The organism is Bacillus sp. COPE52 (genome assembly GCF_003355115.1).
Taxonomy (GTDB): Bacteria; Bacillota; Bacilli; order Bacillales; family Bacillaceae_G; genus Bacillus_A; species Bacillus_A toyonensis.
Genome location: NZ_CP031292.1, coordinates 5,607,789 through 5,665,459, shown reverse-complemented (window position 1 = coordinate 5,665,459; position 57,671 = coordinate 5,607,789). Strand labels below are relative to the sequence as shown.

The following is a 57,671-nucleotide window of genomic DNA, read 5'->3' as shown; positions in this document are numbered from 1 at the left end:
TAATGCTCCATGTACAATTGATCATTGTTCTATTATGCATAGAGCATCTGTTTTACCAATTCTTGAAAAAAGGTGGAATTCTTACTGGGATGAAGATCCTCAGTTTTACCGGATAGGAGATGCACGTTTCTTTTGGAGATTAAATCACTATTGGGATTTTTATCCCTTAGATGAAATTTTAGATATTAATTATATTACTCCTCATTCAATACATGCGCAGTTATTTGCCGAAGAAAAAAATGAATTTGTGCAATTATTACCACCACAAAGAACATGCAAAGAATTAAGAGAAGATCTAAGAAGAAAAAGAGGGTGAAAAATTGAGTGACATTTATTTGAAAAATTACTGGCTATTAAATCTAGAGTATATAAATATTTTTTCAGGGTTAAAGCATTATAACATTCCTTTACCATTACTGAGTAATTTTTATCAATATTTAGATGAAGATATAAAAAATGAAATGAAAGATAATAATTTTTACAAGAAATTGTCAATTGAGCCAATAGTGGAAACACAGTTACAGTTAGAGTTTGAAAAAATAATTTCTGCATTTCAATCAAAAATAAAAAGAAAAAATCAAAGTGGATCAATCCTCCTAAATTCAGATTATCTCCGTTTTTCAGTAAGTAACTTTACCCACTTTAATCCAAATCAAACAAAGATATTAACTAGATCAAAAAAGACCGAACTCTACGGTCTTCCTACAGTTTGTGCACCAGATTATATTAATAAAGCCTCTAATAACGCACATGTTTTTATAGAAAAAGCTAAAGAAATCTTTTTAAAGTTTAATAAGCACCCACTATTTTCAAACATGTTTTTTCAAAAAAAATTACTCAGCGACCTTCCTATCATGATCGAGAAACTTAATATGGCTCATTTTATCTTTAAAGAACAAGATATTTCTAGTGTGATCGTTGGTACTACGGAAGATATAACAAGTAGAGCTCTTACGTTTCTTTCTAGTAGTGAGGGTATACCAAGTTATTGTCTACAGCATGGTGCAATAATGGGAGAAGAAGCATACTTTCCTGTTTTCGCAACAAAACAGGTCGTATATGGGAAATATGAAGAAGGTTGGTACCTTCAAAAAGGGGTCACTGAATCTCAAATTGAAATATTAGGGCACCCCAGATATGATGAGATCTTTGATAGAGTATATATGGATAAAAAGAGTCTTTTTAATAAATTAAAAATAGACTCCTCTACAAAAGTGGTTTTTATTGCAACCCAGCCATTTAAAACTTCATTTTATACTGAACTGACAGAAAAGCTAGTGAAAGACAAAAATATTACGGTTATTATAAAGCCTCATCCTTGGGAAAAAGGGCGTAACCTAGTAGGAGAATATATTAAGTTAAGTAACACATATCCAAATGTTAAATATATAACAAATGAAGTAAACATGTATGATGTTATTTTACATGCAAATCTTGTGGTTATCTCAAATTCAACAGTAGGATTAGAGGCAATGTTATTAGACATACCTGTAGTTGTTTATAAATCTTTATTAGAGGAAAGGGATTATAAATATTATGATACGTTAGAGTGGCTTGTAAATCATTCTATGGAGGATGTGACTAGCACAATTAAAAAGGTTCTACATGATCCTTTACAATCTAATTTAGCAAAAGAATTAAGAAAAAAATTTATTAATGAAAACTATCCGCAAGAAGCATGCACAAAAAGATTAATAAATTTAATTCAAGGTGAAAAAGATTAAACGCATCACCATTTATAATTATTTGAAGTGAAAGATTATATCCTCAGTTTTCAGAGATTAATATGTATTTTAAACCTGCGATAAGAACGTACGATTTGGTATCCAGCAACCTATTTTTCTCTCAACAAATGACTTGCCTGTGGAACTACACACACATTGAAGAGAGATTCTTCTTAGCAAAAAGAAATTTTTTAATATGAGGAGGTATATATTTTCATGTTTTTTAAAGATAAAAACGTATTAATTATTGGTGGAACAGGAACAATTGGAAAAAGCATTCTTTCTAATGTTCTACAGGAAAAGCCAAAAGTGGTAAGGGTTTTTAGTAGAAGTGAATATAATCAATTTTTATTACAAGAAGAATTTAGGGATAAAAGTCAAAATATTCGTTATTTAATTGGGGATATTCGCAATTATGATCGAGTATTTAGTGCGATGGAAAATATTGATTATGTATTTCATGTGGCCGCGATGAAGCATGTTTCTTTTTGTGAATATAATCCGTTTGAAGCAGTTTTGACCAATATTTTTGGAACACAAAATGTAATAAAAGCGGCAATTGCTCAGAAAGTAAAAAAGGTAGTTTTTACAAGCTCTGATAAAGCGATTTCACCAACAAATAATTACGGTGCAACAAAGTTGACTGCTGAAAGATTGATTACATCAGCGGAATATTCAAAAGGTTCAAGTGAAACGATATTTGCAAGTGTTCGTTTCGGAAATGTGATGGGGTCAAGAGGCTCTGTCATTCCTCTATTTGAAAATCAAATTAAAGAAAACCAAAAAATAACTGTAACGGATATTAGTATGAGTAGATTTATGATGACACTGAATCAAGCAACTATGTTAACAATTGAAGCAATGAGAATAGCAAAGGGTGGTGAAACTTTTATATTAAAAATGCCGGTTATTTCATTAAAAGATTTAAGTGAAGTGATGATAGAAGAAGTTACAAAGTTATATGGGTTGCCTAAGGAGAATATAAAAATTGAAGAAATTGGATTAAAACCTGGTGAAAAAATGTATGAAGAACTTATGACACATGATGAGTCTTTACAGGCTTTTGAATTACCAGATATGTTTATCATTCCTAGTCCATTAAAAAAGGGTACACAATATGAAAATGCAAAAAGGGCGAAAGTAGGGTTTTACCGTTCTGATAATCAAAATGCGATTTCAAAAGAAGAGCTTAGAAATTTAATATTAAACCAGCAACTATTAACAGGAGGGGAGAAACTATGAAAATATTAGTAACTGGTGGTGCAGGTTTTATTGGTAGGTGGGTTGTAAAGAGATTATTGCAGGATAAGCATGAAGTATGGATATTAGACAACTTAGCAAATTCAACTACTGCAAATATTACCGAATTTGCACACGATTTAAATTTAAAACAATGCATTCAAGGGGATATCAAAGATAAAAAATTAGTTGCTGAATTATTTAAAAATAATTCATTTGACCTTTGTTATCATTTAGCAGCGAGTATCAATGTTCAAGATAGTATAGATGATGCTAGATCAACTTTTGAAAATGATACAATAGGTACTTTTAATTTGTTAGAACAATGTCTTAAGTATGATGTCAAAATGGTCTTTATGAGTACTTGTATGGTATATGATAAAGCTACTAATATGCAAGGGATATCAGAATTAGACCCAATTAAACCAGCTTCTCCATATGCTGGATCAAAAATTGCTGCTGAAAACATGGTTTTATCTTACTATTATGCTTATAAGCTACCTGTAGTGGTTATTCGCCCATTTAATACGTATGGTCCATTCCAGAAAACAGGTGGGGAAGGTGGGGTTGTTGCTATTTTTATAAATAATAAATTAGATAATGTACCACTGAATATATATGGGGATGGAAAACAAACGAGAGACCTTTTATACGTTGAAGATTGTGCAAATTTTGTTGTGGCAGCAGGATACTCTGAAAAAGCAAATGGTCATATTATCAACGCTGGAACAGGACAAGATATATCCATTAATAAATTAGCAGAATTGATTTCAGGAAATAAAGTAAGTATTCAACATGTAACTCATATCCATCCGCAAAGTGAAATCCAAAAATTATTATGTAACTATGAAAAAGCAAAAACAATATTAAACTGGGAACCGAAAGTTTCTTTAGAAGATGGAGTTATTAAAACAGAAGAGTGGATTAAATCTTTAAAAATTTACCCTAAGGAGAAAGAGTAATGGTAAGGGGAATTCTCGGTATTCATGGAGGAAAGCCTGTTAGAGAAACTTATTTACCATATGGTCAGCAACAAATTGATGAATATGACATTCAGGCTGTTGTAGACGTATTAAAAGGGGATTTTTTAACAACAGGACCTATGGTTCAACAGTTTGAGGGAGCTATAGCGAAATATGTGGGAGCAAAATACGCTGTTTCCTTTTCAAATGGTACAGCTGCATTGCATGCTGCCTGCTATGCAGCTGGTATAAATGAGGGAGATGAGGTAATTACAACTCCAATGACATTTGTAGCAAGTGCAAATTGTATTTTATATCAGGGAGGACAGCCGGTATTTGCCGATATTGACAATGAAACATATAACATTAGTCCTAAATCTATAGAGGAAATGATTACGAACAAAACAAAAGCCATTATTCCCGTACACTTTACTGGTCAGCCTGTAGAGTTAGAAGCAATACAAAAAATAGCAAAAGAAAATAATTTGATTATCATTGAAGATGCAGCCCACGCATTAGGAGCCACATATAAAAATAAAAAGATTGGTTCAATTGGTGACATGACAATGTTTAGCTTTCATCCAGTAAAACATATTACTACCGGAGAGGGCGGAGTAATTACCACAAATAATCCTCTTTTTTATGAAAAACTTGTTCAATTCCGTACACATGGAATTGAAAGGAATCCCCATAAACTTCTTGAAAATCATGGGCCTTGGTATTATGAAATGCAATTCTTAGGTTACAACTATAGAATTACGGATATACAAGCTGCTCTTGGTATATCACAGTTAAGTAAGTTAGACTCTTTTATTAAGATTCGAAAGAAATATGTAGACATCTATAATAAAGAATTTAGTTCTTTATCTGAAATCATCATACCAAAGCAATTGCCTCAAACCAGTTCGAGCTGGCACCTTTATATCATTCGTTTAAATACTAAATTATTAAAATGTAATCGAAAAGAAGTTTACGAAGCGTTACAAAGAGAAAATATCGGTGTGAATGTGCACTATATACCCGTACATTTACAACCGTTTTATCAAAAATTAGGTTTTGAAAAAGGTGTTTGTCCGCAAGCAGAAAACGTATATGAGGAAATTATTACGCTGCCTCTATTTCCTAAAATGACAGAAGCTGATGTGTGGGATGTAATACAAGCTGTGAGAAAAGTTCTTTCGTTTTATAGTGTTGCTAAAAATTAAATGAAAGGGGTGTTAATAAAATTGCAAAATCAGAAATTGTTAAGAGCAGTTACAAAAGTTGATATTAAAAAGGGAGAGATTATTACAGCTAATAAAGTAACAATGGAATTAAATGTTGTAGAAAATGCGCTGAACGAGCTTGAAGCAGAGGAATTATTACCTCAGGTAGCTGTATATAATTTGTCTGCAGGTACCCCATTAACAAAAGAGGTTATTGAACCTCCTAAGGTAGTAATAATTGTACTTTGCCGCTTAAAATCTACTAGGTTACCTTTAAAAGCAATATTGCCAATACACGGAGTGTCTTCCATTGAACGATGTCTTATAAATACATTAGCTATTCCAGGAAAACATCAGGTCATACTTGCTACTTCAGAGATTGCACAAGATGACCCTTTGGAAAAATTTAATTTAGATGGAAAGGTTAAGATTTTTAGAGGTGATCCAGAAAATACCGCTGATCGCATGTTCCAAGCTGCAAAACAAGAAAATGCAAACATTGTCATACGGATTACAGGAGATTGCCCAGCTGTGTCACCAGAAATTAATACTTTTTTACTAGATGAACATTTGAAAAGTGGTGCAGATTATACACAGGCAGAGTTAAGTACGTTACCTGTCGGAACAGCAGGCGATATTTTTACATTAGAGGCAATTGAACGACTACTACAAACCCCAAAACCTTTAACCTATGCAGAATACCTTCCGTTTTATTTTATTAATAATCCACATTTATTTCGTATCAATATAGTGAAACTTCCTCCACCCTTTTGTTACCCTACTTGGAGGTTAACTTTAGATGAACAACCGGATTTAGATATGTTCAATGAACTTTATAAAGGTCTGAATGTAAAATCTAAACCTTTATTTTTTCATCAAATAAAAGATTACATCCTTCGAAATCCTGAACTTATTGAAATGAATAATCATGTGAAATTGAAATGGGCAAATCAACAATCATTAGTAGATGAGCTGAATAGAGAAACGAAATTATAAGTTAATAAATTATAGTGCTTTTAGTGAGGAGGGAGTATCTTGCTTGAGAAAAAAATTGTCTTTCGCGCCGACGCATCTATTGAAATAGGTACCGGTCATATTATGCGTTGTTTAACACTGGCTCAAGAGTTGCGAAATAAAGGTGCTCAAGTATATTTCATTTGTCGTAAGCTGCAAGGTGATTTGTATCAATATATTTTAAATAAAGGATTTCATGTGTTTGTATTAGATGGAGATGGTGAAAATACGAATTTCTTAAGTGCAAAAAACGGGAGTTATTTAAATTGGCTAAAATATCATTGGTTTGTTGATGCAAAACAGACCAATGATATCTTGTCACAACTTCCCAACTTTGATTGGTTAATTGTTGATCATTATGGATTAGATAATAAGTGGGAGTCTGCTTTAAGAAAAAATGTAAGAAAAATCATGGTAATCGATGATCTTGCCAATCGAATGCACGACTGTGATTTGTTACTAGACCAAAATTTATACGATAACCTTAATGGTCGCTATAAAGATTTAATACCAGAGCATTCATTAGTAAAACTGGGACCTAAATATGCTATATTACGGCCAGAATTTCATGCCGCTAATAAATTTTCACGAAAAAGAACAGGAGAAATTGAAAGGATTTTTATTTTTTTTGGAGGACATGATGTAACAAATGAGACATTAAAAACGTTAAGAGCCTTACAAAATATAAATAAAGATAACTTAAAAATAGACGTTGTCGTAGGAAGCCAAAATCCGCATAAAGAGGAGATTCAAACTTATTGCAAGAGTGTTTCTAACGCTTCATTTTATTGTCAAATAGAGAACATGGAAGAGTTTCTCGTACGAGCCGATTTAGGGATAGGAGCTGGGGGTACAACCACATGGGAACGCTGTTTTCTTGGATTACCTTCTATAACAATTACAACTGCCGATAATCAAATTGAAGTAACCAAGGCTGTAGCGAAGGCTGGAGCTACATGGAATATTGGTACAGCTGAAAGTGTATCGGATAAAACAATTACGAAATGTCTAAACAAATTTTTATCAGATTCTAAAATAGTGAAAGAAATGTCTAATAAAGCTCTTTCTATACAGTGTGCCAGTAATTCAAAGGAAATAGAAAAAATTATTTTAGGAGGATAGTATGTTAGGTATTGGGGATTTTCAATTGGAAAGTTTAGAAAAGAAAGATTTAGAACTTATTTTAAAGTGGCGGAATACAAAAGAAATACGTTCAGTTATGTATGACGACCATCAAATTACAATAGACGAGCATGTAAAATGGTATGAAAAACTAATAATAGATGATACAAAGGTTGCAAGATTATTAACATATAAAGAAAAACCAATTGGATTTGTTAATTTTACAAAAATAGATGAAATGAATCAGACGTGTTATTGGGGATTTTATATAGGTGAAAAACAAAGCGCAAAACGTGCTGGAACTGTATTAGGTTTATTAGCATTAGACTATATTTTTGAAACGAAAGACATACACAAAGTGTGCGCAGAAATAATAGAATCAAACCGTATTAGTTTAAACTTTCATCAGAAACTTGGGTTCCAAGAAGATGGAAGATATGAAAACTATATTTATAGGAATAATGATTATATTGATGTCATTATAATGACCCTGTCTCATGAACAATGGACGGAAAAGAAAGAAGCTATAAAAAAAGAACTTGAAGGTGAAAAAATTGAGTAATGTATATATCGGAGGTAGAGAGATTGGTAATAGCTTGCCACCATTTATTATTGCAGAAATGTCAGGGAATCATAATCAATCATTAGATAGGGCGTTGCAAATTGTAGAGGCAGCTGCGGAGGCTGGAGCACAAGGTTTTAAAATTCAAACATATACACCAGATACAATGACATTAAATATAAATAATGGTGATTTTTTAATTCACGATACAAAAAGCTTATGGAAAGGTAAATCACTTTATAATTTATATAAAGAAGCTTATACACCATGGGAGTGGCATAAACCAATTTTTGATCGCTGTATAGAGTTAGGAATGATACCATTTAGTACGCCGTTTGATGAAACAGCTGTAGAATTTCTAGAGTCATTAAATGTTTCATGTTATAAAATTGCATCTTTTGAAAATACTGATATCCCCCTCATACGTAAAGTAGCCGCAACAGGAAAACCAATAATCATTTCGACAGGTATGGCTTCGATTGCTGAACTAGATGAAACAGTAAGAGCTGCGAGAGAAGAGGGGTGTAAAGAATTAATTCTATTAAAATGTACAAGTACGTATCCTGCATCTCCAAAATCTACAAACATAGCTACCATACCTCATATGAAGGAGTTATTTAAATGTGAAGTAGGTTTATCTGATCATACACTGGGAGTAGGTGTATCTGTAGCGAGTGTCGCCTTGGGTGCCACAGTAATTGAGAAACATTTAACGCTCTCGAGATTGGATGGAGGAGTTGACGCTAAATTTTCAATGGAACCAGCTGAATTTAAATTATTAGTAAGCGAAACTGAAAAAGCATGGGAATCTTTGGGGAATATATATTATGGCCCTACTGATATAGAAAAAGATTCTTTAAAATTTAGAAGGTCATTATATGTAGTAGAAAACATAAAGGCGGGGGAAGTCTTTACAAATGAAAATATTAAAGCTATTAGACCAGGGAATGGTTTATTGCCAAAACACTTATCCAAAATTATTGGAAAGAAAGCAAGTAAGGATATCAAAAAAGGAACACCTATTTCGTGGGATTTAATTTGATACTGAGGAAATTAAATCGTTTATAGAGAGACTTATAACAAAAATACTTTAGTAGAGAATAAATTTTAAAGGCCCTGTTTTTAGACAGGGCCTTTAAAAAGGGCATGACAGTTAACAATTGGAGGTACCTTTATATTATCATTACCGGAATATTTATTCCATATTTTGGATGTTGAAAAATAAAAAAGGCAATCGTAGCGAATCGCATTTTGATAAAACAGAGCACTTTCAAACATTATGTATTCGAAGTCTTATGATATGTGGATAAAAAAGAGCAGCTAGTAAAAGCTAGCTGCTTAATACAGAAAAGAGAAGAACTACAGGGACGGTTAAATGAGTTCTGGCTTTCGCCTATCTTTATTATTGGGGGAAAGATAAATTAAAATGCCCCTTCATAAAATTGAAAAAGCATTTTAATTTATTCAGAATGATTATAGAAGAAAAGATATTATTAATTTAGTAGATTACTGAAGCTGTGATTGTAAAATAGTTGTTATAAAGTGGATTCTCTCATGAAAAGTGTGCTGTGTAATCACTTTTGTGTGAATTTTTTCGACCATTAATCTTTTTGAAATCGTATCATATAGATGAAGAGATATTTTATTTAAACAGTCTTCAAAGCTGTTATAAGATATAATTTCATCTTTATTGAAGAAAGATGAAAGGTCAGATTTTTCTTCAATAATTTGAAAGCCTTGGCAAGCGGCAATATCAAAGGTACGGTTATTAATGGTATTATTTTTTACTTTATTATTATTTTTATTTTGTGGAAATAGATGACTACGATGAGGATTTAAAATAAGACTAGCGTTATTATAATAGAGTGCAACTTCTTGAGGTGGAACCCATTCTTCTATAATCTTAATTCTTCGGTGATTCTTCCATTTTTTTAATAACTTATTTCTCCAGTGTTGACCAATAATAGTATAGTGATAAGGGGTTTTTTCCAAAAGAAAATGTATCAATTTTACCCGGAGTGGATAAGGATATCCAATAAACAATATTTCACTTTTATATTTTGGGATTTTTAGATTAGGTTTAAATACATCTATATTAGTTGCTAAAGGTAAGTGATATACATTGGTATATCCTAAAGCTGTGTAATATTTAAGTGCTTCACTGTCAATAGTAAATATAAAATCGAAGTTATTTAATAGAAGAAGAGAGGTATCTATATAAAATGGATCCTCAGTTAACCAGACAGCTAATTTAATTTTCCTTTTTTTAAAATATTGGATTGCTTTTTGTGGTAGATGATTACCTAATAAGGTGAAAACAATATCGGGATGAAACGTTGTTGTAATGAAATCCAATTGCTGTATTAATTCACTCGGCTCTACTGCTAACCATTCGAAATTTTGATCGATAAGTGTTCCCTGTATGCTTTGATCTAAATATTGATAGATTTTTGAGTAACCAGAAGTAATGTATAAGAGTTTCATATTTCAATCCCTGCTTTAGGTTTAAAATATATTATGAGAAAAATGTAACACTTTCTATTTCTTTACAACTAATCTTAGTAATACTTGTGGTAGGAGGAGTAATTGAATTTTCCTCTTCTAATGTGACGATACAAGTATTAGGATTAAAATTTGTAAAAATAGCAGGTCCAATAATATTTCCAGATTTACCAGTCACAGTAACGACTTCGCCTGGTTGTAAATCTTTAAAAATACTACATACTCCACCTGAACAACCAAATAAATTGCATAAGAACAAATTTATCCCTCCTTTAAACAATATACTATATCATATGAAAGTTTGTAGAACGATGTGTAGACAAGTAACCTTTAGAAGAGAAAAAATTTAAATTAAAGCAATGTATTGAAATAATAGATACATTAGAAGGGAGCACTTTAGGGCATACAGATTAGATCTTTCATGAAAAAAGACATTCATTAGATTGGCTTAAATATGGATTAAGCTAGAACCATATGAATCATTTTAAGGAGTGGTTAAAGTCACACTTTCTATATCCTCACAACTTATGAATATAGTATTGGTAGAAGAGGGGGTAATCACATCTTCTTCAACTAAAATCACCGCACAAGTATTCGGAATAAATTGAGAAAAAGTAGCAGGACCAATAATTTGGCCTGATCTAGTAGTAACTGTAACAATTGTTCCCACTGGCCATATAGAGAATATAACACAAGCTAAACCTTTACATGCTGCCATATTAAACCCTCCTAACTTTAAGTTATAATAATGTATTAAACTCCAAACATTTTATAGTGTATGTGGTTGAAATATGAAGTGCTTGGACTAATAGAAGTCACTTTCCGGTTTTATCCCTTCATGATCAATATGATAATTATAAAATACTAAGATACAAAAGTTTAAAAGATAAAAAATGGTAAGGAGATATATGACAGAGATATTGTATGATCTAGTGATCAGCTATTGCAAGATTCAATTGATATGGATCGGAATTATGAGGTAGGAGATAACAAGTACATGGAGCTATTCTGAATGGTATTTGAGTAGGATGAGATACAAGGCTTAAGTTTTTAGTAGTATCGATGGAAATTTAGAGTAATTTGAAAACAAAAAAAAGAACACAGATCAGTGCTCTTAGAAAGTAGACAATATGGTTTTTGGATTAGTATATAATATCATATGCTCGTTTCGTTTAAGTGTGTAAACAAAATGAAAGAATAAAGCACATATATTTGACACTCCCACCGCCAAAGCCACAAGCTGACTAACTTCAGTGGGATTCTTGCTACCAAAGGCGAAGTCTATTTCTAGTATCGTTGACGTGCAAGATTGCAGTATGCCATCACGACTCCGTATCCAGTGCATATAGCAGACACGGCACTCGTTTTATTGCCAAACGAGTCAGATTGTGAGTTCTCAAATGTGTTTTAGCGTCTTGTGCTTGACGACTCAATACATTTTACGGAGTAGAAGAATTTGTTACTCCAACCTCATATGTATTCTGTTTTCAGAGAACAAGTTTGTTTTAGAGACTTTTACTTGTCTATTATGAAAATTATACTATTTCTAATATTTTATCTGTACATCGCATTTGACCTCACGCTTATCCCACCCCTAAATTGGGTGCTATCGCAACGTAGTGGGCTTTTCCTTTCGAAAAATTAGTGCTATTGGAATAAGTTTGTTTTTGTACTTCCCCTGAAAAGGAGGATGGACAAACCATACCATAGGCACTTGCATTTCATTATCTTTAGAAATTTAATATTAATAAAGTGACATAGTATACGGATAACATTGAAAAATGTAAAGATTGTAGTGTTTGAAACAAATTAAAGAAGTAAGATAAGAGATTTACGCATATAGTAATCTCAATGGGTAATATTAACAAAATATTCATTTAAATCAGAAAAAATAATAGTGTTTATAACTTATAATATTGTTACTACAATGAAATAAGGCTAACAATGAGTTAATTTAAAAATTAATTTCAGATAGGAGGAGGATAATGAAGACCAGAGATAGTTATAAAATTATTGTGATTGGTGCTGGAACTGCAGGACTATCTTCTACTGCACATTTATTACGAAATGTCCCCCTATTGAAAGAAAGTATAGCGATTATTGATTCGTCAAAAAAACATTACTTTCAGCCACTATGGAGTTTAGTGGGGGGAGGCATTGTTTCAAAGGAAAGTACGATGCGTGATCAAGAATCGCTTATTCCAAAAGGAGCAACGTGGATTCCTAAAAGTGTTGTTAAGTTATTTCCGACTGAAAATAAGATACTTTTAAATGATGGACTGCTGCTTGAGTATGAAATTCTTATTGTAGCAGCCGGTATACAAATTAATTGGGAAGGTATTAAAGGCTTAAAAGAGTCTATTGGGAATAATGGGGTTTGTAGCAATTACTCTTATAAATATGTTGATTCAACTTGGAGAGAAATTGAAAAATTTAAAGGAGGAAATGCGGTTTTTACCCACCCCAATACTCCTATTAAATGCGGTGGTGCTCCACAAAAGATTATGTATTTAGCAGAAGAGTATTTTTCTAATAGCGGTGTAAGAAACAACAGTGAAGTAATGTTTTATACTGCGAACGCTAACATATTTCAGGTTCCACGTTATGCAAATACTTTAGAACAAGTACTAGAAAGAAAGCAAATTATAACGAATTATAATAAAAATTTAGTAGAAATTATCGGCGAAAAGAGAGAGGCAATTTTTGAAGATACGCAAACACTAAAAAGAGAAACAGTACCATATAGTATGATACATGTTGTTCCACCAATGGGGCCACCAAATTTTATTAAAGAGAGTGAGATAAGTGATCATCAGGGGTGGGTAGATATAAGCCCTTATACTTTGCAGCATGTGCAATATAAAAATATTTTCGGACTTGGAGATTGTACCAATTTACCTACCTCTAAAACTGGAGCAGCAATTCGAAAACAAATACCTGTCTTAAAACAAAATATTATGGACGTACTTAGCGGAAGAGATTTACAGGCTAAATATGATGGATATACATCATGTCCGATTGTTACAGGATATAAAAGTCTTATACTCGCTGAATTTAACTATGAACATGAGCCCCAAGAAACGTTTCCATTTAATCAAGCGAAAGAACGGTATAGTATGTTTTTACTTAAAAGATATATGTTGCCATATATGTATTGGAATTTAATGTTGAAAGGGATTCTATAGGAGAAGATAAAAAGTGGTTACAAAAATTGAAAATCAATTTGAAATAAGTATTTGGAGGGAATAGCTATGCTTTTAAAATATTTTTTTGATGAAAAATTAGCACACGCTTCCTATTTAGTCGGTTGTCAGAAGGAAGACGTAGCAATTGTAATTGATCCAGGTCGCTATATAGAACAATATATAGAGTTTGCTAAAAAAGAGGGGATGGAAGTAATTGCTGCGGCTGAGACTCATATTCATGCTGATTTTCTTTCCGGGTCTAGAGAACTTTCTAATCTTTATCATGCAAATTTATATGTATCTGATGAAGGAGATTGTGATTGGAAATATCAATATCTTAACGAAGGTCGATACAAATTGGTTAGAGAGGGCACAGAGTTTAAAGTAGGTCATATAAAATTTAATGTAATTCACACCCCAGGGCATACGCCTGAAAGTATTTCTTTTTTAGTAACTGATACAAGTCAAAATAATTATACGAATGATAAACCGATAGGAATATTCACAGGTGATTTTATATTTGTAGGGGATATAGGAAGGCCGGATTTATTAGAAACTGCAGTCGGTATTAAAGATACTGCAACAATAGGAGCGAAACAATTATTTGATTCTATACAAAAAATAAAAATACTTCCTGATTATTTGCAAATATGGCCATCACATGGTGCGGGAAGCGCATGTGGAAAAGCATTAGGAGCAATTCCAACTTCTACATTAGGTTATGAAAAGATGTTCAATTGGGCATTTCAGTGTAATGAAGAAAGTGATTTTATATCGACTTTATTGACGGGACAGCCAGAGCCTCCAAAGTATTTTTCATTAATGAAGAATTTAAATAAGTATGGTCCCCCAATTCGTAAGAAGAGAAAGAGAATTGCCATTAATACAGTAGAAGAACTTCAAGAAATTTTGAGAAGCGTTCACCAAATAGTTGATTTAAGGGATGTAGAGAGTTTTGCTTCTGGTCACATGGAGAAATCAATTAACATACCGTATAACAATTCCTTCACAACCTGGTGTGGATGGTTACTAGATTATAAAACAGAAACTTTAATCATTCTAGATGAGGAAAAGGTTAGAGTGGAAGAGGTTATTAGAGACTTTGAATCTATTGGGCTAGATAATATTATTGCTTTTGCACCCTTACAAGTTATACAAAGACTTGATAGATTTGAAAGTTACAAAGAAAAAACACCAATTGAATTATATCCGCATATAAAAGATGGAAGCGTTAAGGTAATCGACGTGCGTAGTAAAAAAGAGTGGGAGGAAGGACATCTTCATGATGCAATACATATCCCTTTAGGAAATCTATTTAAGCAGCTAGATTGCATACCAAAAGATTGTCCAATAGTTTTGCAATGTCGAACCGGATTACGTTCCGCTATAGCAGCTAGTATTTTACAAAGAGCTGGTATAAAGGAAGTAGTGAATTTAAAGGGAGGATTTCTTGCATGGAAAAAAGAAGGGCTTCCTTATACAACATGCAATCTCAATGTGTAGAGAAATATTATATGATAGGTAAGAATAATTAAAAGAAGTTATAGATGACGTGTTAGACAAGGAAATCATAATTGTTGCAGCTTCTGGAAATACATTAGGATTATTAATTGATTATCCAGTAAATATGAAAATGTAATATTTGTTTTAGCATTAATGAATTTAACATTGGATTCATCTTTTATGGAATGGCAGTGTTGGAAGTACTTAGGTATTATCAATAAGAACCCAATCAAAAATTCTCTTGGGAGCAAGAGAATTTTTTTATTGGGAATAGTAAGTGGTGAGGGGAGGTGCATTACATATGGGAAAAGGTAGAAGTAATAATGCTGGTAAAAAGCAACCGAATTTTGATGATTCATCTAATTTTGCTAAACAAAGCCAACCGACAGAAAAGAAGAAGAAATAAGAACAGGAGCTCTCTTGATAAAGGGAGCTCCTGTTAAAAGTGTATTGACGCGTTAAATACATTTGAAATGCTTCTTAATGGCGTTGGGCGTGACCTTAATTAAAATTTTTTAAACCTAATGGGACTTACCATTAAGAGAGCGAGGATTAAAGCAATCCATGCATTGCTATATGAAAACAATCCCATACCAGCCAATGATAATCCTGCAGCTGGAATAGGTAATCCCTTAAAATATCCAATAGTTGGTTTAACACTAAATTTTGCTAATCTTAAAGCACCCATTGTTGGGAAAAGGATAAATGCCAAAGAAGTTAAAATAGAAGGTGTTGCTATCGTATGAAATAAAAGCGCAGGAGCGACGCCGAAACTAACAATATCAGCTAAGGAATCCAATTCTACGCCAAACTCACTGTTCACTTTTAATTTTCTTGCAATTCTTCCATCAAGAAAATCTAAAACAGCTGAAAAGAAAATGAAAATGGAGGCTGCTCCTAAATATGCACTCATATTCAGGGTGATTGAGAAAACACCGCACAATAAATTTCCAATCGTAAATAAATTCGGTATAACTTTTACAAGCTGATTAAACAAGTTTGTTCCTCCTAAATTAATTAAACTTCACATTTCTGTAGCGATTTCTATATATTCTTCCGTTATTCTTAAAAATATATGACCACTGTATTACTGTAAGCTAATTAAATTTCGATAAGAAAAAAATCGATTTCTTAAACGTTCCGCTGGTTTATAAAAATGTTTAATCAATTTCAGTACGCGTTATTGAATATTAGTACCTGATAGTTGATGTTTCGAGTAGTCACGGATTTTCCAGTTCTGGTGCAAAAACTTAAAGGTAATTAAAAAATTTTCTAAAAAGGAGACATATAGAAGAAATATAAAAAAAGTGCTAACAAGTTTGCAAACGAACTTGCTAACACACATACGAAATAGATATAAAATATCTCTGATATGTCGCTTGAAAAAACAGACTTAATCAAATAGATAAGACACGTAAATTATTAAAGGATTAATGGATAATGGAACCATGCAGAGTAGATTGGGGGAATACTGGCTATTCAAGTTTCTCTTATTCAATAATGAGATAATGAAATTTCACGCACCTAATGTGCAGATAAAAACAAAATGTATTTTATCATTAGACTAATCTCACAGAACGAGAAAATGTAATGTGATCCTATTTGAGGGGTTTTTTATTATTGGTAATTGCATGTACCGTAATTAATATTAAATCTAATTGAGAAGAAGTGAGCAGGACGAGCTTACTGCAAAAGTGAAAGAAAAACTAGCTGCGAAATAATAAAAATAAAAAGGGTTTGGCCTTAAAGTTCAAACCCTTTTCTGTTTTCAAAATCTTCTTCTGAAATGACTATGAATCCATGTCTTTTAAATAGAGCTGTTGTTACGCCGTAATTAGTTTATTTATTTCCACTTATTACATAAGTCTTATCATTATTGCACCAGAACCGATATGCCTATATTTATCTGCCCCTTTGGTAAGGCATCGAAAAAAACTTACGTATACCACTGAGATTCCTGATAAATTACATGTAGAGGTATCACTCAATATAACAAAAATGTAATGTTAATGAAATGTAATTCCACCGATACTATAAATGAAATTATATAAAATGAATGGGAGTTAAAGAATTTTTATAATGAAAAAGGAGAAGTATTAATGCGAAATATATTAAGTGTAGAAAAAATTGAAAAATATTATGGTAATAAAGATAATGTAACAAAGGCAATAGATAATATTAGTTTTAAGGTAGATGAGGGAGAATTTGTTGGGATAATGGGGCCTTCAGGAAGTGGCAAAACAACATTGCTTAACTGTATATCAACGATTGATAATGTTACTACGGGGAAAATAATGATAAATAATAGTGACATTACTCGCTTAAAATCAAATTCATTAGATAAGTTTAGACAAAATGAATTAGGGTTTGTATTTCAGGACTTTAATTTATTAGATACCCTAACTGCTTATGAAAATATTGCCCTAGCGTTAACTATAAAAGGTGAGGAAAGTTCAAAAATTGATGGAAAAATACAAGTGGTTGCAAAATATTTAGACATTGAACAAGTATTAAGCAAATACCCTTATCAAATATCAGGCGGACAAAAACAAAGGGTTGCTTCGGCAAGAGCTATCGTAACAGATCCATCTTTAGTACTTGCAGATGAACCAACAGGATCGTTAGATTCTAAATCAGCTAGATTATTACTCGAAAGATTTGAAAGTCTTAATAAGGATTTAAAAGCTACAATTCTTATGGTTACTCATGATGCATTTACAGCAAGCTATGCTCGTAGAATTCTTTTCATTAAAGATGGAAAAATATTTATCGAGTTGGTAAGAGGGAATGATTCTAGAAAAGAATTCTTTACTAAAATTATCGAAGTTATAACCCTTCTTGGAGGTGACGATAATAATGTACTCTAAGATTGCTATTGGGAATGTAAAGAAAAGTTTTAAAGATTATGCAATATATTTCTTAACACTAACACTGGCTGTTTGTATATTTTATAGCTTTAACTCAATAGAATCACAAAAGGCACTTATGGACATTAACGCTTCAGATAGAAAGTATGTGCCTACAATAATGAACGCTGTCTCAAATGTGTCAGTATTTGTATCTGTAATATTAGGTGGTTTAATATTGTATGCAAATAATTTCTTAATCAAAAAACGTAAAAAAGAATTAGGAATATACATGACTTTAGGTATGGGAAGAAGAGACATATCCAGAATATTAGTAACAGAGACATTTCTAGTTGGTATTATATCTTTAGTGAGTGGGCTTATAATAGGTATTGGGGTATCACAGGGATTATCTACATTCGCATTAAAATTATTTGACTTGCCCATCAATAAATATAAATTTGTAATTTCAACAGGTGCTATAGGTAAAAGCGTATTATACTTTGGAATCATGTTTTTGCTTGTTATGTTATTTAATGTATATGTTGTTTCTAAATACAAAATAATTGATTTGTTAACAGCAGGTAGAAAAAACGAAGATGTAAAATTTAGAAATCCTCTTATCTATGTAATCACATTTATTATGTGTGTAGCATCACTTGGATATGCATATGTGACTGTACTAAAAATCGGATTGAATTATAATAATCCTATGCTCATGGTGTCAATCATTCTTGGTATATTAGGTACATTGCTGTTTTTCTTTAGTTTATCTGGATTTATATTATATGTTGTAAAGAAAAATAAAAAAGTATATTTTAAAGGGTTAAATATATTTATCATCAAACAAATAAATAGTAAGGTTAATACAAATTTTATATCCATGTCTGTAATCTGTTTAATGTTATTCCTTACAATGGTGGCTTTATCTACAGGAATCAGCTTTAACAGAATGATGGACGTAACAACGAAAGAAATAACACCATTTGATGCCAGTATTACGTTGGAGAATAAGGATGAAAGTTACACTATAGAAGACGTATTAAATAAATTTAATTTTAAAATAAGTAATAATGAAAAATATGTATCTTATAATGTATATCGAACAGGGATGGAAGTGGTGGACTTTGTACCAGAACTTAAAGATTATAAAAACAGTATAGATTTCATTAAAGTATCTGATTATAATAAAATTTTAAATCTTAAAGGTGAAAAGGAAATCACTTTAAATAACAATGAAATTTTACTTTTATCAAATGAAAGCTTGTTGATTAATTCGACAAATGAAAGATTAAAAAATAGCAATAAGGTGAATATTAAAGAGAAAGAATATTCAGTAAAAAATACTAAAGTTATACAAGAGAATCTTTATACTTATGATGTGCGGACTAATTACTTCACAATCGTTATAAATGATGAGTTTTTATCAGGCTACAAAATTACTGAATCCGTACTTAATGTAAATTATTTAGATGGAAATAGAGAAGCGTATAATAAAAAATATGATAACGTTGCACGGGGCTTTTATGACGAAAATGGCCCGAAATTAAATATTAATCGTATAGCAGGCAAATCAAAGGATGAAGTTTATGCAGAAAGTAAGGGAATGAAAACTATCGTGCTGTTTATTGGGATATATATAGGTATTGTATTTTTAATAACGAGTATGGCTGTATTAGCTCTTCAACAATTATCAGAAGCCAGTGATAGCATAGATCGATATAAATCTTTGAAGAGAATTGGTTCAAACGGAACAATGATCGACAAAACGATTTTTATTCAAACTTTCTTATACTTTAGTCTTCCAGTTTTTCTTGCCATAATTCATTCTATAGTTGGAATTTATGTAGTCAATTATTATATTAATACATTTCAACAAACAGATATTATTTTGCCAGCATTGATGACGGGCTTAGTATTTCTTGTAGTTTATATAGTATATTTCTACACAACATATGTCGGGTATAAAAATATTGTAAAAAGTAATACTTGATTTTATAATGCTTATTAGGGCTATTACACCTTGTTTCTCAAGAGGTAATAGCCTTATATTCTGTATAGGGAGGGAAAAGTCATGAAAAAAATCATTCTGATTGAAGATGACGAAATCATCAGAGAAGAATTACAACATTTTTTTATAAAGTATGGATATGAAGTAAAGGCTCCCACAGATTTTAATCATATTATCAAATATATAGAAAGTGAGAATGCAGACCTTATATTACTAGACATAAATCTTCCTGTGTTCGATGGCTATTATATATGTAGAGAAATACGTAAAACTTCAGATGTTCCAATCTTCATGGTTACAAGCAGAGATAGTGATGTAGATGAACTAATAAGTATGAATTTAGGAGCAGATGATTTTATAACAAAGCCTTATAATACAGAAATACTATTAGCAAGAGTAACAAACATTTTAAGAAGAACTTCTGGAGATTTCAAGACGAATCATATCTTAATTTATAGAGATTTTACTTTAAATCTTTCAAATGCAACAGTTACTTATCAAGACAAGTCTGTAGAGTTAACTAAAAATGAAGTTAAAATACTCTCATGTTTAATAAATAATCGCGGAAATATTGTAAAAAGAGATTCACTCATTGAAACTTTATGGAAGTCTGATTATTTTGTGGATGATAGCACCTTAACTGTTAATATAAATAGATTAAGAAAAAAGCTTGAAGAGATAGGTATAGATAATCCAATTGCAACAAGAAGAAGCTTAGGGTATATAATGCCATGAATATAGGTGAATTTATTAAAGATAAAATAGTAGTAATACTATCAAATGTACTGGTATATATCATATTAGCAGGTATATTGCTGACTGCGCATGTTCCGTTCATTATCATATTCTTTGTCTTTTGTATTTGGTTTTTTCCATTGATTTCATATATGGCTATAGAATTTATAAGATGTAAAAATTATTATAATGAGATTAATGGCATATTAGAAAACTTGGAGAAAAAATACTTGCTTCCAGAGGTAGTAGAGGAAGCAAACTTTATACATGGGGAAAAACTTAACGCTATACTAAAAGAAGTAAGTAGAGATATGCATGAAAATGTAAAGTATTATAGAGATATGCAAATAGATTACAGGGAATATATAGAGACATGGGTGCATGAAATTAAGACACCGATAGCTTCTACAAAGCTAATAATTGCAAATAATCAAAATGAAGTAACGAATAAAATTGACTCTCAAATAGATCGAATCGAGGGGTTTGTAGAACAGGTTCTGTATTATTCTCGAAGCAATAACGTTAATAAAGACTATATGATAAAGCAAATCAACCTTGATAATGTAGTAAGGAATGTAATTAAAAGAAACTATAGGGATTTTATTCATAAAAGAATAAAATTAGATATTCAGGATATTGATGAGATTGTATATAGTGATGGGAAATGGATTGAATTTATTATTAATCAAATAATCGGAAATTCTATAAAGTACTCAAATAACAAAGAACAAATGATACGTATATATTCAATTAAGAAAGCTAACTCAGTAATACTAACCATAGAGGACAATGGAGTAGGAATAATACCTAAAGATGTAAATAGAGTTTTCGAAAAGGGATTTACGGGAGAGAATGGTAGGAGATTTAGCAAAAGTACAGGAATGGGATTATATCTATGCGAAAAACTTTGTTCAAAATTAGGATTGAAAATTGGGATTGAATCTGAAATGAATAAAGGAACTAGCGTTACATTAATATTTCCTTTATCAGATATGGTAATATTTGAGCCTTATTTATAAAAGAGATGCTGCCATTTTTCCGCGAATATGGTATGAAACTTATAAACGAATGTAAATCGGTATGAAAAGAGCAGAAATTCTATTCATACCGATTGTATTCTTTATCCATTAAAAACACCCGCGATTGTTAGAGGGTGTTCCTGGATCATTCTCTCGGATTCACTACTTTTCTCAGTTGGTAAACCACCTTCCATTAATATATAGGTAGCATCTTTCCCCATGCTAATAGCAAGCTTTAAAACAAAAAAGGATACAATTATCCCAGCAAGTGGGTCACCATAAGCTGCATAGGGGATTGGGTAAATATTGTTTAACAATGCAATACCGATTCCAATTACAACCGCAATGGATGCGTAAACATTAGCAAGAGGATTATAAGCAGTTGCGATAAGTCCTTTACTATTTGCATTTCCACTTTAATTATTACAATACCCTTTTAACACACTTTTAGAGAATCGATTTGGATATAAAGAAAAAAGCATTCCATAGGGGCTTCCTTTCCAATAGCGTTGTAAGGGTGTCCGTAATTTTTGTTTTATGAGCCATCGTTGATTAAATACTTTTAATAGCTGTTTTTCATCCAGTTTTTCTTTCTCTTCAATGGTCCATCTTAATGCTTCTATTGCTTTACATTTGGACCAAAAGCCAACTGGTGTAACTTTAATTTCCCATTCTTTAAAGCGACCTTGATATAGGTCGTTTATCATTTTAAATGGACTATTTCCCCACATTAATTGACATGGAGATGCTAATCTATGAGTCTTTAGCCACTTTATATTGTAAACATCCAGTATTTGTTCGGGCGTTAATTTTTCTTTTTCTTCAATGGTCCATTTCAATGCTTCTAATGCTTTTTCTTTTGTCCAGAAGTTATTGGGTGTCATGAGAAATTCCCATTCTTTAAAACGACTAGGGTACAGATCGTTAATCATTGCAAACGGACTACTATTCCAGTACATAGCCAGAGGGGCACTAAGTTTGTTTTTCTCCAACCATTTTTTGCCGTATACGCGTAAGAGCTTTTCGTTCGATAAACCTTTTTTTTCTTCAATCATCCATCTCAAAATCGTTAATGCCTTTTCTTTCGTCCAAAAATTTAAAGGAGTCATACCAAACTCCCATTCTTTAAACTCACTTGGGTATAAATCATTTATTGCTTTAAAAGGGCTATTTTCGTATCTATGTTTGAGTAATCCTCGTAATTTATACTTTACAAGTAATTGAGTATTCCATTTTTTTCTGATGTCTTCCTTATCCCATTTTAAGATACTGTTTAATAAATATGTGATTACTCTACGGGCGAGCTTATTATCCATATCTTCTTTCCAAGTATTCGGAGGGAATCGTTTCCGTTTTCCATCCAATATTTCTTGATAAATATCTTCTATGGCAACGACTTTCATTGACAATATGTAAATCCTCCTACATTTGTATTTATATTTATAAAGTATTAACACTCGAATTAATATATCTATATTATATAATTTAAATGAAATCAACATTAAAAACAATATCTAAGCTAAATGCCTATGGAGCAAAACTAAAAAAAGACGCCAAATGGCGCCCCCAACTTGGGTTAATGAGGTTTTAGTTTTCCAATCTAAAGAAATATCGTATCAGCTCACAAAGAGAGTATATCATAACATCCAAGAGAAATAATATGCATTCTTACATATCGAAATAAATTTTGTATTCTTGCACTGACGGACCAGGAATAGCAAGATATGAAGCAAATAAGCGCTGTAAAAATATCAATTCATAGAAGCGATTAATTTCTGATATGACATGTTTTAATATCACAAAGGCCCTCACGAAATGATGATTGCATGATGGCTTTTGTTGTTATCTTATTTCTTTGTCTCATTGACCCATGTAACGATGTCCTGGATGACATACGCAGGAACATTGGAAGGGACTTCGTATTCACTAGGGTGACTGAATTCCCCGTCGCCCTCCGTGAAGATGTGATTCAATTTCGGATATTCTTTGAACTGAACATTACTGCGGCTTGAAAGCCCTTCTTGCCATCTCGTAAAATCGTCTTTTACAGTTACTTGATAATCACGTGCGCCTTGCAGAATCAGTAATGGCTCTTTTCGTGATTTCACTTCCTCAACTGGACGCCAACGAGTCACATCATACATGAAATGTGGAGAAGGATAATTATAACCAGCTGGTGGGTGATTGGGATCAAAAGTAGGATCCTTAATATAAGCGAATTGTTTTTTTTAGTTCATCAATAAAATCCTTAGGTGCCCCGAGGTACTGATACTGATCAAGGAGCATGTCAGTAAAAGGATGTGCAGGAGGTGCCATTAAAATACTTCCTCTTACAAGTGATGAAGGTGCTTTGCTTAGTATACGCGGCATGGTGCCAGCTCCTTGGCTATGTCTGAGAATGAAAATGTTACCTGGGTCAATACCTTCCTGCTGCGCTGCTGATTTCGCTGCATATATGGCATCGTCTGTAGTATCTTGGTCTAATGTAGCAGGTTCTGCACTCATTTTAAAACCGTGTTCTAAGGAACGTTTCTCGTAACGTAACACTGCGATACCGCTTGATGAAAGACCGGCTGCAAGGTCTCTAAAGATTTTAGCTCCCATAATTGTACTGTCACGATCTTGCGGACCCGAACCGTGAACAAGAACAACAACAGGCACTTTTTCGCCAGGTTTATGTTTTGGAACCGTTAATGTGGCTGGTAAAGGGTATGTAGCATTTCCAATGGTGATTTCGCGTTCTTGGTAGGAATCAGGTTGGTCATAGCTAGGATGCGGGATGGTATAAGATTTCTGTGGCGTCGTCCTTACGCCAACTTCATCAGCTTTGCCGCCAGGCGTGAATTTAATGAGTAGTGGAATAGTAGTTCCTTCGATAGCTCCTGGAATTTCAACCGTTTGATGGACCAAGTTTCGTTCCTTTATAACAGGTGTTCCCATGCTTGTAATTCTGCTCCCGCCACTTTGTGTCCACCAGCTTTGTAATATGTTTGCCGTAAACTTGGATTGAAAAGCTGCAGACGTCAATTGAAGTGCCTCTGCATATTTGCCTTGCTGGAGATATTCAAAAAATAAAGACGTACGCTCCGTTAAAGAGACTGGTTTCTTTTCTGCAGTTTGTGTCACTTGTGTATCCGCATGAATCGTTGTTGTAAGCGGAAAAGAAGAAACACCTAAAGAAAAGAGTAGAGTAAAAGAAAGTGCTGATTTTTGTAACTTCTTTTTTTTCATCTATTTCATCCTGTTTAACCTCCAAAATGTAATGGTATGAAATAGGAATGGTAATTGGTGGAATGTTTTCCTATTGGGGTTTCGGTACATGTATGGGGGAATCCTGCATACATATCATAAAAAGTCCATTTGAAAGAGTAGAGGAGTTAAGCAATGGATTTATACATAAACCTTTGCTAAATCATAGAAATCAATAGTTTTTCCAACAAGGATTCCAATCTCGTTATGATGTAAGGGAAGAAAAATAAGAAGAGAGGAGGTATACGATGAAAAAAAATTTATGGTTCATTTCTATATTGTGTATGATTTTAGGAGTGGTAACAGGGTGTAGTAGCAAAGATGATACTGGAATTTCCGTTACAAGAAATGTAGCGGAGAAAGACCAGCAGAAAGGAAGCGAAACAAAGCAAAATAAGAAAGAAGAGGATAGTTATGAGGCAGCAGCGTCCGTACCTGTAAAAAAGAAGAGTTTACGGGTAAACTGCAGTAACCAGAATTGGTCGAGCAGGCAATGAACCCAGTACCTGGGGAGAGTAAGAAACAAAATGCTAATAGAATCATCAAAGCTACGATACTGGATCATATCGACGGTGATACGTTTCGAGTGAAGTTAGCAAACTTTCGTTATCAAGATGAATTGATTTCTAAAGAAATACAGCAAGAGAATTGTCCATTAATAGTTACCCAAAATGCAATTGCAGGCAGATGGAAAATTGTTACTTTGTGGTACTTAAGCAAGAATGGAGTTATTAGGTTTAATGAATTATTAAGGATGTTACCTGGTATCTCAAAAGGAATCTTAACTAGACAATTAAGAGAGCTTGAAGAGGACGAGCTAGTACTCAGAGAAGTTTATAATGTTGTTCCACCCAAAGTAGAATATTCACTAACAGAGCAAGGTAAGAAGTTTATACCTGTATTAGAAGCAATGCAAGTTTGGGGTAAAGATTTACTAAATAAAAAAATAGAGATGCATGAAAGACATGAGGATTAATACAGTATTACTACCTTCTTATTACCAATAGATAGAAGGTATGGAGTCCAAATTAAGTTACATTATTGTTGATTATTGAGTATAAGCACATTGATGCAATAGTAATTTAAGAGCTACGATTGTAGCTCTTTTTCTTATCCAGCTAACGGTGCAGTTAGTGGAAGAAGGATTTTAATTTACTATGATGAAATATGTAATCTAGATGAAATCTGAGAAGGAGGTTTCAATACTATAAAAAATGTTTTGTAGAATGAATGTAAGGGAGGAAAGCTAACTTGGAAATCACAACAGAAAGATTAATAATTAGACCGTTTAAGGGTACTGATTTACAGGATGTATTTGCTATTTATAATAATGATGACACATGTAAGTACCTTTTACATAATAAGTGGACTCATGAAGATATGCAGAAAAGATTCGATCAGAAGCTAGCAAACAATGTACTCACTACAGAATCAATATTAAGTTTGGCAGTCATATACAGGACTAAAGTAGTTGGTGATCTATCAGTATGGTACACAGATATGAAAGACACTGTTGAGATTGGTTATAGTTTTTCAAATGAAGTAGCTGGGAGAGGTTTGGCAACAGAAGCAGTAAGTAGTTTAGTATTTAAATTATTTGATGAATTTAATGTACATCGTATACAAGCTAATCTTGATGCACGTAATACAGCTTCACAAAAATTGTGTGAACGAATAGGCATGAGACAAGAAGCCCATTTTTTACAAGATTTTTGGAGTAAAAATGAATGGACAGATAGTCTTGTATATGGAATGTTATCCTCTGATTTGAAGTAATAATAATTTCAAATGTAGAAAAGCTCCCATATTTTTTTATTAAAATAAATTAAAATTACACAAATAAAAGCCCGTGAGCTCACATTTTTATATTTTAGGATAATGATATGCAAGATTGCATGTGTAAAATGGTTGCAATTTTGCACAACCTGTAACTATAATTGTTACAGGTTGGTGAATACCAATCAAACAAATACAATCATCATGAATGGAGATGTTATCGAATGGGTATGAAAAAATTAATCTTAGCAGGTGCTTTAGGGTTCGCAGCATTATCAGGAACAAATCTACCAGGATTAGAAGCAACAAAAGCGAGTGCAGCTTCTATTGAAACGAATTTTTCGACGTTAGAAGGACGCGTAGTAGAAGTGGATCATGGTGTGATTGTTGTGAAATCTAAACAATATGAAGAACCTGTTAGTGTTTATATAGAAAATATTTCAAATGTGAAAGTAGGAGACGAAGTAAAAGCGACTGGATCTATGATGCGTAACTTTACGGAGTATATGGTTGCAACAGAAGTTGAGAATACTACAAATAAACTAGGTATGCATTTGAAAGAAAATGGCTCACCTGATTATGTGATTGGTGAAGTATCAGAAGTAGGTACGATGGAAGACAGTGCTACTAAATATGTCGTAGTTGAGTATCCAACACAAAATGGGGAGAAAGACGTTATTGACGTGTTCTTAACAAAGGGACAAGCATTTAAAACAGGTGAGAAAGTGAAAATTGATATGAAGTATGTAGGCTGGGGCGGCATTTCTATTAATTACAACACAGTTGATCACATCGAAAAGGTGCATGAGGTAAACAATAGCACTCAAAATAATGATGATGTGTGGATTTGGTCTTAATTTGATTAGTAATATCAGAATCAAAAAAGAAAGATGTTCTTAGATTATAAAAGCTATACTGAAATGAGTATGGATTATTATATTCATTTCAATTAAATAAAGGAGAGAAGTCTATTCTATGACTTCTCTCCTTTGCTTTATTCGATCTTTGTTTGAGTCTATGTATATGACCATATTTAAGCGAGAATAGCTTTTAAAATCGACACTTTGTTTGTAGTAAATAATACATAATTTTGTTTTACAGTTCTAATTAATATACGGTCAGTTGTCCCATATGCTGTTCCAATACGGATTGCAGTTGGTTCTTCAACTCCAGCATAGGTAGCATCTTCGGTAACCTCAAGCACATCACGTAATGGGATCGTAACCTCCGCCAATTGCCATGAAATAATTAACGCTTCTTTTGTTTTTTTTACATCAATACCTAGCATTATACCAAGACCTTTCTATAATAGAATGCTACACTTCTTATCTTATTATACAAATTTTTAAATTATTTTTCTACATGTATGAATAGAACTGGTATTTTAAGGGTGTAAAAAGAACAGGAAGATATACTATCAATCTATTAAGAAATACGTTATGAAGAAAAGTTCACAGGGAATTAATATGGATTTGATATGGTTGAAGTATGATAAACGAGTAACTGTAGGAGTTGCAGGAAGGAAATGAATGATGAGACTTAAATTAATAGGAACCTTAACTTGTATAGTAGTAATGTTAGGTACCTTTATCATTTACACCAATATATCTATTGGTAAAGAGCCATATAAGACAAACCATGAAACTAGTGAAAACTCCATAAATAATGAAAAAAATAGAAAGCAAAATGGGACTTCAAGTAAGATTGCAAGCTCTTTTTCAAGTATACAGGCTGTAATAAATAAGGAATATGGTTTACCCGAAAACTATAAACCAGAGGATTTAGTTGTACCAAATGTATCCTTCTCATTTAGTGGAACGGTAGAAAAAAGTCACCTTCGTAAAGAGGCAGCGGAAGCGTTAGAAAAACTATTCTTTTTAGCTAAGCAAGATGGTATACAGTTGAATGCTGTGTCAGGATTTCGTTCCTATGAGTATCAAAAAGGCCTGTATGCCAGCAATGTTAAAAAGAATGGGCAAGAGCATACGAATCGCTTCTCTGCAAAGCCAGGGCATAGCGAACATCAAACAGGGTTAACAATGGATGTTTCATCGAAAAGCGCGAACAATGGACTAGAGCTAGCCTTTGCAAATACGAAGGAAGGCAAATGGCTAAAAGATAACGCGCATCGTGCAGGATTTATCATTCGTTATCCAAAAGGTAAGGAAAGTATAACAGGATATGCATATGAACCTTGGCATATTCGTTATGTAGGAGATATCGCTGACAATATATATCAAGAAAAGCTAACTTTAGAAGAATATATGAATCTGAAAAAAATAAAGAATTGATCTAGTTAGTATTAGTAGTGAGAGTGTTAAAAGATAGAATGTATACGCATCTCGCGCAAACGCCATTACAATCCCGGTTGATAATCAAAAGATTAAACGATATATACTGGATTGCAGTTATCTAAGTCAAATTGGCATGTTATTATGTAAGTGCGAATGCGGATGTACGGATTCGCACTTACATAATACATCACATAGGTATTTGTAAAAAACAAGTGAATAAATCTCAAAAAGAAAAGAATACTTATATCATTGAGACAGAAAGAGAAATTTAGTAGTTATATTTTAAAATCTGTATTTAAATAATGTTTAGCGGAATGCTCAGCTAAACCAAGTACAATAAAAAGAATTAAAGGAAATGCTCTACTTCGACATCACAACAATTAAATTTTGTAAAAGACACCATCTATTTTGTCTTAAGGAGTTAAAGTTAACTGTTTTGTATTAAAATGTTAGACACTGGCAATGTCCTATAAGCAACAATTTCATCAATATAAATATGTATAGCTGAATGTATCATATTTATACTGATGAAAGGTAAGGTATATGATACCTTTATAAAAGGAGAGAAAAATAAACATTTATAACTTCGCGCGAAATACCAATTTTACGAATAATAGAATGTATAAATAAAAATCTAATACAGTATTTAGGGATTTCGAGCTCAATTTCATGAATCTCAGTATATTGGTATGTGTCTATATAATTCATATTTTATATAGGAATCATTAAATACTGAACTATTCATTGGAAATATTCATAGTAAATTACCTTTTACTATATAGGATTTTTTTTATGTTGATCTGATTAACTCCTCATAATTATGATTAAATTAACCAATTCATGTTAGATAACGAATTTTAAACTGTTTTCATATATTAATTTTTTGTGTGAATTTATATATGTAAATTGTTTTATTTTACATACATTTATATGTAGTTTTTGCACGAATTTTTATGGTCTAATAGAAAATCATTACTTGGTTAGCTATAATTTTCTATTGATTAACTACACTATACCATTTAGATTTGAGTATATTTTAGTATTGCATAATATAATTATGTAAATAAGTTCGTATAAAAATTGAATTTAATGCGAACTTGTGTTCGTGTCTATTTTCTGTTATAGTGTATATGAGGTGATTTTTATGGAATACAGCAAGCAACGTCAAAAATCCGTACATCGTAAGAAATTATACGAGAATTTAAATGAAATGCCCTTTTACATAGAAGAATTTGTGGAGTACAAAGAATTGCATGATGCCTCTCCCTCCACCCTACTGAATTATGTATATGATTTTAGGGTCTTCTTTAATTGGCTATTATCTGAACAAATTATTGAATTTAAGCCGATTAAAGACATATCCTTCTCTGATTTGGAAAATTTAAAGAAAAAAGATGTTGAGAACTTTATGAGGTTTCTAAAACTACAACAAAACATGCAGAATTCCTCTGTTAACAGAAAAATTTCAGCCTTAAAGTCTTTATTTAAGTACCTTACCTCCCTATCAGAAAATGAAGATGGAGAATGTTATTTTTATAGAAATGTAATGGCTAAAATAGAAATACATAAAGATAAAGAAACATTAAATGCTCGTGCAAAACGTATGAGATCTAAAATATTCCATAATGATGACGATCAAGAATTTTTGAATTACGTGAAGTATGAGCATGAGAAATCGTTAACAAAACATCAGTTGTTCTATTTCCTAAGAGATAAAGATCGTGATGTAGCTATCCTCTCCCTCTTTCTTGGTAGTGGTATTCGAGTAAGCGAATTGGCCGATCTTCGTATGGAAGATATAAACTTAAAAGAAAGACTAATTGATGTAATCCGAAAAGGAAACAAAGAAGATTCTGTATGGATTACCCCAATTGCATTGAATGACCTTGAAAAGTATATGGAAATTAGAGATAACAAATATGCTCCAGGAAAAGAATTAAAAAATGTGTTTTTATCAAAGTATAAACATACTGCACAGCCACTTTCCGTTAGGGCTATCCAAGATATAGTAGAAAAATATACTAAGGCCTATGGCAAAAAAATGTCTCCTCATAAATTAAGACACACACTGGCAAATAAGCTATATATGGAAGAAAAAGACTCGTTACAAGTAATGCAGCAACTCGGGCATACGAGCCAAGATACAGCTTTGCTATATACACAACTTGGGGAAACAACTATTAAAGATAGTTTAGGCAGAATAGGAAAAAATAAATAATAAAAGTTCAGCAATGCAAAATTGCTGAACTTTTATTATTTTCTCTGCTAGAGTTAGTGGTTTTAAATGTCATGCATTATTCATTATATATTTAATTTTATTATATAAAAAATACATAGTTAAAATTCTACTTTAATTGGTATATAAAAACTGTCTCTTGTTAGAATTAGATAAATGAAAATTTTAGATTCCTACAATTGGGGTTTACTCTTTTAAGTTGATAGCGATGTGGTGATACCCGTTTAGAACGCTATCTTTGCACTAAAAAAAATCGAACCATAAATTTGCCGGCAAGCTTATGGTTCGATTTAAATTATGTACTTTTAGTAGTATCCTTTTTACATTTTCCTTAAATATAGAAATCACTCCTAATTACATGAATTACTGATATTAAGTATACTTTACTGTAAAGTAACAAAAAAGCTATTTAATCTTGCCGCCAAAAATACAATAGATATCTGTCTATTGTATTTTTGGCAGATGTCTATTAAAACCGTTTAAAAATCTAGTTGTTTCATAGACAATGGATTTTTGAGTGAATACTAAAGTTGCTTCATTTGAGAGCCAAATAATGAAAATGAACCCTCATATATTAATTCATTCCCCCCTCAATAATATTTATCTTTCAGATTTTGTTGATGCTTTGTAACAAAAAGATTCTAAAAAGGTAATTGTAATTGAATTAGAAAAACACGCGAAGGTTGGGAAATTAGTAAATCATAGATAAAAACGTCCTATATTTTAATAGGACGTTTTTTCTTCTATAAATAATGTATTCTCCAATATCTAAAAAGGACGGTTTAACTACTTACTTATATCTATCTATAATTCAATAAACCTACTTCTCCTCATACCATGGGTTTAAATGAATTAGTACTTCATATATTTCTGGGTTCTGATTTATAATAGTAGTTTTTATATCCCTACAAATATCATGTCCTTGCTGGATGCTTAAATGTGCCGGAACACTAATTCTAATATCAATTAATACATAGTGACCATGATCACGTGCGCGCATTCTATCAATTCTTTTTACAAAAGGATGGGCCTGAATTACTCTCTTATATTCACTACATTTCTCGGTAGGAATACCACCTTCCATTAATATATATATTGCTTCTTTCCCCATACTAATCGCTAACTTTAATACGAAAAAAGAAACAATAATACCGGCTAAAGGATCCCCATAAGCTGCATATGGAATGGAATAGATATTGTTTATCAAAGCAATACCAATTCCAATTACAGCTGCAATTGAGGCATAAACATCAGCAAGATGATCATAAGCAGTTGCTATAAGCCCTTTGCTGCTTGTTTTTCGACCAATTCGTATTGTGTATACATATAAAATTTGCTTCCATATTAATGAAATAATCGCTGCTATAAAAGCAATTATATGGGGTTCTGTCGCTGGTTCAAATAATGACTTTATTGATTCATAAACCATAAATAAAGCCGCTAAAATTAAAATCACAGCTACAATTCCTGATGATATAACTTCTGCTTTACCATGTCCATAAGGATGATCTTCATCAGCTGGCTGGTTTGAAATTTTCATTGATCCCAATGAGGCTACGGATGCTACAACATCGGCAGCATTATGAATCCCGTCGGCTAATAATACCTGACTTTTGAAAAGTAAACCGACTATAATTTTGATGAGAGTCAGAAATATATTGCTAATTACACTAATCCACGCTGCCAATAAGGACGTTTTTTGGTTAGCATTCATATTTATCCCCACCTTAACTTTACTCTTGTTTCAAAATATTATTGTTTAATTCAATTGTGTAGTTATAAGTCTGTGTCTTATCATTTTAATTTCTTTCATACATTACCTAATAATAAGTGTGTGGGTCTATACAAACATTTTCTCATCAGTAAAGGTTTAAAGCATAACTTACTTTGTTCTTTTATCCTTATTTGTTATGAAGTGTAAAAAAGAGTGACACAATATGCCATGCTTTTATCATTACAAACATCAAAGCGACTAATGTGTTGCTTTGATGTTTGATGAAATGACTTCAGGTATGATTACTAATTCATTCTGCGCATTAATCTTTACTCATCTGATCACAAGAATTATTTTTACAGGTTGTCCATTTCACATAGCTGTAGCAAATACTATAAGATTAAAAGCATATAATTGAATATGAGTGTAAGCTGTATACATTATTTATCCTTCTTTTAAACTCTTGGAGATTTTCCATATGATTGAGTATCTCTATATGCTTTTCTTTAATGAATTTTAAATGATAAAACTTTCAATTTTATTACACTATTTGTATGTTAGTTTTTAAACTTTAATTAAACCTTCATTTATTTAAGCATTCATAAATCAGTTGCAATATTTGCATCAAATTCATCTGATTTTTTAGTATCTATTTTTTCCCCATCTATTGTCACCCTTATTTCTTGTTTTTGGTTTGCTGTTACCATCCAAGCATTCGGTAAATAACGATCTTCATGGGATAATGTAGAAGGTGAATTTATAACCTTTCCTCCTAAATATAGCGTAGCAGAAGAACCTCCATCCATAGCCATCGCATTTATTGCTCCTTTTTCATATAGAATATCTTGACACTCTTTTAACGTAGCTCCTATGCTATGTGTCTGCCTACCGTCAATCACTAGAAACATTATTGTGCCATCTTCTTTTTGTGCCATAATACTTCGCGGAGCAGAACCCCAACCACCGTCTCCTTCTGTAATCATTTTTTCTCCATTTACAATTAACTGTGGCATAAATCCTGCTGCTGAAACGACTTGTTTATCCAAAAGTTGTTGGGTAGAATAATTCCCTGTTATCATTTGTCCAAACTTTGTTAAGCCCGTAATAATTGTAGGGGTATTTTTATCTATATTTGTATCAATTGCTTTCCCATTTTCTATTGCTATTCCAGTTGCAATATTTCCTCCACCCCTTCCTGTTTCATCAGTAAATCCACTTGCATTCACAGCAACAAGTGCATGATTACGTTTTGCCATTACGCTAATTTTTTCTCCTCTTTTATCGCCCTGTGTTCCTTGATGGCTAACAAGTTTAACATTGAAAGGGTTACTAATAGTGACTAATTTTCCTTCGAAAAGAAAGCGACTATCTTTGTTACTTTTAATCGTTTCTACGTCAATTTTTAATGGCTGATTTTTTAATTCTTCTAATCTTTTTCCTGCTATTTTTTTATAAATATTCTCATCACTATTTGACCATTTTGGATGATTAATTCTATCTTGTAATTTATCTAGTTCCTTTTGGGATAGGAATGTATATTTCGCATATTGTGGATGCTGAGAAGTTAGTATACTCCCAGCAATTGTTACACGAAGATCTCGGCCATAGTTAGTACCAAATAATATTCCTATGCCAATAAGCATGAAAATAGAAAGAAGAAGCAAAATTCGTTTGAAGATTTTTCTTAGATGTTTCATAGTTATATCCTCCGGCATTAATTACATTCAATGAATCCTTTAAAATATTATTTACCTAAAGACAAAAGTGTTTGTTTCCCTTATTCCCGAGTTCCTCACTATGTCTTAGCAAGCAAGGCAAAATACTTATTCTACATTTCTTATTTATTTCAGTGTATATTTACAAATTTAATAACGTTTTTGCAACCAAGAAATATATTACTAATCCTGTTCCGTCAACAAATGTTGTAATAAATGGACCAGAAACGACTGCAGGATCTAATTTAAATTTTCTCAAAATCAAAGGTAAAACAGCTGCGACAAGCGAAGCCCAAATAACAATAAATAATAAAGTGATTGCTACAACTTGTGCAACTTCTGTTCCAACCCCTAACATATAAGCACGAATGAGCCCAGCTACCCCAAGTGCAAGTCCGAGAAGCATGCCAATTGCAAATTCCTTTTTCATTACACGGAAAATGTCTTTAAATTTCACCTCTCCAATACCGATTGCACGAGTAATTGTTGCTACAACCTGTGTTCCTGTATTCCCTCCAGTACCCACTAATAATGGAACAAAGAAAGCAAGGGCAACTACTGTTTCAATTTCGTCTTCAAAATACTTTAGTACTGTACCTGTATATGCCTCAGCAACAAAAAGAAGCAATAACCATGGTAGACGTTTAAAGAAAATGCTCCAAATACTAGATTCAAAGTAAGATTGATTTAATGGTTCACTTCCACCTAACTTTTGGATATCTTCTGTAGCCTCTGCTTCCATAACATTCATTACGTCATCAAATGTTATAATACCAATCATTTCATTATTTGCTGTTGTTACGGGTATTGCTGCTAAATTATAATTCAGTAGCTTTTTTACAACTTCTTGCTGATCAACCTCAGCAGGTACTGAAATCACCTCTCGAATCATGATATTGGATAAAATCTCTTCATCTGCTGCTAGTAATAACTCATGTATGGAAACGATTCCCTTAAGATAACCATGACTATCAAGAACATAAATATAAGAAATTGATTCTACATTTTTAGAATGTTCCCTAATGTACTTCAATGTCATTTTTACTGACCAATTCTCTCTAACTGCAACAAAATCACTTGTGACAAGACTTCCTGCTGTTTCAGGTTTGAAAGCCATTAATTTTTTCACATTATGTTTTGTAATTTTATTTAGATACGCCATTAATTTAGCTTGTTTTTCCGGCTGAACCGCTAGAAGTAAATCTACTGTTTCATCAATCGGTTGTAAATTTAGTAACTTTTTAGCTTTGTTTTCAGATAAGTGAATTAAGATATTATATTTTTCTTCTGTACTCAAATGTTGTAGAATTTTTGAGCTTTTTAATACAGGAATCTTATCTAGTAATATGACTTGATCTTCTATTGAAAACCGTTTTATTTCTTGCGCAACATCATACGACGGATGACGTAAAACTTTATCTGCATCCAAATCATTTTGGGTTACAAGTAATTCATTTAATAATTTCTTCATGTTAACTCCTCCTCATATTGCTAAGGGAGACTCTAGAGTTTCATGAGTGGTTTTGTATTATTTTATCTGTCTAAAATTTTGATTAGAGCATTAATAGTTACATTGCAATCAATTTATTAAGAACTACCTCCTTTTTGAATATAGACAAGATAAAAATAAATAACATTAAACAAAAAAAACCTTACTCAAAAAGGAGTAAAGGTTTTTTTACAATACAAATAAATGATTATTAAGACAGCTCTGCAATAATCCCAGAGGTGCCTTTCTATCAAATCGTATACCACTCCCTCGTTGAGTTTTAGCACTGTATAGCATAGGTTTTTATAACCAGCTACATTAAAAAGGGCCTTAATCCGACCGTTCCTGTTGACCCATTGGCGTCTCTCGACATTTTTGGGCAGCAGCGTTTCTCTATACAGGAGCCTCACCTAACAAAGATTATTGAATTACTTCAAAATTTAAACCAGAATTTAATATTTGTCAACTAACTTTCGATTTGATTCATAAAAAATTCTTTTTTAGAGAAATGTAATTAGATTCTATTACAAATTTGAAATTCAGCTTAAAAGATTTAAAATTTAAATACAATTAGTTCAAAAAAACGTTATAAAACATATGAAATTTCGTATAAGAAACTTATTGTTTATGATTAATTCGTAACTTTATAGCAGCAGTTACATCATTAGTCATACCGTACTTCAAAAGAACATTCTTCAAAAAATCTTATTTTATGATTAATATCTTCTTTACTGTTTATCAAATTTATATGGTTAAACTACTTAATCAAATTATACATTCCAAGTCGCAAATATGTATCTATATGAGACAATTAAATATAATTTCTCACATCATTTCTCAAAGATTTATAAAGCAATAAAGAATATAAAGTTAGCAATACGTTTACTTGACAAGCAAAAAAAAAGTATTTATGCTGGCTACACGAACAAACACATAAAATTTATATTGCTAAACCTGTTAGGTGAGGCTCCTATACAAACACAGGCTATTGCCCAAAAATGTCGAAAGACGCCAATGGGTAGAACAGGAATTGTCGGATTAAGGCTCTTCTTAAGATAGCTAAGTAATGAATTTCCATTACTTTACGTTGTATAGTGCCAAAGCTCTACTAGGGGGAGAAAAGCTTTATTTAGTCATGCCATTTTGAATCCTCCCTAGTATGTAACTAAGGGGGATTTTTGCGTAAGAAAACAGGGTGTAAGCGATAGAATCTCTCAAAACAAAAGTACTATTTAATACTTGTTGAGAACAAGATTCTATTCATTAGCAAATGTAATATTAAGTGTTAATGTAAATCAGGAGGATTTTAAAATGAAAAAAATAATAAAACTCGATTATCTATTGCTCCTCCCTCTATTCATAACATGTACTTTAGGTATTATCATGATGTATAGCGCTAGCTCCATTGTTGCTGTTCAACATTACGGTTATAACAGTAGGCATTTTGTTGATTCTCAATTAATAAAACTATTTTTAGGAACAATTGGGCTAATAGTTTGTGCTATTCTCCCATATGAAATATGGAAAAAACGAATAGTCTCAATCTGTATTATGATTGGAGGGATTTTTTTGTTAATTATGGTTTTATGGAAAGGAAAGGTGGTAAATAATGCTCAATCATGGATCTTTGGAATACAGCCAGCTGAATTTCTTAAATTAGGAACAATACTTGTAACAGCCCGTTTTTTTGCATTGCGACAAGGGTCAGCTAAACAAATTTGGATTGGGGGCGGAAAACTTTTATTTTTTTTAGCTACAATTTTTTTCCTAATCTATAAACAGCCAAACTTAGGATCTGCACTTTTAATATTAGGTATAGTTTTTAGCATATTTCTTTGCTCGGGAATAAATATAAATCTATTAATTAAAAGAACTATAATGGGTGCTATTTTTTGGTTACCTATTTTATATTTTTTGATTCAATTTAGTTTGTCAGATGTTCAAAAGACACGTATTACTACAATTATCAATCCCTTTGTTGATGCACAGGGAAATGGATATCAACTTGTAAATTCTTTTATTGCCATTGGCTCAGGAGGAATTATTGGACGTGGATTTGGAAATAGCATTCAAAAAACTGGTTATCTCCCCGAACCACATACTGATTTTATAATGGCAATCGTTTCTGAAGAATTAGGATTCATTGGTGTATTCATAATAATGGCCGGAGTATTAGCTATAGTTCTTCGCTCACTAAAAATTGCACAGCTATGTGAAGATCCATTCGGAAGTTTTATAGCAATTGGTATAGGGTGTATGATTGGTTTGCAATCTGTTGTTAATTTAGGCGGTATTACGGGAATACTTCCTCTTACGGGTACCCCATTTCCATTTGTAAGTTTTGGTGGAAGTTCTTTAATGGTTAATTTAATAGCAATAGGAATATTGCTTAATATTTCAATTTTCAATAAAATTAAGTTTATTAATTATAATATATGATATTCTATATGTTGTTCTATTTTTAATGGATGAATTCTTTCTGATTTTGGACAGACTGATTCCGTAAATCAATCTGTTGTTTTTTCATTAGAATTATCGCTAAAAAATGAAATAAACACAGTAAAAAAAATAACATTGTAAAAATTCGTGGCAAGGGATGAAGGATTCACAATGGCTGAGAAAATATATATATAATTGGCTGGTCTCAATTCATAAAATTCTTTTTATTATATAGATAAGCATAAAAATATTAGGAAGTTAATAGTAATATATATCAGATAGAAATTATTAAATCAAAAGAAAAAGCAATCATTGAAAATATAAAGCATTAAAGACAGGGCAAAAGATACACGAAACAAAGAATACGGATGCAAAAAATGGATCAATTTACTTATAGAGTACATTTTAAATACAATTTTCAAGAAAAAAAATTTAAGTAAAGCTTTACTACAGATTGGTGGGTAACCTGTAACAGACGAAACACCTCCTATTGTTAGATTGTCTACAAAAGCAAATAAAACCTGTTTTGTGGATTTATTTTCCTTTTATTTAGTTATAGTACTAGTAATTTCTTCTATTTTGGAGATAGTGATGGCCACTATCATTCTTCTAGGAATACAGAATTATTAATGCATTCATTTTTGGATATTTATCAGTTCCAAGTTAACAATTCTAAATAAAATTACCCTTTAGGAAATTAAAGTGGAATGATATTTGTCAACAGTAAATTTTGCTAAGAAAGGACAGAGAATAAGACCACCGGTAAAGCTTTTACTGGAATTAATTATAAGATTAACGTAAACCACCGGTAAAGCTTTTACTGGAATTAATTATAAGATTAACGTAAATAACGCTCGTAAAATTATGATAGATATAAATCAAATCGGAGTGAATACGATATGAGAGCGGTCGCGAAAAAAGTAAGAATAATACGTTTGCAGGATGAATATTGTAAAAATTGTAAATATCAAACGGATGTAGAACAGTATTGTATTGAACAATGCGAAATAGGAAAAAAACTTATTACGCTGGGTAAAAAAGAATTTAGAAAGAGATTGACAAAAGTAAAAACGATAGAAGAAAAATGGGATGAAAAGTGCAAACAAGCAATAATTTTATATAATCAAGGAGTAAATTATCCTGATATTGCAAAGGAAATGGGGTGCCACGTGAGTAATTTGTATAAAGAGCTCAAAAAACGTGGATGGTTACAAATGTAAAATCATGAAATAAATTTTCAAACAAACAAGTTATATGATTGGAACATGCTTTACATTTGATATGAACTGTATACTTGCTTATTTTCAGCAATTACAAAATAAACTAATTCATTTATATGATCTAATGTTTGTTCACCTAAAATTGGTATTTCACACCTTCTCATTTTTGAGGAAGGAGTCTTCTGTCGAAAAACGATAAAATTTTAACATTAAATTTCTGGGTTATAATTCCTAAAAAGAAAAACACCCGTTCTGATTAAGGACGAGTGTTTTTCTTTTTAGGTTATCTAACAGGGATAAACTTCCATGAGCTAGGTTTTTGTTTTTTTTCACCTAGTACAATCCAATTTTTCTTTGCATTTATATTCTCATAATTTAATGGATAGTCATCTGTAAAAATATTATATTCTGTAGGATTATCCAGGTTAATTTTAATTTTAAAATCAGCTAAACTATCAGATTTTTGAGCAAGGTGAATCCAACTAGAATAATTAGACCAATTTAAATATTGGAATTGGTCGTAATTTGAGTGCTTCATGCGAAGATATATACTCTCCCCGTGGTGTAGCTTTGCATCATTTTCTTTGTAGAATTCAAATTCCATAGGTGTACCAGATAAACCATTGTTTTCTTTATTTGCAAGTGTGACATAATCGTAACGATTTGCTATATACCATTCAAATGTTAGACCTTGATAAGGAGATTCACTTGGTACAATATAATAGTTTTTCCCTGCTTCTATGACGTTTCCTTCTATATCATAGATTAATGCAGTCTCTATACTTGGAGCTTTCACATTTTCAGTAAAAGTTTTAAACCACAGATTTAAGAAACCTGCTGTATTGCGCTGAGCTTCTCCTAAGCTTCGCTGCACAGCTGGGGTAACCATTTCTTGCCACAATTGTGCCTTACCACTATTATAATACTTAAATGTTTTATCATTAGTAATATTTTGGATTTCAGGTTTAGCTACTCGAGCTGCATAATCAATCCATTCTTCAGGTGTGGATAGAGAATTATTATAGTTCCCTCCAGTATTGACTGCAAATTGCTTTTGAATGGTTGTAACATAATTTTCAAAGTAGCTATGATATTTTATAGCTCTCGTATCAATTGCAGTAAAATTTGCTGCATGCATAGGTTGAGTAGCATCTGTAAAGTAGTGCGTGGCTACTCCTAAGTAATAGAAAGCTTTTTCATAGTCCTTATTTCGTAAATGTTCTCCAGATTCATAAAAGTATTTCTTACCTTGTGTAAGAGCGGTTGGATTTGTTTCTCCTCTATAATTTTCTCTAGTATCAGGATCATAAAAATGAGATTTCCATCCGCCTTTAAAAACGCCACCTATTCCTGTACCACCATCGTTAAACTCTGCATTATAATCTGCATCATATAATCCTTTAGAAAATAAATCTTTATATTGTGGATAATTTAAAAAGTCCACAGCCTGCTTATTTGCTTCAATATTAGATTCTGTTTTCATAATTTCAATAGCTTGTTTTGCAATCCATAAATGTGTACTTTTATCAGAATGATACGGAGCTTCTGCAGACCATCTTGCAGTAATAGGATCATTCTCATTTAAATCAATTTGATCGAGATGAGCATAACTACTTTGAGGACATACTCCTAAAATAGTTAAAGTCACTCCAGCTATACATAGTGTTGATACGATTTTTTTCATATTTTATCCCTTTCTAAATATAAAGATTCTTATGTGGATATTCATCTTATTAACGAAAGTTAAATAGCTCTAATAAAAGAGCGATTAGCAAAGGCTAATTGCTTAATTTCTCTCTTAATGGAATACCAACACACATCGATTAAAATAAAAATTTTAAATTAACCCTAAACAATAGTTTTTCTTCTCTACCTCTAGTTATATATAAAAGCGCGTCTTATTTAAACATGTTTTTTTATGTAATTTTACATATCCAAAAATAGGGAATTAAATGACCTTCCATTTATTATATTAATGAAAGACCGTTGTCTCTAGATAATTGAAATTATGTTGTTTTAAGTTAATAATCTATATCCATCAACTTAAGAATCTAGAATTAACCCAAAATGAAAAAATGAACTTTTTGAAGTGTTGTTTTGTTTGCTTTTCTATATTCCCAAAAAGTAATCTAGGTATTAAGGGAAAAGGTTTTAGATTTGGAAACGTAAGTGACATCTCATTTGGTACTAGTTCCTCTAAAGAACCATATTCTCTAATACAAAAATTTCCTGATAAGTTGGACAAGTCTTTAGCAAAGTTTGGAGAAAGAAATACTGCGATGGCTTTCATATTTTTTACTGCTTCTGGAACAAAAGGTATTTGAGTTAAATTAAGTATCATGGTTGCATACATTTTGTCTTGATAGCGGTCGATTGGGTAAGTTTCATTTGGTAATGAAACTTACCCAATCGCTACGATATAATTGTAAAAATACTTCTTATGCTAACTCTTCAGCGATATATTTATCTATAACAATCCATATGATTTGTTTCACAGCAAAAGCATATTACTGCTTAAATAAATCTTCAAAGGTCATAGCAGACGCATGACTTTCTTCATTTTCTATGGTTAACATGTTAGTTTAAATCTTACTCTCTATTTGATACCTGTATTATAGAGAAACCAGAAAAACGGATTTTGTGACAGTTTTTCTGGTTATTTTTTATTATGAACTAAAAAAGCATTCATCTCATTAAAAGATAAATGTAAAAAGAGAAATAAAAACATAAAAAATCCAACTCTGATTCTGAGATTATATCCATTTGTTTGATTAGATTTGGAGGAAGTGTAAGGCAAATACCGTTAAAACAATATTAAACAACGTGAAATAAACTAAATCCCAATACTGTATTCTACCCTCTATTTTTTACTTTTCTAAAACAATTTCTGCTATTTTATTAGCATATTTTTTAGAGTCAAATCCATCATAATTACTTAGAACTACAACGGACAAATATTCTTTTGGAAACCGCATAAAGTGTGAACGATAACCCGCCCAACTTCCTGAATGTTCCAAGTACCGATAGTTAAAACCTTCAGCAAGCCTTAGCCCAAAAGCATAATCTTCATTGTCAATAATTGTATCCCCAGTTGGAGAAATTTCCGGACCTATTCCGCTCATTCTTTTAACAAGATTTTTTCCACCAACGGTACCTCTGGTTAAATTTTCTCCCCATTTTACCAGGTCTTCAACTGTTGTATGAACTGCCCCATCCCCTGTATGTTCCCAAGGGCTTTCATAGATTTTATATGTTCCTTGCTCATTCCTCGAATATCCACTAGCAACTGATATAGTAGTTGGGTAGCAATCCACAATTGTTGTGTCTTTCATGTGTAAAGGATCAAAAATACGTTCCTTTGCAAACTGACGTAGGGATTTGCCACTTACCTTCTCTACCACTAGTGACAATAAAAAATATCCTGTATTGCTATACTCAAATTTTGTGCCAACTGGGAATCTTGCAATTTGATGATTTTTAAGGTGCTTTAGCGATTCTTCCACAGTTAATATATCAGTAAATTTAATATTTTTTGCTTGAGCCAATTCCATATAATCAACTAGTCCACCAGTGTGATGAATTAGATGTCTCAATGTTACAGGTTCAGCATATGCACCTATAGAAGGGACAAATTTTACAATTGAATCATCTAAACTCAATTTCCTCTCTTGTTCTAAGAGTAATATAGAAAATGCTGTGAATTGTTTAGAAACTGAGGCTATATTAAAAACGGTTTTGGTAGTTATGGGTAGATTTTTCTCTATAGAAGCTAAGCCAACTGCACCTTTATAAGTTACTCCGCTATCAAAACTAGCAATATATGAAAAGCCAGGAACTTTTGGTGAAAACTTTTTTAATAATTGTTTAATCAATGTATGCGTCTTTTCATTATACGAATTATTCACCTCAATCACATACCCTTCCCTTTAAATGATTAGAAATATTTTAACCTGTTATCTTTTCCAATTACACATCTTACTTCAACTCAAAACGACATATTTTATATTTAACTACAATCTAGCACCATCACACTAATTTCTTTAGTTTCTAAATTCTTCTCTTTATAGAAAGCTTTAATTTAGTGAGTATTATTATTCCCGAATTTACGAAAATCCCTCTTTCAATTCTAAAATTACTCATGGCAACTTAATAGATATTTTCTAAATTGGGTCAATAACATCTAAATCAAAAATGTTATTGACCCAAATACCTATTTTACTTTTAGATTTAGGACCGATGTACTAACGAATATGAAAACTATTTACCAGTCCTCTGTAAAGATAGGTTTCAATAAAACATTCATCTACCCTAAACCTTGTTTCAAATTTAGTTATAGTCTACAAATTTTATAGTCTTCGTCTATAGTATTTTACTTTTTCGATATGAGAATCAAAATAACCTTTTTAAACAACTTTGTTTACAAAAAAGCAGAGGCGTTCCAAATCTTTATTTTTCATTGTAGTTTCAAATGTGGGATTGGGTAGTGATGTCCTGCATCATCTGTAAGTTCCCCATGAACTTCAGCTAACTAGTTCAAATGGGAGAGTCATGAAAGTAATCCTATATCTTTTGCCTTTTGTACTGCTTCTTCTCGATTTTTAACTCCTAGTTTCTCATAGAGATTGGAGGCGTAATTTCTTACCGTTCCGTTTGACAAGTAAAGTGTCGAAGCTATTGTTTTATAACGGCTTCCTTTTGATAATAGTTCCAAAATCTCTAATTCTCGTTTCGTTAATCCATACTCTATTCCATCTGATCGTGATTCAAATAATCCTGTTTCTTCATTTTCTTCCCACATCCTATGGAACAATTCATGAGTAATCATGGTGCCTCCTCGATAGACTAGACGAATTGATTCAGCTAGTTCACGCGAATCTATAGATTTCAATACATATCCATCCGCACCATTTCGTATGATTTCTTTTGCCCTTTCTGTATTCTGGAAGGTTGACAGAATGAGTACACGAATGTCCGGCCATTTTTTCTTAATCATTTTAGTTGCATGAATCCCATCCAGATTTGGCATCTCTAAATCCATTAATACTACATCTGGTTTAAGTCTCTCGCACAATTCCAAAGCCCGTTCTCCATCTTCAGCCATTCCCACTACTTGTAAATCCTCCAGTCCACCCAAAATTGTATGAAGACTTTCTCGGATAAAAGAATGATCATCGACAATACACAGGCGAATTTGTTCGTTAGCCAGTTGTACTTGTTTCGGTAAAACACATGAAATTAATGTCCCTTCCCCTTTTTTGGAATAAACAATGACTCTTCCTTGTGACTGACTTACACGCTCTTTCATTGCAGTTAATCCAAAGCCATCCTTCCACTCTTCTACCCCACAGCCATTATCTTCTACATCCAATCTTATCTGTTGTGGTTCAAAATGAAGTGACACAATGATTTCTGTGGAATGCCCATGGCGAACAGCATTTGTTAGTGATTCCTGCAAGCTCCGATATAGTGTCATTTTTGATTGTTTGGAGACCGTATACTCTTCCCCTATTATTCGAGTACGTACATTTACTTTTGCATGTTTCTTAAATTCCTCTGTCAATTGTTGTAGTGTGGTAGCTAAGGAAAGCGACTCTTGTGATAAATCTAATTGGTGTAAATACAGTCTTACTTCTTCCATACTGTTACGGGCCAATTGTAATAATGAATCTAGTTGTTGCTCTCCTTCTTTAGACTTTAATTCCACACGCAATGTTTCCATCCCCATAATAATTGAAGTATAGGAATGCCCCATCGTATCGTGTAAGTCTTTTGAGAGCCTATCACGTTCCTCCAGTAATGTAATCCGCTCAACTTGGGATACGTATTGTTCCAATACATGTTTCTGGTTCCGAATAATTTCACTTTGACGGTAATTAATAGCCAGTAAACGAAAGAAAGAGCCCATAGCAAAAGCTAAACTGAGTTGTAGGATGATTACCCATAAATCTGTCACTTCGGAAAATATCGCAATGAGCAACGGGAACAAAATAATTGTGATAGGACCCGACCAGCGGTAAGATTTATGAACGCTATTTGCCGCAATCATAAAAGTTGGCATTAAAAAAGCAAGATACGCTAACGGAAATAATAAAGTTAAATAGAAACAAACTCCGCCAAATAATATTATTTCAGTAAATAAATAATAGCGATAACTGAACATTAAACAAATCCAAGGTACTGAAAATGAAACGACTTCCCAAAGGATTATGATCCAAAGTGGTACTGTCAAATGATCTTGTTGTTGGATAGTCGTTGATATCAATGATAGCCAAACAATAAAGCGTATACAAAGTAAGGCCCAATCATACCAAAACCATAGTTTTAAAGTCTTAAACAAATTATCACTCCTTTATAGCTTTAAACATGAAACGCGTGTACATTCCAATAATTCGAACTAAGTCGTTTCCAATAAGATTATGTATCCAGATGAGAATGAAACCAACAATCATGACAAAAATTGCTGTCTCCCATGAATTCACAGCAATGCCCAATAAGTATATATTAAAATATTGAAAAAGTAAGGGGGTAACGATACATACTATTGGCATTATATACAGTAAAACAGCACATATAAGACTCATTATTCCGACAAAAATTTTCTGCATGAGCCAAAAAATAGCCCTCCAGTTTCTATTATTAAGAATTATATCCCTCATTATAATCCATTTATCTCTCTCCTCTTTTTTTCTTGGTTCGAATAGATCTATCGATATATCTGTATAAACTTTCGTCTGGATACGTTCATACCGAACAAACGTTTGAGTTGTTTGTAGTACCCACGCTAATAAGGGAATACCCCAAAAAATAATCGTCATTACTAATGCAAATGTAATGCTGATCAGATAAAAACAAAAGTAAAAAAAACCGGATACAAAGGTAAATAACAAGAAATAAAAATCTTGCAAAGTTTTTTGAGCTGACGCTTTCATCATTAAAATCTCTCCTCCTCATTCATTGCTAATGCGTTAAAAGCTACTTTTTTATTCTAAGTATTTTTCTGTCACAAACGGTAGTGTCAAAATGTCATGGTTTGTATGACATAACTATCAATACAGCCTTATTTACTCAATTTTTGTTGTTCTTTATAAACATGATAAACCCCTTGCTATACTCTGTTCATACGCTAACTCTTTATGCTAAAGATAGGAATGTGTTCCTGATCTTATCTTATTTCTTTACAAATTTTTTGGTACAAAAAAGGAATCCTTATAATAAGGATTCCTGAAAGAAATGACATGTCATAATCAATTCCTTGATTTCGTGCATCATACGTAAAAATTCCTCGGTCCCTCATTTTATCTAATAAATAATACATAGTATTATAATCTAAGAGATCAATTTTTTGTATTTTCAAATAAATATATACCTACACTGGTTATTCCAGTAACATTTCTTAGATGCTTGCTGCATATAAAATTATTATGCTTTTGGATGTCGCCTCCCTACTTCAATAAAATAATCATGGTTACCTAATTGTAGGGATAAAAAAAACCTTGATTAATTTCTTGTTTCTTTACAGTGAATTATTCTTGAACACTTATTGTATTTAGTTTATATTTGTCCCTATTTTCATCATTATATCGAAATACTAGATCGTCAGTTTTTGTTGAAAATGATATAGTCAGCTGTTCAAAAATAAACTATGACAAAGTTTATTCATTTTTCCTTTTGCCTACTTGCTAAATTCAGCAAGTAAAATATTTTTAAAAGGATTAGGACTATTAGCTTTATTGCTGTTCAAATTGACGGCTAATGTATGCTTGCCTCCAATTGTGCCTCCAGCAAAAGTAGAAAAACCTGGAGAGCCACCTGCGTGTCCCCAAATCGAGACACCATTTGAAAGTTTTTTTTCATAGATTCCAAGACCATATCCATCGATTACTTCTGTTCCTGTAGGAACTGTAGTAAGCATTTGTTTTAGTTGCTGTTCCTTGAGTAATTTGCCACTAAGTAAGTAAGAGAAAAATTTGTTCAAATCGTCAGCAGTAGAAATCATATCTCCATCCGAGTTACCTGGGTAAGAATAAGTAACGTCTTTTGGCTCACTTGCTTCGTCTAGTTGGAAATATCCACGGGCATGATCGGTACCTGGAATAACAGTTGAATTACCAGGTAGGAATGTATTCGACAATTCGAGCGGTTCAACAATCCGATTTTCAACCTCTTCCGCATAGCTGTTTCCAGTTACTTTTTCAATAAGCATACCTAGTATTACGTATCCTGTGTTTGAATAAGACCAGCCCTTACCTGGAGCAAAGTCTGGTGGAAGAGAAATTCCCATCTTTACTAATTCTTCAGCCGTATACAATTTTTTTGTATCCATAATATCATAGTCTTTTGACTTTAAGTATTCAGTAATCCCACTTGTATGATTCAATAACTGCCGAATCGTAATCTGGTTACCATCATATCCGTTTCCTTGAATGACGCCAGGCAACCATTTTTCGATGGAGTCATCTAGATTCAAGCGGTTCTCTCCAGCCAATTGAAGTAGAACTGTTGCAATGAATGTCTTCGTAACACTGCCAATACGAAAGCGATAATCTGCTTTCATTGGTTTCTTGGTTCTCAGATCCGCTACCCCAGCAGCATAACTCCACGTTTTTCTATCCTTTGAAATTTTGGCAAGTATCCCTGGGTATCCAAGTTGTAGTGTATCCCGCATTGCTTTCTTGACGGAAGTACGATCCCTTTGAGTATTTGTTTGTAACGAACTAGATACATTTTGACCAGACTCTGCTTTTACAATTGAGCTTGGTGTTGTGTATAACAAAGAACTTCCAGTCATTAAAAGGACTAAACCTGTAGATGTAATCTGACAATGTTTTTTCATAAAGATATTCCTCTCCTCTATTCATATTTTATCGGTAGTTATTTGTTGTTTTATACTAGTCACACAGCTTTCATCTTAACCAAAGACAAATGGACAAAAATGGATTTGTAATTATTTTACTCAGCATTATTTACACAAATGCTATTGTGTCCTAACAAGCGGTAAATTGCTCTTTTTCCACATGTATGTTAACCCTATAAATTATTTATTTTCCTTAAAATACTCTTGTTAATGGTGTGTTTTTCATAAATAAGTCATACTTGTTTCCCCCTTTCACGCCCCTTTATATTTTTGTCATACACAATGAAAATCTCCCCTCCTCATTTATTGTTAATGCTTTAAAAACTGCTCTTTGATTCTAAGTTTTTTTATGTCACATACGGTAGTGTCAAAATGTCATTGTTTGTATGACATAACTATTAATACCGCTGTATCCCACTCAATTTTTGTTCTTCTTTATAAATATTACAAAAACTCACTACCTACTATGACTTGCCTCTTGCTACACTCTGTTCATACACTAACGAGCCGCTAACTCGTTGTGCTAACAAAAAATCCTAATTAAATAAAGGAGCGTACAAAAATGAAACAAGCAATTAACAAACTGGGGATTGTTGCAGTTCTTCTTTCTTCTTCAACCATGATTTCTGCGTGTTCCCAACAATCATTAGAGGCTGAAAAATCAAAGCCATTGGCATCCGGGACTAATATCCAAATGCCGAAAGGACCTACTAATAAAAAAGAAATAGAATCTTTTGCTGATCCGTTGTTTGAGGAAAAAATGAAGAAATATAATGTGAATGGTTCTAGTTTTGTCGTCGTTCATGATGGAAAGGTCGTTGTCAATAAAGGATATGGATATGCTGATAAAGAAAAGAAAATCCCCGTTACTAAGGACACGGTCTTTCAAATAGCTTCAGTCTCGAAAACTTTTACTGCTTTGGCTGTGATGCAGCAAGTCGATAAAGGAAAGCTTAAACTAGATCAAGACGTACAAAAATATCTTGGTGGATTACAAATACCTAATCAAACAAAAAAACCCCTTACCTTGTTTGATATGCTCACTTATACCAGCGGGGTAGATTCTCCCAATCTCACAACGATAACTGGACCTGAATACGTTAATAATAGTATACCGATGAAAGAATTCTTCTCTAAACATATGCCAACTGTGGTGCGGCCACCAGGGGAAGTTTATACGTATGACAACGTCGCATTTGCGCTCGCAGGGTTTGCAGTAGAGAATGTTACTAGTACCCCCTTCTCGAAATATATGGAAAAGAATATTTTCAAACCATTAGACATGAAATCTACAAGTATGAACTTAACGCCTGATCTTCTCGAAAGAATGGCTACACATTATGGTCCCACTGGCGATCCGATTCCAACAAGTAGGAACATAACGGATGCACCAGAAGGAGGCATTTTATCTACTGCAGAAGACATGTCAAAATACATGATTATGCAACTACAGAAAGGAAAGTTTAAAGACAAAGAAATTGTAAGTAAAAAAAGCATGGATATGATGCATGCCTATCAAGTTTTTGATGATAAGACGATTCCTGTTGCGACAATTGGATTTGAAACGCCTTTCAATGAATTTGCTAACGGTCAACACGTTGTAATGAAAGGGGGAAGTATGCCTGGACATCAATCACTGATGATTTTAGTGCCTGAACAAAAAACAGCATTCTTCATGTCTTACAATAATGATTCAACGATGAGTATAGACGTGTATGAAGCTCTCATGGATCACTATTTCCCTGCTAAGAAGGTGGAAAAAACTAAATATCTTTCTTTAGAGGAGAAAGAATCCCAGAAATATTTGGGTTTGTACCAAAACACACGTTTCGCTTCAATTCGCACCCACTTTACCTTTGAAAATGGGAATTTGGTCATGGAAGGGGGATTATCCGGAAGACAAGTTCTCAAAATGATTAATCCGTTGTTATTTGAAGATTCGGAAGGCTACAAGGTTGCTTTCAAAAAAAATGCAGCTGGAGAAATCACATATTTTCACTACAGCTCTCCTAAAAGCCTAGATTTCATGGCTGATGCACAAAAAATTAACAACAAACCGTCCTTAGAAGATGTCCCGCAAATGAGTAACTATAGAAGTCATATCGATAATCTTTATGCTTTAAACATCATGGATGCTAAAGAAGGTAATTTATTCGATCCAATGGGTACTATGACACAAGGAGAGTTTGCGGATACGTTGTTACTTGCTCATGGATTTAACGGTTTTCCAGACGAATCCAAGGAGGCAAGGGCAAAAATTATGAATGGAATTCCAGAGTATAACCGTGCTACTCCGATTACCCGACAGGTCGCAGCAATCATGATTCAAAACGTTAAGCAAATTATAGACTTGAAACCGATTCAACCTGATAAAGCTATTAAAGTTAAATTACTCGATGCCGCAGATGACTGGGCAGTCCAATCGATTCAAGCACTTGCCTCCCAAGGAATTCTAGACCCTGATACTTCCATCAATGCTGATGGTTCCTTTATGTTCCGTCCAAAAGACCTGTTACTGCGTCAAGAGGCAAGTGCCTTGCTGGATATAGCTTTTGGCTATTATGCACTGCCTATCAAACGGTAGTAGATATTTTATCCTAGATTGAATCATAAAAAAATTGAATGCTAGTATCTTATCAATAACAAGCTAAAATAAAACAAGAAATTTTTAACTTAATAAGATTTGAAGCATGGCTCTATATTTGAAATTTTTGCTTTTAAAAAAGGAACCTATTAGGAAATTTGATAGGTTCCTTCCTTTAATTTAATAGGCGTTATACACTGTAAATATGTTGAGTTAAATCTCTAACCTCCTCTAAAACAATTTTCTTAAAAGATAGAATTCTTACATGCTTGTAAGGTAAATGTAAGACAATTCAATATGAGGACTATAATACTTTAGATTAAATTATATATAGCCAACAAACGAACAGGAGATAATAACTATGAGTATATTAACAGTCCGTAACTTAAGTAAAATTTATAATACAGGAAATATAGCTTATACAGCTCTTTCCAATATTGATTTGACAATACAAAAAGGAGAATTTGTAGGAATTATGGGAGCATCAGGAAGTGGCAAATCAACTTTACTGAATATGATTTCTACTATTGATGCACCAACATCAGGAGAAGTATTTATTAACGAAAAAAATCCCCATTGTTTATCTTCTAATGATTTAGCATTATTTAGACGCCGTGAACTAGGGTTTGTCTTTCAATCCTTTAACCTCATGAATACTCTAACTGTAAAAGAGAATATTGTTTTACCACTTACATTAGATAATGTAAGTTTGAATGAAATGAACAACAAAGTAGAAGTTATTTCTAAAAAACTTGGAATTGAACAGATTTTAGATAAAAGAACCTATGAAATTTCTGGAGGACAAGCTCAACGAACCGCCATTGCTCGTGCCCTCATTCATTCTCCTCAATTAATATTAGCAGATGAACCAACAGGAAATTTAGATTCAAAAGCGGCAAATGATGTGATGGAACTCCTAAAGAAATTAAATCAAGAACAACAAGTAACTATGATGCTAGTGACACATGATCCTGTAGCAGCGAGTTACTGTGATCGAGTAATCTTCATTACAGATGGATCTTTTTATAATGAAATTTATCGCGGTGACAAATGTTCGAAATTTCACAAAAACATCACAGATGTACTATCTTCACTAGGAGGTAATTAACATGAATTTTCGTCAGCTTGTATATAATAATGTCACTCGCAATAAACGATTATACCTTGGACATTTTTTGAGTAGTACATTTGCCGTGATGGTACTATTTACTTTTGAATTGCTTGCATTTCATCCTAATTTCACTGGTAATCTTGTATCGACCAGTGAGACCATGAGTTCTTTAAGTACAAAAGGATTTAAAATTGCTCAATATCTAATTATATTTTTCTCCTTCTTTTTCATTCTATATTCTAGTACTATGTTTTTAAAAACAAGGAAAAAGGAATTTGGGATTTTATTACTCCATGGCATGTCTAACGCACAATTAAAAAAGCTAATTTTCATGGAAAATATGTTAATTGGATGTTCTGCAATTATTGTTGGGATTGGACTTGGATTAGTTTTTGGAAAACTAATCTTACTAATAAGTGGTTCCCTTTTCCTGTTAAAAGGTGGGCTTCCATTTTATTTTCCTGCTAAGGCAATTTTAATAACATCTCTTATGTTTTTTATTTTATTTATACTTGTCTCTTTTTTCACTGTACGGGTAATGAAAGTATCACAGCTAATTGAACTTATGAAATCCGAAGAAAAACCAAAAGCAGAACCAAAGTCATCTAAATGGTTAGCTTTCTTCTCAATTCTTTGTATTAGCATTGGATATATCTCGGCATTTTATTTAGATACAGCATTAAGAAAAGGAAATGAAATATACGTTCTGTTAATATGTGTTTTCTTAAGCGTATTAGGAACATACTTTTTATTTACTCAGCTCAGCTTTTATGTCATTACAATATTGAAAAATCGTCAATACACGTTCTTTAAAAAAACCAATATGTTAATGATTTCAGAGTTAACATATCGAATGACAGATAACGCAAGAACACTCTTTCTAGTAAGTATACTTTCCGCAGTTGCCTTTACCTCTATCGGTGCTTGTCTTTCTATTGGAAATGGCGCATTAGCGACAGTTAACAGCTCTTATGCATTCGAATATAAATCATTTAAAGGCAACAACGAGGAGGCATCTCATATTTCTCAAATAGAGAAACAATTACATAATGCTGGATTCTCATATAAATTAGTATCCTCTACTGGTTTTTATACAGACGGAGGAATATCAATAATGAAACTGACTGATTACAACACAACTGCCAAAACACTAGGATACCCGGTAGAAACGTTAAAAAAGGAAACAGACAGTCTAATCCTTCCATCAAAAATGTATCTGAGAGCGGCCTCTCAAGAGGAATTAAAGAAAATGTCTTCATCACTTACACTAGAACAGGATAATAAACATTTTAATCTTTCGAGGAACAAAATATTAATAAATAATATTATCAGCCCATCTTCTCACTTTTCTGTCGTCGTTTCGGATTCAATGTACGAAACAATAATAAATACACAGCAATTAGCAGAAGTAAAGACCGATTCGCATATAGACTATCGTTTTTTAATTAAAAATATGTATGAAACAGGAGATGTGGCTAAACAACTTGCGAAGATAATTTCAAATGATTATAGGAGCGGACGTCCGCCTTTTATATTTGATAGCCCGGTGTTAAAATGGTTAGAAGGCAAACAAGTGAATGCGATACTATCTATTCTTAGTGTACTAGTAGGAGTTGTATTTTTTATTTTTGCAATTAGTTTCTTATACTTCCGTTTATTCACAGATTTAGAACGAGATAAAAGCCAATTTCAAATGCTTTCTAAATTAGGGTTAACTAAAAGAGAGTTAAAAAAAATTTTAACCCAACAAATTAGCATATTATTTTTTATACCTATCGTGATTTCAGTTCTTCACAGTAGCATGGCCTTCTTGGCAATAAGGGCTTTAGCGCAGAGCAGGCACATAGACTTACCTATTGCAGGAAATTCTATTCTCATATTCACGAGCTTTATTAGTGTACAAATAATTTACTACCTTATTATTAGAAGAAGTTATTTACGTCAAATACTTCATTCCATAAATTAAAGTGGAAAATGAGAGAAATGCTGGTGGTATTCCGTATATATACCTCCTACTTAAAGTCACCTTTTTAGTGAGCTAATTAAATTCTTTGTTTTACTAATGGAGTAGCACCACATCTCTATCCAGCTAAGAAAACAAAATTCCTCCTAATATGAACAAAAGCCGATACCCTTAATTTATAGGGAAATCGGCTTTTTCTTTATAAAAATTTTTCTTAGCTTCCTTTACATTAAAGGACTAGTTTGTATATTTGAGGAGATGTGCGAGACAGGTTTACATTTAGAATAATCTAATATTTTCCATTCGAATATGATAGAATAGAAGTATATCCAAAATGGAGGAATAGCAAATGAACTCAAACACAAAGCAGTTTATTTATGATATCCAGCAAAGAAAGAACAATTATATAGAAAATGCTTTAATAGCAATACAACATCCTAAAAAAGAGCAATCTGAACAGGTCATTCAAAATATAGTAGAGAAGATGGATATGATGATTAGTCTAGTTACTACGTACATGAGGATTGAATCAGGATCTACGGAAGAATTAAAAGAACTTCAGAAAGAAATTATCCATGCTCAAGCCTATATCCAAAAAAGAAAATTTGAAGAAACACAGAGATAAAACCCTGTGTTTTTATTTGGACATCTATGAAACCAATTTGTTATAAATCAAATTAGATGTAATTTAATCATTGTTTTGGCATAATCCATACAATTTGTTGAATTCGTACAATATATGGTACCGTATCTTCAATTAGCAAATGATCTGGTTTCACATCCTTTAACTTTCCTCTTACATTACCTCTTACAGTTTCAATAACCACATGTTTACCAATTACCGATTGTAATGTCTGATATACGTAGGGATTAGGTACACTTACCATATTTTGTTCACTCAAGTCATTTCCCTCCAAATAACTCAATCTATAAAACTCCTTTCTAACCTACATTCTTTCTCTTAATATATGATATAAATCTTATAAATATGCTAGAAGGATAATTCATTATAGGAACAAAAATAACATTTTAATAAAGTCGTTTTCTATTCCTAGATTACTATTTTTTTTTGTATACGGTTACTTTTGTTAGTTAATAGGTGATGATATAGGGATATTTTGAATGTACATTTAGGTTGTTCTTTTCAAGATATGTGTCATTTTAAATACGCCCTTTGTTAGCATACTGCTCATACTTTTTTTGAGATTCTTTCGTAATACGTGCGTTAAGTAAAATTGCTAACAATAAAAACAATCCATATTTTCCTCATGTAGCTCCTATGATAATCACACTACTACAAACAAGAGCAATTAATAGGATAAACGAAACTAAATAAATACGATCATAATTTTTTGACATCTTCTCGTATTTTATGAGTTCTTTCCTTGCATCCGTCTAAATTCCTCCTTTAAATTATCCGTTTCACTATAAGATAAATCCCGCTCTTAAAAAGAAAACAATCTATCGTTTCAAATACTTAGAAGGGGAATTACCCCGCTTATATTCTGAAATCTCTACTCATTAACGTAAATCAGCTTTCCCTTTAAAACGACCAAATCGATCCCGTATTTTTTTCAATCTTGTGTGGTATTCCAAAATCTCAATTCTTGCTTTTTCGGCTAAAGGTGCAATTGGTCGTAAGTCTTTTAACCCCCAATAATCAACCACTACATCAAGTACTTGATCAAAATATTGTAGTGGTCCATAATTCGCTTCTTTTGCAATCACAGCCATTCTATTTTCAAAATCGGGCATGACGGCACCTGGCATTTTAAAATTCTTAATCACATTGGCAATATGATAGCAATAATTAGGTTCCAATTCTAAATGTGTTCGAATCACGTCTCGATAAAACGCATAATGAAGAGTTTCATCTTTTGCAAGACGGCGTAATAATGTAGCAAGATCTGGATCATGCTTACTTGCAACCTTAGCAACATTATTGTAAAATACCATCGTTGCAAGTTCTTGTAGCGTTGTATACGTCATGGCTTCGATTGGTGTATGAAAATCTGGCTCAAATCCACTCTCAACGACTGACTTTCTTAATTCATGTATTCGTTTAGGATTCACACTTCGAGTGAGTAATAAATATGTCTCTAATAAATTCGAATGTTGATCCTCTTCTGAAGTCCATGTGTGAATAAAGTCCGTAATAACAGAAAGGGATCCTTTAAAAGTTGCAGATAAATATGTGGTAAACCATGGTAAATTCACTTCTGTTAATAAAGCTGTTTCAATGGCTGTAATTACACCAAAAGGAAGAGTAACTTGACTTTCATCCCAAGGAACTCTTTTAAAGTCCATTCCCTTATCCCATGGTAAAAACTCATGATAACCCCAGTCTATCTTCTGAGCTCTTATTTTATGTTGTTCATACAGTTCTTTTAAACGTGGTTCTAATCGGAAATCTAAATCATTTGTTAGCATCTATAAGTTCCCCCTTTTCTTATCATATAAATTGTCATTCTATTTTTACTCTTAAAATTTTCTACAAATAAATATTACGTTCCTTTTTTAAAGTCAAACATAATAAATTTGTAACAAAATTCTTTAAGAGCGCTATATTTTTATAGGATTTTTTTATATCAAAAGGGGGACCGTTACATATATTTTCTTTTTTATAAAATAGATACTAAGGCATACAATATTTTAGTTAGCCTAAATAAAAAACTAACCCCAGTAAATATAGAATAACATTCATGGCTGAAGATACTCGTCATGTTGTAAATCTTGGTGAGTGTAAAAAGGTGCATGCCTATAAAGAATCGTTTTATAATAATGATTGATAGTATTTTATACACACTATCAACTTATTTAGATGTAAGATCCAATATATTAGATTAAGCGCTTGAAAAACAAATACAGTTGATGAGATAGCCTTAAACGACAATTCCTAACAAGATCAATGTACATTGGCTATGGATGAGTTAGACCAAATTTTGTGAAACGGTATAACAACACAAAGGGAAGAGGCGATAAACATGCAGTCAACGGAAGCGCATATGAAGGAAAAACAACGTAGAGAAAAAATAGAAATTATATTTAGTCACATGGTAAAAGGAGAGAGTTATTTTCACGGCTCTTCCTATCAATGGAAAAATATTGTATATCAAAATTATAATAAAATACAACAAAAAGAGTTGGAAGTTGAACAACTCATTTCGAAAATGGAAAAAGCAGGGGTTCGTTTTACGCAGCACCGTTCACTCATACACTATCCCGTCATTGATTTTGTAAAATATATAGCTAAGATTTATAAGGAGCCCCTCGAAATACAATAATCATATTTAAAATAAACCTTTATAAAAGGTTTATTTCCAGAGTGTTGGGAAACCCTTTAGGGTTCCCAACATTCTGCAATCCTTTTTAATTTTAGTAAATGAAAACAATATAAA

At 32.3% G+C, this 57,671-nt stretch carries 44 protein-coding genes, 5 pseudogenes and 2 riboswitches (1 of these 51 only partly in view); of the genes and pseudogenes, 28 read left to right on the top strand and 21 right to left on the bottom strand.

Annotated features, from left to right (window positions below; all coding sequences use genetic code 11):
* The 9 genes from DPQ31_RS28635 to pseI all read left to right on the top strand — a co-directional run.
* Positions 1-316: the 3' portion of a glycosyltransferase family 2 protein gene (locus DPQ31_RS28635; RefSeq protein ID WP_208731412.1), read on the top strand. 452 nt of this gene lie to the left of the window's left edge; 316 of the gene's 768 nt are visible here — the last part of the coding sequence; its start codon lies beyond the left edge, outside the window; its stop codon occupies positions 314-316.
* A gap of 4 nt (positions 317-320) precedes the next feature.
* Positions 321-1,724, top strand: coding sequence for a CDP-glycerol glycerophosphotransferase family protein (locus tag DPQ31_RS28630; RefSeq protein ID WP_208731411.1), 1,404 nt, complete (start codon positions 321-323; stop codon positions 1,722-1,724).
* Positions 1,725-1,940: 216 nt separating this feature from the next.
* Positions 1,941-2,966: an SDR family NAD(P)-dependent oxidoreductase gene (locus DPQ31_RS28625; RefSeq protein ID WP_208731410.1), complete on the top strand. Its 1,026-nt coding sequence runs from the start codon at positions 1,941-1,943 to the stop codon at positions 2,964-2,966.
* The gene (locus DPQ31_RS28620) at positions 2,963-3,925 is read left to right on the top strand and encodes a dTDP-glucose 4,6-dehydratase (RefSeq protein ID WP_208731409.1); all 963 of its coding nucleotides are present in this window, start codon (positions 2,963-2,965) and stop codon (positions 3,923-3,925) included. The genes DPQ31_RS28625 and DPQ31_RS28620 overlap by 4 nt, the downstream gene beginning before the upstream one ends.
* Positions 3,925-5,130, top strand: coding sequence for a UDP-4-amino-4,6-dideoxy-N-acetyl-beta-L-altrosamine transaminase (gene pseC, locus DPQ31_RS28615; protein ID WP_208731408.1), 1,206 nt, complete (start codon positions 3,925-3,927; stop codon positions 5,128-5,130). Before DPQ31_RS28620 ends, pseC begins: the two co-directional genes overlap by 1 nt.
* Positions 5,131-6,126 (top strand): cytidylyltransferase domain-containing protein, encoded by a 996-nt coding sequence (locus DPQ31_RS28610; protein WP_097957435.1) that lies wholly within the window; start codon positions 5,131-5,133, stop codon positions 6,124-6,126.
* Positions 6,127-6,165: 39 nt separating this feature from the next.
* Positions 6,166-7,266 (top strand): UDP-2,4-diacetamido-2,4,6-trideoxy-beta-L-altropyranose hydrolase, encoded by a 1,101-nt coding sequence (gene pseG, locus DPQ31_RS28605; RefSeq protein WP_016130647.1) that lies wholly within the window; start codon positions 6,166-6,168, stop codon positions 7,264-7,266.
* Between the two features lies 1 nt (position 7,267).
* On the top strand, positions 7,268-7,828 hold the full coding sequence (gene pseH, locus DPQ31_RS28600; protein ID WP_000900606.1) for a UDP-4-amino-4,6-dideoxy-N-acetyl-beta-L-altrosamine N-acetyltransferase: 561 nt from the start codon (positions 7,268-7,270) through the stop codon (positions 7,826-7,828).
* Positions 7,821-8,870 carry a pseudaminic acid synthase gene (gene pseI / locus DPQ31_RS28595; protein WP_097957438.1) on the top strand — a complete coding sequence of 350 codons (1,050 nt, stop codon included), beginning with the start codon at positions 7,821-7,823 and terminating at the stop codon, positions 8,868-8,870. The genes pseH and pseI overlap by 8 nt, the downstream gene beginning before the upstream one ends.
* A 464-nt stretch (positions 8,871-9,334) precedes the next feature.
* Here the strand turns inward: pseI and DPQ31_RS28590 are convergent, their stop codons facing one another.
* The 3 genes from DPQ31_RS28590 to DPQ31_RS28580 all read right to left on the bottom strand — a co-directional run bounded on the left by DPQ31_RS28590 (position 9,335) and on the right by DPQ31_RS28580 (position 11,048).
* Entirely contained in the window at positions 9,335-10,312 is a 978-nt protein-coding gene (locus tag DPQ31_RS28590) for a CgeB family protein (RefSeq protein ID WP_097957440.1), read from the bottom strand.
* A gap of 31 nt (positions 10,313-10,343) precedes the next feature.
* A complete protein-coding gene (locus tag DPQ31_RS28585) occupies positions 10,344-10,589 on the bottom strand; it encodes a CGEA protein (RefSeq protein ID WP_097957441.1) in 246 nt (81 codons plus the stop codon).
* 225 nt (positions 10,590-10,814) lie between these two features.
* Positions 10,815-11,048, bottom strand: a complete 234-nt coding sequence (locus DPQ31_RS28580) for a hypothetical protein (RefSeq protein WP_016130642.1) — start codon at positions 11,046-11,048, stop codon at positions 10,815-10,817.
* A 1,267-nt stretch (positions 11,049-12,315) separates the two neighbouring features.
* Between DPQ31_RS28580 and DPQ31_RS28575 the strand changes: the two genes are divergently transcribed.
* Entirely contained in the window at positions 12,316-13,515 is a 1,200-nt protein-coding gene (locus DPQ31_RS28575) for an NAD(P)/FAD-dependent oxidoreductase (protein ID WP_016130641.1), read from the top strand.
* Between the two features lie 66 nt (positions 13,516-13,581).
* Positions 13,582-15,018 carry an MBL fold metallo-hydrolase gene (locus DPQ31_RS28570; protein WP_208731407.1) on the top strand — a complete coding sequence of 479 codons (1,437 nt, stop codon included), beginning with the start codon at positions 13,582-13,584 and terminating at the stop codon, positions 15,016-15,018.
* A gap of 505 nt (positions 15,019-15,523) precedes the next feature.
* Here DPQ31_RS28570 and pssA read toward each other — a convergent pair.
* Positions 15,524-16,015 carry a CDP-diacylglycerol--serine O-phosphatidyltransferase gene (pssA, locus tag DPQ31_RS28565; protein WP_208731406.1) on the bottom strand — a complete coding sequence of 164 codons (492 nt, stop codon included), beginning with the start codon at positions 16,013-16,015 and terminating at the stop codon, positions 15,524-15,526.
* A gap of 1,102 nt (positions 16,016-17,117) precedes the next feature.
* On the opposite strand from pssA, the gene DPQ31_RS28560 reads away from it, so the two are divergent.
* The 4 genes from DPQ31_RS28560 (at position 17,118) to DPQ31_RS28545 (ending at position 21,629) form a co-directional block, all read left to right on the top strand.
* Positions 17,118-17,885, top strand: coding sequence for an ABC transporter ATP-binding protein (locus tag DPQ31_RS28560; protein ID WP_098163923.1), 768 nt, complete (start codon positions 17,118-17,120; stop codon positions 17,883-17,885).
* On the top strand, positions 17,875-19,857 hold the full coding sequence (locus tag DPQ31_RS28555) for an FtsX-like permease family protein (protein ID WP_208731405.1): 1,983 nt from the start codon (positions 17,875-17,877) through the stop codon (positions 19,855-19,857). Before DPQ31_RS28560 ends, DPQ31_RS28555 begins: the two co-directional genes overlap by 11 nt.
* 81 nt (positions 19,858-19,938) lie before the next feature.
* Positions 19,939-20,610, top strand: coding sequence for a response regulator transcription factor (locus DPQ31_RS28550; protein ID WP_199633664.1), 672 nt, complete (start codon positions 19,939-19,941; stop codon positions 20,608-20,610).
* Complete coding sequence (locus tag DPQ31_RS28545) at positions 20,607-21,629, top strand: sensor histidine kinase (RefSeq protein WP_208731404.1); 1,023 nt, start codon at positions 20,607-20,609, stop codon at positions 21,627-21,629. The genes DPQ31_RS28550 and DPQ31_RS28545 overlap by 4 nt, the downstream gene beginning before the upstream one ends.
* Before the next feature lie 131 nt (positions 21,630-21,760).
* Here DPQ31_RS28545 and DPQ31_RS28540 read toward each other — a convergent pair.
* The 3 genes and pseudogenes from DPQ31_RS28540 to DPQ31_RS28530 form a co-directional block, all read right to left on the bottom strand.
* Positions 21,761-22,030 (bottom strand): annotated as a pseudogene (locus DPQ31_RS28540) (cation transporter); the annotation flags it as partial.
* Positions 22,031-22,045: 15 nt separating this feature from the next.
* On the bottom strand, positions 22,046-23,038 hold the full coding sequence (locus tag DPQ31_RS28535) for a DUF4046 domain-containing protein (RefSeq protein WP_208731403.1): 993 nt from the start codon (positions 23,036-23,038) through the stop codon (positions 22,046-22,048).
* Positions 23,039-23,476: 438 nt separating this feature from the next.
* Positions 23,477-24,860 (bottom strand): annotated as a pseudogene (locus DPQ31_RS28530) (alpha/beta hydrolase family protein).
* 266 nt (positions 24,861-25,126) lie between these two features.
* Between DPQ31_RS28530 and DPQ31_RS28525 the strand changes: the two are divergent.
* The 4 genes from DPQ31_RS28525 to DPQ31_RS28510 all read left to right on the top strand — a co-directional run bounded on the left by DPQ31_RS28525 (position 25,127) and on the right by DPQ31_RS28510 (position 27,511).
* A complete protein-coding gene (locus DPQ31_RS28525; RefSeq protein ID WP_098710870.1) occupies positions 25,127-25,375 on the top strand; it encodes a hypothetical protein in 249 nt (82 codons plus the stop codon).
* Positions 25,376-25,464: 89 nt separating this feature from the next.
* Positions 25,465-25,854: a winged helix-turn-helix transcriptional regulator gene (locus DPQ31_RS28520; RefSeq protein ID WP_306616311.1), complete on the top strand. Its 390-nt coding sequence runs from the start codon at positions 25,465-25,467 to the stop codon at positions 25,852-25,854.
* A gap of 275 nt (positions 25,855-26,129) precedes the next feature.
* Entirely contained in the window at positions 26,130-26,654 is a 525-nt protein-coding gene (locus tag DPQ31_RS28515; protein ID WP_208731402.1) for a GNAT family N-acetyltransferase, read from the top strand.
* 224 nt (positions 26,655-26,878) lie between these two features.
* Positions 26,879-27,511, top strand: a complete 633-nt coding sequence (locus DPQ31_RS28510; protein ID WP_097959386.1) for an ATP F0F1 synthase subunit alpha — start codon at positions 26,879-26,881, stop codon at positions 27,509-27,511.
* Positions 27,512-27,687: 176 nt separating this feature from the next.
* Here DPQ31_RS28510 and DPQ31_RS28505 read toward each other — a convergent pair whose 3' ends face one another.
* Positions 27,688-27,942: a SunI/YnzG family protein gene (locus tag DPQ31_RS28505; RefSeq protein WP_097954855.1), complete on the bottom strand. Its 255-nt coding sequence runs from the start codon at positions 27,940-27,942 to the stop codon at positions 27,688-27,690.
* Positions 27,943-28,186: 244 nt separating this feature from the next.
* Here DPQ31_RS28505 and DPQ31_RS28500 point away from each other — a divergent pair, with 244 nt between their 5' ends.
* Positions 28,187-28,945: a M15 family metallopeptidase gene (locus DPQ31_RS28500; protein ID WP_208732123.1), complete on the top strand. Its 759-nt coding sequence runs from the start codon at positions 28,187-28,189 to the stop codon at positions 28,943-28,945.
* A 1,147-nt stretch (positions 28,946-30,092) separates the two neighbouring features.
* Positions 30,093-31,166 carry a tyrosine recombinase XerS gene (gene xerS, locus DPQ31_RS28495; protein ID WP_098573500.1) on the top strand — a complete coding sequence of 358 codons (1,074 nt, stop codon included), beginning with the start codon at positions 30,093-30,095 and terminating at the stop codon, positions 31,164-31,166.
* An 838-nt stretch (positions 31,167-32,004) separates the two neighbouring features.
* Here the strand turns inward: xerS and DPQ31_RS28490 are convergent.
* The 3 genes from DPQ31_RS28490 to mgtE form a co-directional block, all read right to left on the bottom strand.
* On the bottom strand, positions 32,005-32,898 hold the full coding sequence (locus DPQ31_RS28490; RefSeq protein WP_097879424.1) for a cation diffusion facilitator family transporter: 894 nt from the start codon (positions 32,896-32,898) through the stop codon (positions 32,005-32,007).
* Positions 32,899-33,497: 599 nt separating this feature from the next.
* Complete coding sequence (locus tag DPQ31_RS28485) at positions 33,498-34,595, bottom strand: phosphodiester glycosidase family protein (RefSeq protein WP_098718922.1); 1,098 nt, start codon at positions 34,593-34,595, stop codon at positions 33,498-33,500.
* Positions 34,596-34,755: 160 nt separating this feature from the next.
* Positions 34,756-36,084: a magnesium transporter gene (gene mgtE, locus DPQ31_RS28480; protein ID WP_208731401.1), complete on the bottom strand. Its 1,329-nt coding sequence runs from the start codon at positions 36,082-36,084 to the stop codon at positions 34,756-34,758.
* Between the two features lie 275 nt (positions 36,085-36,359).
* Positions 36,360-36,527, bottom strand: a riboswitch (M-box (ykoK) riboswitch).
* Positions 36,528-37,048: 521 nt separating this feature from the next.
* Positions 37,049-37,225: riboswitch (M-box (ykoK) riboswitch) on the top strand.
* A 188-nt stretch (positions 37,226-37,413) separates the two neighbouring features.
* On the opposite strand from mgtE, the gene DPQ31_RS28475 reads away from it, so the two are divergent.
* Both DPQ31_RS28475 and DPQ31_RS28470 read left to right on the top strand, forming a co-directional pair.
* The gene (locus tag DPQ31_RS28475; protein ID WP_208731400.1) at positions 37,414-38,541 is read left to right on the top strand and encodes an FtsW/RodA/SpoVE family cell cycle protein; all 1,128 of its coding nucleotides are present in this window, start codon (positions 37,414-37,416) and stop codon (positions 38,539-38,541) included.
* 899 nt (positions 38,542-39,440) lie between these two features.
* Complete coding sequence (locus DPQ31_RS28470) at positions 39,441-39,761, top strand: helix-turn-helix domain-containing protein (RefSeq protein WP_088093278.1); 321 nt, start codon at positions 39,441-39,443, stop codon at positions 39,759-39,761.
* A gap of 283 nt (positions 39,762-40,044) precedes the next feature.
* Here the strand turns inward: DPQ31_RS28470 and DPQ31_RS28465 are convergent, their stop codons facing one another.
* The 7 genes and pseudogenes from DPQ31_RS28465 to DPQ31_RS28440 all read right to left on the bottom strand — a co-directional run bounded on the left by DPQ31_RS28465 (position 40,045) and on the right by DPQ31_RS28440 (position 48,594).
* The gene (locus DPQ31_RS28465) at positions 40,045-41,445 is read right to left on the bottom strand and encodes a zinc dependent phospholipase C family protein (protein WP_208731399.1); all 1,401 of its coding nucleotides are present in this window, start codon (positions 41,443-41,445) and stop codon (positions 40,045-40,047) included.
* Between the two features lie 438 nt (positions 41,446-41,883).
* Positions 41,884-42,135, bottom strand: a pseudogene (locus DPQ31_RS29765) (hypothetical protein); the annotation flags it as partial.
* A gap of 67 nt (positions 42,136-42,202) precedes the next feature.
* A pseudogene (locus DPQ31_RS28460) lies at positions 42,203-42,337 on the bottom strand (RNA polymerase subunit sigma); the annotation flags it as partial.
* A 291-nt stretch (positions 42,338-42,628) separates the two neighbouring features.
* Positions 42,629-43,666 carry a serine hydrolase domain-containing protein gene (locus DPQ31_RS28455; RefSeq protein ID WP_208732122.1) on the bottom strand — a complete coding sequence of 346 codons (1,038 nt, stop codon included), beginning with the start codon at positions 43,664-43,666 and terminating at the stop codon, positions 42,629-42,631.
* Between the two features lie 641 nt (positions 43,667-44,307).
* Positions 44,308-46,098 (bottom strand): helix-turn-helix transcriptional regulator, encoded by a 1,791-nt coding sequence (locus DPQ31_RS28450; RefSeq protein WP_097957894.1) that lies wholly within the window; start codon positions 46,096-46,098, stop codon positions 44,308-44,310.
* Between the two features lie 4 nt (positions 46,099-46,102).
* Positions 46,103-46,693, bottom strand: coding sequence for a sensor domain-containing protein (locus DPQ31_RS28445; protein ID WP_097957892.1), 591 nt, complete (start codon positions 46,691-46,693; stop codon positions 46,103-46,105).
* Positions 46,694-47,433: 740 nt separating this feature from the next.
* Complete coding sequence (locus tag DPQ31_RS28440; RefSeq protein ID WP_208731398.1) at positions 47,434-48,594, bottom strand: serine hydrolase domain-containing protein; 1,161 nt, start codon at positions 48,592-48,594, stop codon at positions 47,434-47,436.
* Between the two features lie 583 nt (positions 48,595-49,177).
* On the opposite strand from DPQ31_RS28440, the gene DPQ31_RS28435 reads away from it, so the two are divergent.
* The 4 genes from DPQ31_RS28435 (at position 49,178) to DPQ31_RS28420 (ending at position 54,898) form a co-directional block, all read left to right on the top strand.
* Positions 49,178-51,199: a serine hydrolase domain-containing protein gene (locus tag DPQ31_RS28435; protein WP_097957889.1), complete on the top strand. Its 2,022-nt coding sequence runs from the start codon at positions 49,178-49,180 to the stop codon at positions 51,197-51,199.
* A gap of 361 nt (positions 51,200-51,560) precedes the next feature.
* The gene (locus DPQ31_RS28430) at positions 51,561-52,307 is read left to right on the top strand and encodes an ABC transporter ATP-binding protein (protein ID WP_097957887.1); all 747 of its coding nucleotides are present in this window, start codon (positions 51,561-51,563) and stop codon (positions 52,305-52,307) included.
* Between the two features lies 1 nt (position 52,308).
* Positions 52,309-54,276 carry an ABC transporter permease gene (locus DPQ31_RS28425; RefSeq protein ID WP_208731397.1) on the top strand — a complete coding sequence of 656 codons (1,968 nt, stop codon included), beginning with the start codon at positions 52,309-52,311 and terminating at the stop codon, positions 54,274-54,276.
* 346 nt (positions 54,277-54,622) lie between these two features.
* Entirely contained in the window at positions 54,623-54,898 is a 276-nt protein-coding gene (locus DPQ31_RS28420; RefSeq protein WP_001087712.1) for a hypothetical protein, read from the top strand.
* Between the two features lie 67 nt (positions 54,899-54,965).
* On the opposite strand, the gene DPQ31_RS28415 is transcribed toward DPQ31_RS28420, so the two are convergent.
* From DPQ31_RS28415 to DPQ31_RS28405, 3 genes and pseudogenes are all read right to left on the bottom strand, one after another.
* Positions 54,966-55,199, bottom strand: a complete 234-nt coding sequence (locus tag DPQ31_RS28415) for a YuzF family protein (protein WP_000120820.1) — start codon at positions 55,197-55,199, stop codon at positions 54,966-54,968.
* A gap of 235 nt (positions 55,200-55,434) precedes the next feature.
* Positions 55,435-55,632, bottom strand: a pseudogene (locus tag DPQ31_RS28410) (hypothetical protein).
* Positions 55,633-55,794: 162 nt separating this feature from the next.
* Entirely contained in the window at positions 55,795-56,703 is a 909-nt protein-coding gene (locus DPQ31_RS28405; RefSeq protein ID WP_098001696.1) for an acyl-ACP desaturase, read from the bottom strand.
* 554 nt (positions 56,704-57,257) lie between these two features.
* On the opposite strand from DPQ31_RS28405, the gene DPQ31_RS28400 reads away from it, so the two are divergent.
* Entirely contained in the window at positions 57,258-57,557 is a 300-nt protein-coding gene (locus DPQ31_RS28400) for a hypothetical protein (protein ID WP_097957881.1), read from the top strand.
* Positions 57,558-57,671 lie beyond the last annotated feature (114 nt).

Bases quoted from the DNA above. Each gene is read 5' to 3' on its own strand.
- DPQ31_RS28625 (WP_208731410.1), top strand. From the start codon at position 1,941: ATGTTTTTTAAAGATAAAAACGTATTAATTATTGGTGGAACAGGAACA.
- DPQ31_RS28620 (WP_208731409.1), top strand. From the start codon at position 2,963: ATGAAAATATTAGTAACTGGTGGTGCAGGTTTTATTGGTAGGTGGGTT.
- pseC (WP_208731408.1), top strand. From the start codon at position 3,925: ATGGTAAGGGGAATTCTCGGTATTCATGGAGGAAAGCCTGTTAGAGAA.
- DPQ31_RS28610 (WP_097957435.1), top strand. From the start codon at position 5,131: ATGAAAGGGGTGTTAATAAAATTGCAAAATCAGAAATTGTTAAGAGCA.
- pseH (WP_000900606.1), top strand. From the start codon at position 7,268: ATGTTAGGTATTGGGGATTTTCAATTGGAAAGTTTAGAAAAGAAAGAT.
- DPQ31_RS28590 (WP_097957440.1), bottom strand. From the start codon at position 10,312: ATGAAACTCTTATACATTACTTCTGGTTACTCAAAAATCTATCAATAT.
- DPQ31_RS28580 (WP_016130642.1), bottom strand. From the start codon at position 11,048: ATGGCAGCATGTAAAGGTTTAGCTTGTGTTATATTCTCTATATGGCCA.
- DPQ31_RS28575 (WP_016130641.1), top strand. From the start codon at position 12,316: ATGAAGACCAGAGATAGTTATAAAATTATTGTGATTGGTGCTGGAACT.
- DPQ31_RS28570 (WP_208731407.1), top strand. From the start codon at position 13,582: ATGCTTTTAAAATATTTTTTTGATGAAAAATTAGCACACGCTTCCTAT.
- DPQ31_RS28560 (WP_098163923.1), top strand. From the start codon at position 17,118: ATGCGAAATATATTAAGTGTAGAAAAAATTGAAAAATATTATGGTAAT.
- DPQ31_RS28555 (WP_208731405.1), top strand. From the start codon at position 17,875: ATGTACTCTAAGATTGCTATTGGGAATGTAAAGAAAAGTTTTAAAGAT.
- DPQ31_RS28550 (WP_199633664.1), top strand. From the start codon at position 19,939: ATGAAAAAAATCATTCTGATTGAAGATGACGAAATCATCAGAGAAGAA.
- DPQ31_RS28545 (WP_208731404.1), top strand. From the start codon at position 20,607: ATGAATATAGGTGAATTTATTAAAGATAAAATAGTAGTAATACTATCA.
- DPQ31_RS28525 (WP_098710870.1), top strand. From the start codon at position 25,127: ATGAAAAAAAATTTATGGTTCATTTCTATATTGTGTATGATTTTAGGA.
- DPQ31_RS28510 (WP_097959386.1), top strand. From the start codon at position 26,879: ATGGGTATGAAAAAATTAATCTTAGCAGGTGCTTTAGGGTTCGCAGCA.
- DPQ31_RS28505 (WP_097954855.1), bottom strand. From the start codon at position 27,942: ATGCTAGGTATTGATGTAAAAAAAACAAAAGAAGCGTTAATTATTTCA.
- DPQ31_RS28500 (WP_208732123.1), top strand. From the start codon at position 28,187: ATGAGACTTAAATTAATAGGAACCTTAACTTGTATAGTAGTAATGTTA.
- xerS (WP_098573500.1), top strand. From the start codon at position 30,093: ATGGAATACAGCAAGCAACGTCAAAAATCCGTACATCGTAAGAAATTA.
- DPQ31_RS28490 (WP_097879424.1), bottom strand. From the start codon at position 32,898: ATGAATGCTAACCAAAAAACGTCCTTATTGGCAGCGTGGATTAGTGTA.
- DPQ31_RS28485 (WP_098718922.1), bottom strand. From the start codon at position 34,595: ATGAAACATCTAAGAAAAATCTTCAAACGAATTTTGCTTCTTCTTTCT.
- mgtE (WP_208731401.1), bottom strand. From the start codon at position 36,084: ATGAAGAAATTATTAAATGAATTACTTGTAACCCAAAATGATTTGGAT.
- DPQ31_RS28475 (WP_208731400.1), top strand. From the start codon at position 37,414: ATGAAAAAAATAATAAAACTCGATTATCTATTGCTCCTCCCTCTATTC.
- DPQ31_RS28470 (WP_088093278.1), top strand. From the start codon at position 39,441: ATGAGAGCGGTCGCGAAAAAAGTAAGAATAATACGTTTGCAGGATGAA.
- DPQ31_RS28465 (WP_208731399.1), bottom strand. From the start codon at position 41,445: ATGAAAAAAATCGTATCAACACTATGTATAGCTGGAGTGACTTTAACT.
- DPQ31_RS28445 (WP_097957892.1), bottom strand. From the start codon at position 46,693: ATGATGAAAGCGTCAGCTCAAAAAACTTTGCAAGATTTTTATTTCTTG.
- DPQ31_RS28440 (WP_208731398.1), bottom strand. From the start codon at position 48,594: ATGAAAAAACATTGTCAGATTACATCTACAGGTTTAGTCCTTTTAATG.
- DPQ31_RS28435 (WP_097957889.1), top strand. From the start codon at position 49,178: ATGAAACAAGCAATTAACAAACTGGGGATTGTTGCAGTTCTTCTTTCT.
- DPQ31_RS28430 (WP_097957887.1), top strand. From the start codon at position 51,561: ATGAGTATATTAACAGTCCGTAACTTAAGTAAAATTTATAATACAGGA.
- DPQ31_RS28425 (WP_208731397.1), top strand. From the start codon at position 52,309: ATGAATTTTCGTCAGCTTGTATATAATAATGTCACTCGCAATAAACGA.
- DPQ31_RS28420 (WP_001087712.1), top strand. From the start codon at position 54,623: ATGAACTCAAACACAAAGCAGTTTATTTATGATATCCAGCAAAGAAAG.
- DPQ31_RS28405 (WP_098001696.1), bottom strand. From the start codon at position 56,703: ATGCTAACAAATGATTTAGATTTCCGATTAGAACCACGTTTAAAAGAA.
- DPQ31_RS28400 (WP_097957881.1), top strand. From the start codon at position 57,258: ATGCAGTCAACGGAAGCGCATATGAAGGAAAAACAACGTAGAGAAAAA.